The sequence below is a fragment of the Clostridium sp. genome (assembly GCF_050717535.1).
Classification (GTDB): Bacteria; Bacillota; Clostridia; order Clostridiales; family Clostridiaceae; genus Clostridium_AD.
Genome location: NZ_JBOITM010000072.1, coordinates 57672 through 105523, shown reverse-complemented (window position 1 = coordinate 105523; position 47852 = coordinate 57672). Strand labels below are relative to the sequence as shown.

Genomic DNA, 47852 nt, shown 5'->3' with positions numbered 1-47852 from the left:
GCCTAATATAGGTGCTTTTTTTGCTTTATATCAAGAAAAATAGTTACAATAAAATTTTAAATTTCTAATTCAGCTGCGGATTATATCTAAAATCTAATTCTCGCACAGCCTGCCGGGGGTTGTGAACAGAGTGTGAACAACGAAACCCGAAGGGCATCAAAGATGGAACAGCTGATGCGGGAAGAGAAGAATTGCAGTTGTGGTGAAAAGTTAAAAAAAGAAAAGGAACAAAAAAATCTTGGCGATAGCCAGGGATGCAAACTATCAAAATATATAGAAGGCTATATATTTTGATAGTTTTTTCGTCGTGAAGGTTAGGTTTAACGACATTTATAGAATATTCATTATAGTGATCGGAGCGTGAAAAGTTGGAGTTAAATAAAGTAAGAAACAAAAAAAGAAATAACCGATAGAATTAACTACCAAATGGACAATAGTAGTTCTGTAGTTTTTATTGAAAAGATGTTTAAAAATAAAAAAGATGATATAATACTATTATGTTAGGTAATATTATATAATAATAATATGAAAAGAATAAGAATGGAGATATAAGATAAATGCATATTTATTTAGATATGAATATTTACAACAGGGTTTTTGATGATCAATCACAACTTAGAATTAAATTTGAAACAATGGCAATTGATATTATTTTTGAATTGATAGAAAAGGAACAATATCAATTGTGTTGGTCATTTATGCTAGATGATGAAAATAATAAAAATCCATTTTCATATAGAAGAAGTTCTATAAAAACTATTTCAAGCATATGTAAAATCAATATTGAACCAAATGATGAAATATTAAAAATAGGTAAATTTATAATGGCTAATTCTAATACGAAACCTAAAGATGCGCTTCATTTAGCTTGTGCAGTATATTGCAAGTGTGATTATTTTATAACATGTGATGATAAATTCATAAAAACCGTGATAAAAAACAATGTAGGTTTAGAAGATATAATTGGTAAAATAAAATTAATGAATCCTATAGATTTTGTTAGAGGGGAGATGAGTATAGATGTTATTGAATGAAAAAAGTAAATATAATGATAAGGAAATAATTGAAAAAGGATCTAGTGTATTAATAAAAGAGCTGGGATATTCTGGATTTATAAGATTTATACGACAAGTAGAAAATAATGGAAGTGAAGATTATTTAAGCATACAACAAGAAATTTATAAAGGTATGAGCATCGATGAAATATACAAACAGGCAAAAGAGTAGTAAACAGAAACTAGCAACAGAGCTTGTCCACTTCCAAACTATGCAAGGGGTCAGACCCCTTAGCAAGCAGCAGTTTCGCTCCATTAATAAACAAATCCATAAAATTCAACAGTTTGAACTGTGTTTAAAAGCAGTAGTAAATTCCGCTAAAGACTTGAAATATAACTTGTTTCCTATTAAAATAATTATAGGGAAATGAGGTATAAAATGGGGATAAAGTATTTAGAAAAATTAGTGAAATATATGAAAGAAGTTTATAAAATAGAGAGGGGAATTAATAGGTTAAAAGATAAAAGAAGAAATCCAATCTATAGTACCGGGCAGGTAATATTGCCGGTACTTTTTGGGTTCATGATAAGAATTCAAAGTTTCAACGAATTAAATAATAGAGTTAAGAGTAATGATTTTAAAAGACTTGTACAAAGAAAGACAAAATTTCCACTTATAGATACAATAAGGGATACATTAAAAGTTATAAATATAAAAGGAATAGAAGAAATTAATATAGGAATAATAAAAAAAACAGTGGAAAATAAAGTATTTAGAAAGGGAACTATAGATGGGTACACTGTGGCAGCTATAGACGGAACTAAAATATTTGGAAGTAATAAAAAGAGTTGTGAGGAATGTTTAGTTACAGTGAAAGGTAAAAAAACGCATTACTCACATAGTGCAGTTTTCGTTTCTACTGTAGGAAAAAAACCAAGACTTGTATTAGATTTTGAATTATACAAGGCTGGAATTGATAGTCCTAAAAAGGATGAAGGTGAGCTAACTGTAGCAAAGAGGCTACTTGAAAAGGTTACTAGTGAACATAAAAATCTAATTGATATTGTTGTATATGATGCCTTGGCATGTAATTCAATATGGATAAATCATTGTTATAAATGCAAAGTAACTGCGGTAGTTCAAGTTAAGAAAAATAATATAAATAGTATAAAAGAAATAAAAAGTGAAATCAATAAAGAAGAGATAACTGAAAATTGGTATGATGAAAATAAAAATTTAGAAGTTAAAGCATATGAAAAAAGTTTTCACATGAATAATGTGGATGAGCCATTAAGGTTTATAAAATTTACAAAGAAGAAAGATAATAAAAAATATTCGCAAATTTTACTGATAACAACATCCTTTGAAATTCCTCTAAAGGTATTATATAAGATAATTAGTGCAAGATGGGATATAGAAAATAGTGTATTCAATAACTTAAAAACCCATTGTGCTTTAGACAGATGTTTTGTTCATAATATAAACGCAATAGAAGCCATATTATATTTAATGATAATAGCATCAAATTTAATGCAATTATTTATAAATAGAAGACTGAAAAGTGCTGTGAGATCCCAGAAGGAATTAATTAGGATTATAATTAAAGAGCTCTATTTATTAAAGATAGATAAAAAATATATTTTTAATACTACATAATAGATATAACAATAGAATAGGTTAGGGTGATATGTGTTAACGGGGAGGGGGAAGGTCTACTTATTTTTAAGGGATAATGGCGATTTTCTAAGACAATCAAGTGAATTAGTGGAATAATAGTTAAGATATAATGAGATTGAACGTAGGAGATAGAGTGCTTGAAAACTACTGAATAAATTTCGGTAGTTTTTTTGTCGTGAAGGTTCTGTTTCACGATATTGGAAAGATGTGAAATTTTATAGGTTGATAAAGAAGTTTGAAGATGTTATAATTATTTTACTTGAAAATTAAAATAGTGGTGGTGATTTAGAATGGATAATGAAACAAAGAAAATGTTCGAAATGTTAATGAAGAAATTAGATGCTATGGAAACAAGGCAAGACGAAATATTTTCTGTTGTAAAAGCTATTGAACACAGTAATACTACACATAAAGCAGAGATTGATAATATTACTTATAAAGTTGCACATACAGAAGGAACAATTAATAAGATAGGTAATGTAATTAATGAAAATAGAGCCATAAAATAACTAACATAAATTTCTAGTTTCTGTAAAGTGGTCGTACCAGCAGCCTAATAATTAGGAGAATGCAATTAATAGGAGAAACCCGTAGCAAGCTCAGCCAAGGCCTCGCAAAGACCCCTGGGGGTTGTGAACAGAGTGTGAACAACGAAACCCGAAGGGCATCAAAGATGGGACAGCTGATGTGGGAAGAGAAGATATGAAGAAGTGGTGAAAAGTGGGGAAGAAAAGAAACAAAAAAACTTGGCGATAGCCAGGGGAGGGAACTACTGAAATTTATAGCAATATATAATTTCGGTAGTTTTTTCGTCGTGAAGAACTAGTGAACTAGGAACTAAGGGAACAAAAACTTTTAAGAAATAAAGTGGTAATATGATTAAACTTAATTGGTTATGTTAAAAATGTATTATAGAATGGAGTTGAAGAATATGACAAATAAAAGAAGAGAAAATTATCCAGGGGCCACTTTTCACATTACAGCTCGTGGCAACCATAGAAATGATATATTTAGAGATGAAGAAGATTTTCAAGTTTATTGTAGTTTTTTAGAATGTGCAATAAATTATTTCAAAGGCAAATTTCAAATATACTGCTATTGTTTAATGAACAATCATGTTCATATACTTATGAAAACAGAAGATATACATATAGGTTATTTCATAGCTAGGGTTCACAGTATTTATGCGCGATATTTCAATACTAAGTACAAATATATAGGACATTTATATCAAGACAGATACCATACAGAAATTATTGAGGATGATGCGCAATTATTAACTACTAGTAGATACATTCATTTGAACCCTGTAAGAGCTAATATGGTAGATAAACCAGAAGAATATAAATGGAGCAGTTATAGTATATTCATAGGAGTATTTGAGGATAGATTTACAGTTTCGCAATATATACTTTCTCACTTTAAGAGAGATGACAATAAAGAATTATATAGAAAGTTTGTAGAAAGTGCATTGAAAACGAAGACTGATAGGGTGCTAGGAGGTAATAAAAATGGCAGCAGTAGTTAATAGTTTCGCTATAAGTGGGATAGAAGGGTATGTTGTAAAAATTGAAACAGATACTATATACGGGCAACCTTCTGTATCCATCGTTGGACTTGGAGATGCATCTGTAAAAGAGGCTAAAGAAAGATTGGAGGCCGCTATAATACATGTTAAATATGAATTCCCTAGAATGAAAATTGTTATAAATCTTTCACCAGGGGATATCAAAAAGAGTGGATCTCACTTTGATTTGGCTATGGCTATAGGGCTCTTGATACAGTCAAAACAAATTAATATCGAGGAGATTGAAAGTTTTGCATTTATTGGAGAGCTATCTTTAAATGCAGATATAAGAGCATGTGCAGGAATCCTGCCTATGACAATGGAAGCCAAGAAAATGGGGATTACTAATCTAATTGTTCCTAAGGAAAATATAAGAGAGGCATCTTTAGTAAAAGGTATAAATATTTTTGGATTTGAAAAGCTTACAGAAGTAATTTCTTTTTTAGAAGGCGTAACACCTTACACTTCATTAGAGAAATTAAAATGTGAGCATGTAATACAAAAGCCATACTTATTTGATTTTCAGGATGTTCAAGGTCAAGATGCTATTATAGAGTTTATTGTAGCAACTGCAGCAGGTGGTCATAATTTAATTATGTCTGGTGCACCGGGCTGTGGTAAGTCGATGATAGCTAAAAGGATACCGTCTATTCTTCCGTCAATGACAGAAAAGGAAGCTTTGGAAGTAACAAAAATATATAGCGTGTCAGGTGTTTTAAAAAATAAAGGTACATTAATAACAGAAAGACCTTTTAGAGCACCACATCATAATGCTTCCATGAATTCTCTTGTAGGTGGAGGAAACAATGCCATGCCCGGAGAAATTTCTCTTGCTCACAATGGTGTATTATTTTTAGATGAGATTGCAGAATTTAATAAGAAAACTCTAGATGCTTTAAGGCAGCCAATGGAAGATAATAATGTCACTATTGCTAGAGTTAAATATACTAACGTTTATCCATCAAGTTTTATGCTTATAGCTGCAATGAATCCTTGCCCCTGTGGTTATTATGGGCAACAAAGATGCCACTGTAGTGATTATGAAGTATTGAAATATAGGCAGAAAATATCAGGTCCAATGCTGGACAGAATAGATATTCAAAAATATGTTCTACCCGTAGATTTCATAAAGCTCTCTGATAATTCCAAAGGGACTAGTTCAAGTGAGTTAAGACAAAAAGTTGAGTTTGCTAGAAACATACAAAGAGAAAGATATAAAAATATTGAAGACATAAATTCAAATGCAGAAATGACGCCAGCTTTAATTAAGGAGTTTTGCATACTAGAGGATGAAAGCAAAATGCTTCTACAAATGGCTTTTGATAGATTTAATTATAGCGCAAGGACTTTTCATAAATTCTTAAAAGTAGCAAGAACCTTTGCAGATATTGATGGTTCAAAAAATATAAGTAAGCGGCACATTGCCAAAGCCTTAATGTGTAGAGATTTAGATAAAGAGCAAGTAAATATGGTGGTGATTTAAGTGACCGAGTATTGTAGTGGCGATGTGTATTGGATATGGCTAGCACAAATTAATGGTATCGGTCCTGTAATGGCAAAAGCATTATTGAGTGTTTTTAAAACACCACAAAATATTTATAAAGCCACAAAATATGAACTTATAAATGTAGATGGTATAGGTGATAAGACTGCAGATATAATTTTTAATTGCAAATCCTTAGCGTGTGCAGAGAAAATTCTAAGTAAATGTGAAAAATTAAATATAAGCATATTAACTTATGGAGATTCTTTATATCCAATTGAGGTTAAGGATATAAAAAAAGCTCCAGTTATTTTATATTACAGAGGTAATCTTATAGAGGATAGTGTTGGAGTAGCAATTGTGGGCAGTCGTAGATGTACCGAATATGGTAAAAGACTAACAGCAGAGGCAGGGTCGTTTTTAGCCCAGAATAATATACCAGTTATTAGTGGAATGGCAAAAGGTATAGATGGATATGCACATACAGCTTGTTTAAAATCAAATGGATATACAGTAGCTATCTTAGGTTGTGGGTTAGATATATGTTACCCTAAAGAACATATAGAACTTATGCAGAAAATTATAGAAAAAGGGGCAGTTGTTTCGGAATATCCACCAGGAACAAAACCAGATGCTAATCACTTTCCGATGAGAAATAGATTAATAAGTGCGTGGTGTAAAAAACTTTTAGTAGTGGAAGCTGGGGAAAAAAGTGGGTCCCTTTTGACTGCGGCATTCGCAAAGGAGCAAAATAGACAAGTATTTGCGACTCCAAATAGTATTTATAGTAGAGAAAGTATAGGAACAAATAGGTTAATAGAAGAAGGTGCAAAAATATATTTAAAACCTTCACAACTGTTATTAGAGCATATGTGGAGGCCAGGAGTAAATATTAAAAAAGATAATACAAAATTGATAGTTGATGATTTAACAGTACTAGAAAAACTTATACTTACAAAAATAGAGGATAACCCTATGACTTTAGATAAATTGTTACTTGTGATGCAAGATGATAAGGCAGATATTTTAGAAACTATATCAATAATGGAATTAAAAGGCATGCTAATAAATGTGGGTGGCATAATTAAGAAATCTTAAGAGACTTGTACTAAGAAAGACAAAATTTCCACTTATAGATACAATTAGGGATACATTGAAAGTTATAAATGCAAAATAACTGCAGTAGTTCAAGTTAAGAAAAACAATATAAATAGTATAAAGGAAATAAAAAGTGAAATTAATAAAGTGAATTAGTGGAATAATAGTTAAGATATAATGAGATTGAACGTAGGAGCTAGAGTGCTTGATAAATACAAGTATAAATAGTGTAGAATAAAATATAATTTTCTGATAAAATAAGAGTATAGAAGGAATGAATAAAATAGTATGTAATAGTCAAATGTAAAATAGAGGAAGTGATGAAATTCCTAAGAACAAAGTAAAACCAAAAGACGATAATTTCATAATGTCCCCAAAATATGATTTTGTGTTTAAGTATATATTTGGTAATGAAAAACATAAAGACCTCCTAATAGCATTTCTAAGTGATATATTAGGTCTTCCAGAAGAAGAATTTGAGGGAATATAAATAATAAATAGTGAGCTTCTAAAGGAATTCAAAGAAGATAAAAAAGGAATACTTGATGTACGAGTAAAAACAAAAGTAGGTAAGCAAATAGATGTTGAGATACAGATACTGCCAACAGATTATATGGCAGAACGTACTATCTTCTACTGGAGCAAGATGTATACAAGTCAGATAAATCCAGGAGATACTTATGATAAGTTAAAAAAATGTGTAACTATAAATATAATAGATTTCAAGTGTACACCACTAAAGAAGCTGTATTCTAGCTACCACCTTACTGAAGATAAAACGGGCTATAGATTGACGGATATACTTGAGGTGCATTTTTTAGAGATAGCAAAACTATTTGATTATGACATTGAGAGAGATGAAAATGACCCAATAGTCCAATGGATGGAATTCATAGATGCTAAATCGAAGGGAGCGATGGAAATGTTAGCAGAGAAAAACAAAGACATCAAGAAAGCATATGACTTACTGCAGGTAATAAGCAAAGATGAAAAAGCCAGAATGTTATATGAAGCTAGACAGGCAGAAATCAGCGACCGAAAGACAAGAATGAAATCAGCAGAAGAAAAGGGAGCCATTGATAATGCAATAGAAAATGCTATAAATTTTCTAAGACTTGGAGTAAGTGAAGAAATAGTCGCTAAGGGGACAGGATTATCAATAGAAAAGGTACTAGAGCTAAAAAAGGAAATGCTGCATTAGGAATAGTGTAAAAGCTAATAATAGATAATACGGAATCTCTTGCATCAATAAAAGATGTAGGGGATTTTTCATGCTATTTTTGAAAAACTACTGAATAAATTTTGGTAGTTTTTTCGTCGTGAAGTGGTATGTTTCACGACATTATTTTAATGGCTTAAAAGTAGTGTAAAGGAAAAATTAATATGATATAATGAAATCAATTAGTAAATTATAGAATTATAAGGAAGTGAATAATTTTGACAAAAAACATGATTTTGATGCAGCGTGGAAATCAATCTTGGAAGCATTTGAAGTAGAAATAGTAGAATTGCTTTTCCCAGAGATATTTAATAAAATAGATTGGGAACTCGGAACAGAATCATTAGATAAAGATTTGCAAGAAATACAGAAAGATATATTTGAAAAAGATAGCGCTGAAAACATAATATCCGATAAAATAATAAAGGTAAGATTAAAAGATAAAGGAAGCAAGATCTTATTTATTCATGTAGAAGTACAAAGCTATAGAAGTGGGCATGAAATTTTTGGAGAAAGAATGTTTAGATATTTTTATAGAATATGGGATAAATTTAGATATAATAATAAAGATAGGTCAGAAATAGTAGCGGCAGCAATATATACTTATAAAGGTGATAGTGGAAAAGATAAAAGTTATGTATACAAATTACCAGAGTTAGAAAATGAAATACTAATATATAACTTTAAAACTATTGATGTAGAAAAAATAGAACTTGAAAATATTAGTGATGATAACCCAATCAAATTAGTTTTTAAAATGGCGAAAAGTTTATTAGAAACAGGTGCAAGAGATGAGGATATATATGAGGCAAAAATAAAACTATCAGATGAATTATCAACTTATAATAAAGTTAAAAACAATGATCAAATAAAAGCATTAGTAGATTTTTTAGGATACTTATTTTTAAATGAAGACATTGCGTTTGAAAAGAAATATGAAGAATATAAAAGGGAAAGAGGAGGTGCATTTAAATTGAGTATAGACGAAATTAGAAAATTGCACTACAAGGAAGAAGGAAGAGAAGAAGGAAGAGAAGAAGGCGCAATAGACAAAGCGTTGAGAGTAGCAGAAAAAATGCTGAAAAGGGGAAATAGTATAGAAGACATAGTTGAAATAACAGAACTTCCAATAGAAAAAATAATAGAAATAAAAAATAAAATGGTGAAGTAGCAAGCTCAAGTCCCTCACGGTCCTTTCGCAAGGACTCCCGAGGGCAATGTCATCAAGCTAAGAATACACAAAATGGAAAATGAATTCTTCCTATGATTCAAAAAAAACACTTGACATTCTCAAAACACCCTAATAATCGATTTGAGTACCTTATTTCAGGGTATATCTTATGGATATTGGGGTGTTTTTAATGAAAACAAAAAGAAAAAAGGAGCCTTCAGCTAGAGTTAGATGATTTTTTTAATGGCATAAACGTTACAAATGTTAACGTTACAAAGCAAGCCTTTTCAGCCGCCAGACAAAATTATCTCCAACGGCCTTTATAAAAATGTCTGATGAAATAATTAAATGGTTTTATAAAGATACTGACTATAAGAGGTATAAAGATTATAGATTGTTAAGCATTTATGGAACAATTCTAGAAATAAATAATACTGAGAAATTAAGAGATAAATTTGGATATATTGAAAATCAAACCATTAAAGTTGCACGTGCTAAAGCCACAGGGTTATATGATGTTGAAAATGATATGATTTTAACTTCAGTAATAATGCTTAGAAGAAAAATCCAGCTTAAGGATATAACTAAATTTGAATGGATTATAGAATTAAAATATATAAAAGAGAGTGATAGGAATACTTTAGAAAAAGTAAAGGATCAAGGGCTAAAGCAACTTCAAATGTATGGAGAAAGTAAGATGGTTCAAGACGAATTGGATAAAGAGGGATTAAAGAAAGTGTTGATCATTGTTGTAGGAAAAAAAGATATTTATAGTGTAAGCTTCAAATTGCAAATTAAACTTTTATAACTGGGTATATTATTTCACATGAAAATGGTAAAATTGAATAAACAAATAGAATGAATAAAGGGGTGGCTTATATGAAGAGAATACCTTATGGCATTTCTAATTTTGAAATTTTAAGAGAAAAAAATTACCTTTATGTAGATAAAACATCGTATATAGATATACTAGACAAATATGCACCTTACCAATTTTTTATAAGGCCGAGAAGGTTTGGTAAGAGCTTATTTATATCAATGCTTGAAAATTATTATGATATAAATAAAAAAGATAAATTTGAAGAGCTATTTGGTGATTTATATATAGGCAAAAATCCCACTGAAGAGAGAAACAACTTTCTTGTCTGGAAAATCAGTTTTGCAGGAGTAGATTCAGGACATGGTGAAGAAGAGTTAAGAAAGAGCTTTAATTTTAAGGTTAGATCCTCAGCTAAAGAATTCATAATTAGATACAAAAATTTATTAGGTGAAAATAAGTTGCCTTTGGAAGAATTAAATGCAGAAATGGTAGTAGAACATATAAATATGCTTTGTAAAGTGAATAATAAACACGTATTTGCTCTCATAGATGAATATGATAATTTTGCCAATGAATTAATTACAGGAGGTAAACAAAATACTTACAAAGGTATACTTCATGGTGAGGGCTTTGTTAAGGTATTTTATAAGGCTTTAAAGGACGCAACCGCAGATAGTTTTGCAAGGATATTTATGACTGGAGTAAGCCCTATAATGCTAGATGATTTAACTAGTGGCTTTAATATAACTAGGAACTATACTTTAGATGAAAAGCTTAATTCTATGCTTGGATTCTCGCGTAATGAACTTTCTTCTATTATGGATGAAGTAGGATTTACTGATATGGAACTTAGAAAAAAGATATGTAAAGATATGACTGAGTATTACAATGGTTATAAATTTAATGTAAATAGTGAATCTGTTTTTAATCCTGATATGGCAATGTATTTTATTGATGGTTATTTAGCATATAATAGGTACCCAGAAGAAATGATAGATAATAATGTTAAAACAGACTATGGTAAAGTTAATCAATTAGCTTATAATTTTAATGATACAGAAGCATTAGATGAAATTATGTCTACTGGTGAAACATCAACAAGACTTGTAGATAGATTTAATATTCATACTATATACAGTGAAAAGGAAAATTTTAAATCACTTCTATTTTATCTTGGAATGCTTACTATAAAAGAACAGGGGCCCGGTGGCATAGTCCTTAAAATACCTAACTATGTGATAAAAACAATTTACTGGGAACAGTATTTTCAAAAGGTAAATGAAGATTACAATATACAAATTAAGGATGTTAGAGATGTAGTAACTCAAATGAGAATGCATGGTGATATTGAACCTTTAATAGAAATTGTAAAAGGTATATTAGAAGATTTATCAAATAGAGATCTTATACAAATGGACGAGAAAAATATAAAGATGATGTTTCTTACTTTGCTTGGTGTAGATAGTACTTATTTTATAAAGAGTGAAGATGAAAACAATAACGGCTATGTAGATTTGATGCTTAGAAGAAAAATTCAGCTTAAGGATATAACTAAGTTTCAATGGATCATAGAATTAAAGTATATAAAAGAAAGTGATAGGAATACTTTGGAGAAAGTAAAGAAGCAAGGACTAAAGCAGCTTGAAATGTATGGAAAAAGTAAGATGGTTCAAGAAGAACTGGGAACAGAGGGATTAAAAAAAGTATTAATTATTGTTGTAGGGAAAAAAGACATTTATACTGTTAATTTAATTTAAACAAAATGAAAATGATTTAATAGTTCAGTGAATAAAATTTTTAGATGTAAAATCAAATGCGAAATGTGAATATTATTAAATGAATGTGAAAAGGCTAGAATGCTACATGAACTATATAGGCAGAAATCAGCTTACTAGAATAAAATAGGTTGAGGGAAAAGAAATAGGAAAGGTAAAGTAGAAGCTGTGATTAATTTTCTTAAACTTGGTATAAGTGAAGAGATAGTAGCGAAAGGGACCGTATTATCGATCCAAAAGGTAATTACCTGAATACGTTGCCCCAGTTATGCAATTTGCAACAGAAACATATTTTATTGAAGAAATTGACGATGCTTTAACAAATGCTTGGATAACGGCTCAAGAACATGCAGATACGTTGGCATTAAAAGGAGAAAATGACCCACAACATTTACCACCAATTTACTTTCTATTCTGTCTACTTAGTACCGTTTAAGCTATTGTGACAAAATATATAAATACCCTAATATGTATTTTTATGTTATAATATGGCATCATTAACTTAAAAAGACAAGGGGGATTTAATAAATGATTAAGAGAGAAAAAGGAAGAAAGGTTGGTTTATCAAAGTTTATAGTAGCTACAATAATTGCATCATCGTTCAGTATGGCTGCTTTTGCAGCGAATGGCGATATCTATAAACTAAATGATTTATCACAAACGGCTTATACAAAGGCTAGTACAGCAAACTTTAAGACCCAAAGAACAATTGGGTTGCACTCAGAAGATTATGGATACGAAGTAAGTAATAAAATTTATAAGTTTGATGATCTAACTGAGGTATTTATTGCTAATAATCAGGATTTTACTAAAACATTAGTAGCATTACCAAATGTTAAGACATCTGTTGGAGATGCAATACAATCAAATATACTCATAGGAGTATTTGATCGTGATATATTTGAGAATAATTATGTTGTTGTAAATGTACCAACTGGGAAAACTGTTAAAGACGTATTGGTAAACGGAATATCAAAAGTAGAATCAACAGATTATATCGTTACAGGAACGAAATTAAGAATATTTGTTACTACTTCAAAGGATACAATTAAAATAACTACTACTGACGGAATTGTATATGTGGTAAAAGTCGATATAACAGAAAATACTGCTCCAATTATTAAATCAGTGAGTGCCATTAATGGAAAAGTAAATATTACATTTGATAGCGCTTTAACGTCGACACCTAGTATATCAGATTTTGCCGTAACACAAACAATTGGAAGCACAAATGCAACAATAATACCTATGAGAATAACAATGGACTCAACAATGAAGATGGCTACATTAACAGTACCAACTGTTGAGGCAATCTCATCAGAACAAAGTGTAGTTTACGGAATATCATATAAAAATTCCACTATAATTAATTCAACAGTATTTGCAGTAGAAAGTAAAACGGATGAAAACACAACCTTAAGTGTTAAGGATATAAATAATAAATATGGGGATTCAGTAGTTTATATTCAAGTTCAAGATATTAATCATAAAGTTATTGCTAGTGGTAGTGGATTTATAGTAAATCTCAATGGAACATTAGTAACTAATTTTCATGTAATTAAAGGTTGTGCTTATGCAAATGTAACCTTACAAAATGGAACGAAGTATGATGTGAAAAGTGTTTTAAATTATAATGAAAACCAAGATATAGCAATTTTACAATTGGAAAATGCAAGTAATTTATGTAGTGCTGTGTTAGGAGATTCCTCACTAACAGAGGTAACTGATCCTGTTGTTGCAATAGGTAGTCCACTTGGATTGCAAAATACGGTGTCAACTGGAATGGTTAGTGGACTTAATAGAACAAGTATTACAGGTAGATCAGGTAAAGATATTCAAATAGATGCTCCTATTACACATGGAAGTTCTGGGGGGGCGTTATTCAATATGATGGGACAAGTTATAGGGATAACGTATGCTGGTGAATCTACGGGTAATTATAACTTTGCTATCCCTATCAATGAAGTAAAACCTTTTTTTAATGGTGGTATTGAAAAGACACTAATTGAAGTTAACAACATTCAAATTAATACTACAAAATTTTTCCCGTTACTATCTGATGTGCCTCAACCCACAGGTATAAGTTATGATAAGGTTGTTATTTCAGGTAATGTTGTAACTTATGAATATAGTATTTTAAAATTACCTTCAACATTTGTTTCTGATTATAATAATTTATTAGAACAGAATGGATGGATATATCATAAGAGTGAAAAAATAAATAACTATACAGCAATATATTTTACAAAGGGAAACAACGTGATTTTAATAACTTTACTTTCAACGGGTTATTTTATAACAATGGGTACTATTCATTAAGTAAGAATAATGGGCATTATTATAGGAAAATAAATAAAGCATCTTTTATGAATATTGCTCAAATGCTGATGAATATCTTGAAACTGAAGAGATGATTAAATTAAATAGCCTATTCATGAAGAATTCATATCGTAAGAAAATGGGCTTATTAACATTGAATGAAATCATAATATAACCAAAAAATAAAATGGTAAATCAAATAATAAATATTATAAAGTAAGGATAGCCTAACAGATGGCAGTCCTTACTTTTTTCGTTTTAGAAATTAATGTAAGATATTCTTTTGTAGTATTGATTGGTAAAAAAAAAGTTCATATAAATTATTCACCGAGCTGTCTGCATATACGTTTTGCCTGCATCAAGGCTCTACTATACTTATTTTTATACTTCTGCCAATCATTCATTTTTGAGACGTAAAATTTTGAGCTATCGTAATTTAATAAAATTTAGGTGATTAGGCTTCAAATTGCAAATTAAACTTTTCTTACTGGGTATATTATTTCATATGAAAATGGTAAAATTGAATATATAGAATATATGTAGTCTGTGTGTAAAACGAGTAAAATCAATCAGTGTACAAGCAAGTGCACTAGATATCTTTAGAAAGTAATCTAAATTAGAAAATATAGCATTAGCTCAACATATAAATTTTATGAAGATATTTAAAGTTAAGTAGATGGAATTCTTAGATAGTAAATCAAAGAATGCATAAATAATAGTTATGCAGTGCACAGTGATTACAGTAAAAAAGGGGTGATTAGTTGTATAACTGGACTAAGGAAGAAAATGAAATAGTGGATATAATTTTCAACAGAGAGATGAATGGAGAAATATCATTTGATAAAGCAGCAGACACAGCTGAAAATTACGGAATATCAGACTGGTCTTACAAAAGTTATTCATTTGATAAAAAAGTGAGATTATATAATGAGGATTTTTATAAGTATATTGGTAAAGTTAAAAAAGAATATCTTGATGATAAGTTTGAGATTACAGAAGAAGAGAAGAAACTTTTGAGAGAAAATCCTGACAATAGTTCACTTATGAAGGCTATTTTAGATAATCTTCAGAGAAAACGTGATATCTATGAAATAAAAGAAGCAAAGTATTACTATAAAATTGCTAAAGTTATGATGAAATATGACCATGATGATGAAACTATAAAGAAAATTTTACGACTCACTGATGAAGCCATAAAAGAGATAAGAAATAGCATTTAGATGATATTTAACGGAAGATAAAAAAGGCTATTTTATCTGTAGAAAATTTTATAAGTTATTATTCAGATTTTGAAAAGGCTATAATGCTTGGAAGTAAAAGAAAACATAGATATAATGAAAGATCTACTAGGTAGAAATTAAACAGATATTGAAGTGTTAAAGTGTAGACCAGTTTAATCACATAAAATTAAGAGCAATTACAAGGCTTGTACAGGCCTTGTTTTTATTTTAGAAATTTATATTACAGAATTACAATAGTACATTTATTGTAGCAGTTCCACCTTCAATATTAAACAAACCCATAAAACTCAACGGTTTGAATAACATTTAAAAACAGTCGTAAATCCCCATATTTTCATGGTATAATGCAGATGATATATAAAAATATTACTATAATGTAACAATATATATAAATCTTTTGTATGGAGGTTAGAATATGAAATATTGTGAAAAATGCAAAAGTGTACTAAAAGAGCCATATAGGTTTTGTTCAGTTTGTGGATGCAAGCAGGATTTTAATATTAATGAAAAATTATCAAGTGGAATTAATATAAACAATAGAGTAGTTGACAATAATAGGAATATAGAACAAACAGTTATTAGAGAAGATAATATAAAATCAACTAGCACAAATAGTGATAAAGAAAGAACATTTAATGATTTTAATAAATCAGCTAATAAAGATAGGCTAATAATAGGAGAAACATGTGAAATTTTATAATATTTAATATGGGGTGTTAAGATGGATTTTTTAAAGCAATTACTATTAGCTTTGGTTAGAATATTCTCAGTTTCTATAGCGAGAACTTTAGGAAGAAAGGGAAAGGAAGCATCCGAAAGAGAAGATCAACGAAAAAGAGAGGAAACAAGAAGAATACAACAAAAGAAAACAGAGACTTTCACGACAGGAATAAGATTTGCAAGAACTAAGCAGTACAAGGAAGCATTAGAGAAATTTCAAGAAGCAATAAAGTTTGGGGCCAATAGTGATTCCTGTAAATATAATATGGGAGTTTGTTATACACATCTTGGAGAGTATGAGAATGCAATAAAACATTTGGAAAATACTTTAAGCATTAAAGGTGCAAGAGAAACACTAACAACAGCATATATTAATAGCGGTATTCATAATCAAGATAGAGAAAGATTTTTACTTAATATGAGAGATGTAAATTCTTATAATATTGGTACTAAGGAAGATATAATAAATATGATAAATGTTATTACCATAGAATTATCAAACTATTATACTATTAATTTTGATAAACTAGATGACATTAGAATTAGTGTAATAGTTGATGCATTAGACTTAGATTGTTTAAATCAAGAATATATGATTACAATATGTAAATATTATTTTCAACATAAACAATATGATGTTGCATTAGATTATTGTAAAAAAGCATATGAAGCATTTAAAAATAAAGAAATTATCGAAATCTATGTAAAGATATTAAAAGAGCTAGGAAATGAGAGTAGTTTGATATTATATGAAGAATATATACAAGCTTTCCCTGAGGATGCAGAGATGCGATTATATATAATCAAATTATTAATGAAACATAGAAATTTTGAGCAAGTAGTTAATGTGTGCAAGTTAGGAATTGATATAGATAAAAATAATAGTTACCTAAGAATATATTTAATTAATGCATATATGTATACGGATAATATAGATAATGCAATACTCGAAATCCAAGCATTAATAAATGAACAAAGATTTGATAGTAACATCACGGAATCACATGTACGTGGACTATTAGGTGCATGTTTTATGAAGAAGAAAATGTATAGAATAGCTTTAAAACAGTTTATAGCATGTAGTGAAAAGATAAAAGTAATAGAAAAGTTATATAACCTAGGAGAAATATTTCAAAATCAGAGTGATTTAGAAAGTGCTAATATTTGCTGGGAAGAAATATATTCAGTCGATGCTACATATAAAGATGTAATATCAAAATTAGCATAGGTGGATAATAAATAGGGGGGATTAATTATATATGTACCGTTGCAGTAAATGTGAACATAGAATGGATGATGGTGATATATTCTGCCCAGAATGTGGGTATAGGCATAAAGAAAAAACTCCAAAAATATTAAATAAAGTAAATAGTTTCAAATCTCCAGAAAAAATAAAAAAAAGAAGTAATAAGTTATTAAAAGTAACTATTATATTAGTGTTGCTTTTCTTTGGAGTATTTATGATCTGGAACACTGTTATTTCAGATGATTTTAAAAATTTTATATCAGAGGCATTGCCTATGGAGATGGCGGCCGAATCAGCAGAAAATAGTATAGTAGGTAGTTGGGTTGGTACAGCGGAAGATGGGTCTATTGCATATATTGATTTTGAAAAAGAAAAGTTTAAAATGGTTTATCCAGATTCACAAAGAAGCATGAGTGGAATATATATAATAGTTGATTCTGATACATTAAGCATTTACCCTTTAGTTGTAGATGGTGAAAAGACAGAAGGTAGAACAGAACTGAGACATAAGTTTCATTTTCAAGATGATAATACGTTAGTACTAAATCTTGATGGTAATAAATTGATACTTACAAAAGGGAATTATAATATTAATAATTCAAAAAAAGAACTTGAGAAACAGCAAACAACAACTGAAAATGTGGAACAAATTTATCCAGTAGAAGAATCTGTATGGACTCCATCAGCTAATGTTAATCCGGATGCAGAGTCTACTGGAAGTGAAAGTAATTCAAGTCAGAAAACTATGAATTATACACCTATAAGTAATGAAGATATATTAATTTTAATAGCAAATGCATATAAGGCAGATAGCGATATTTTGCATTGTAAACAAGAAGGACGGCAATTTGGAACAACTAACGGCAGGGGATATACTGAGTTAAAACAAGAATTTAACAGTTATGAAAAAATCAACGATTATTTAGAGAAGTTTTGGGAAGAATCTCATACGGATTTATTTATAAATACATATAATATTAAATCTATTGAGGGTGTCTATTGTGCTCCTATAGGAGATGGGTCAAATCCAGATTATTCACATGGAAATGTAATTAATGTTGTTGATAACGGAAACAAGAAAAATTTAATTATTGAAGCAAATGAAGATGGCAATATATACAAATTCAATCATACAATTATATTTGAAAATGGTAAGTGGGTATTAATGCATAATGAAGAAGGGGGACTTTAAGATTAGTGGTTAAGGTATCATAAGCTAAATATAAAATGGCCATAAAATACTTCTATACATTAGATGAACATATGAAGGAAGTTTATAGAACATAAAATAATATATTAAGGAGTTAGAACTAATGAAAAAAGTGATAAAAAAAGCAATAATTATACTTATATTCTTATTATGTTTAAATGCTTTGAATTCATATGAAAATAGAATAAATGCAACTAAAAGAAAAGAAATTTTGTCAACCAATCAAGTTGTATTGGCAGGGGTACAGGATTTATATCCCCTTAAATCTGGAGAAGTTTTATTAGATAAAAGGGTTTTATCTGCAGATAAAGTGGAACTGTTTACTAAAAATGAAGGAATATACTACAGAAAAGTATTGCAAAACATAGATGGTAGCTGGGTAGAATTAGAAAGTAAAGTCGCGCAGGTTAAATATACTGGGTTAAAAGGAGATGAGAACCTAAGTGCAAAGCATCTTGGGGAAAAAGTATTAGAGAATAAATTACAAGCAAATGGTCTTAATTTAAATCAGCTTCCTTCAAGATTAGACTATTCTAATTCAGGATATTTTCCACCTATAGGAAATCAACAGGAAAACAGTTGCGTTGCGTGGGCAACAGGATATTATCTAAGAACGTTTCAGCAGGCAAGGGATATTGGCTGGGTTGTAGGAAGTAATTTAAAACATATTTTTAGTCCTAGCTTTATATATAATCAAATTAATGACGGCGTTGATGAAGGGGCATCTCTGAATGAGGCAGGAGATTTATTAAAAAGTGAAGGAGCTGCTACACTATATGATTTTCCATACATGGCAAAAGATTACTTGACGCGACCAAGTAGTGAAATAATTCAAAAATCCGGACCAAATAAGATAAGGGATTGGTATGTGCTATATACCAATAATAATTCTTCCGCTTATATAATACAAAAGACAAAAGAATATTTGAATACAGGAGATTTACCAATAGTAGGTATAAATGTGGGATTTAAGTGGATGTACCCTCTTATTAATGCAGATGGGACGAGTATAGTAACCACTGAAAACTATATATTAGGTGGACATGCAGTTGTAGTAGTAGGTTATGATGATGAATTAGCGACTCCGGAAGGTTATGGTGCTTTTAAAATCATTAATTCATATGGAACGAATTGGGGACAAGCAGGATATACATACATGACATATGCAGCTTTTGCAAAAGCAACACTCCAAGGATTTGTCTTTACGGATCTTGTAAATGGTAAGGTTGTAGATGAAATTGGGACGGTAACTCCAAATTTACTATCACAAGATACGTTAAAGTTTACTTGGAGCAACGTAACCAATGCTAGCGGATATAAGGTTCTAGATGAGAACTTTAATGTTATTTCCAATGTGTACAGTGGAGAATACACAGAAAAGTTACAAACACAAACGTATGTAAAGAGATATTTTCAAGCATTTAATGATATATCTGTTTCTAATATTGTATCAGCAGAAATTGATTTAAGTAAAGTAGTGAAAGAAAATTTAGAGGTAGATGTACAAGATACAGTAGACTTTCAAATGAACTTTACTGGCAGTGGAAGATATGATTTAAAAATAAAAGACAAAAATAATACAATTATAAATGAAATAGCAAACAATCAAGGTTCACAAGGACTCAATATATACACATGGAATGGCGAAGATGTATCAGGAAATATAGCGCCAGAGGGTAATTATAACCTAGAAGTTATTCCATATAAGGGACAACAACCTAATGATTCTACAATTATAGACTTTGTAAAGAAATCAAAGCTTGTAACTGCAGATGCAGAAAAATATGAATTTAATGGCAATGTATATAAAGTAGATATCAATGTAAAAGCAGAAGAAATAGGTAAAGTAACTATATATTTTGTAAAAGGAAATACGGAAGAAGTTCTAATAAAAGACAGTGAGATAAATCAAGGAGAGGCAAAAACCTTTAGTGTAAGTAATACTAGTACTATTAATTTAAATGACGAAGATATAAGTATAAAATTGGTTATAAATTAGTATTTGTTATTACTACAGGATAACGGGAGCACATTTTGAGTAGCACTACACCTTGCTAAGATAATTGTTATTCATGAAGCTTGTTTTTATTTTTAATAGATAAGTAATAGTTAGAAACATAACAATGTGATATAATTAATGAACAATGAAGGGACGTGATAAGTATGAAGGCGAAAGGAACAGTAGCAAAACTAGGAGCATTATTACTAATTCTAATATTAATAGTAATTGTATCATTAGGAATTTTTGGTAAAAAGTATAAAGCAGTTAAACCAGATAAAGATCCTACAAAAATAGTTGTAGATGAAAACTATACAAAGGATGTAAAAAAAGAGAAGGAAGTTCAATCAGGACAGGTATATCTTCAAAATGGAATGATAATAGGAACAATGATAGTAAAAGAGGACGTAAGTGACAAAGATGCGAAGAGCTTAGTAGCAAAATATACAACTAAACTTAATAAACCCTATAACGGTGGGAAGATAATTGTGAAAGCAGTTAAGAAGAAAGATGTAACAGCAGCAGTAGTAACTGCTGAAAAAGAATTAACTGTAGTTAGCTATAATTCAGCAAGCATATTAGTAAATGCATTAGATGCTGGAGATACAGTAAAAGTTGGTTTGGTAGCAAGATTAGCAGCCGTAAACGCAAAAATAATAGCTATTAGTAAGGGTATTAAAGGCACAATGACTATAGACATCTTTAATAACAAAGTTGTTAAGATAACTGTTACTGATGGGAAAAAAGTAACGAAGGTCACTGCTAATGGAAAAGCACTTGTAAAAGGAGATCGTTATGCAGTTTCAGAAAATAATGTAACAATAATAGTTGCAGCAGAAACAGATGTAGTAACTATTACAGTTGGTGGAGTAGTTAAGAAAGTAATTTATAATTGATAATCTTAGAGCATAGAAATATGCTCTTTTTATATGCCCAAAATTATGAATTATTGAACGTATTGAAATAAATAACGAACTAGCTAATACACTCGAGAGGGCGTGTTTTAAATAATATTTATTATAAATGGTTCCTAGTTACTTAAATAATAACAGTTTTTAATTCATAGGTATAAAGAAATATCATATATTAACGATAATATTAACATATGAGGGTAATCTTGTATCAAGAAAGATAAAGGCTTCATTCATAGACACTTAACAACATATATTCGGGGGGGTAAACTAAGATGAAAAAGGCTAACAAAATTTTATCACTGATTTCTATAACTGCAATGTCAGTTGTTATATTTACATCATTATGTATTCCGGTTAAAGCTGCTGATGCAGATATATATTTATTGAATGACTTATCAAAACCAGCATATACAAGGAGTGAAACAGCAAACTTTGCTCATCAAAAAAAAATTGGGTTACATTCAGAGAATTACGGATATGAATTAACTGGGAAAATATATAAATTTGATGATTTAACTTCAGTATTCATGAGTCATAATAATGATATTGCTCTAGCAAGAGCTGCACTTGTAATTGAAAAGACAGCATTTGCTGTAATTCCAGGACAAACAACCGACTTAAAGATTGAATCTATAGCTGCTATTAATGCTACAACTGTTAAAGTTAAATTCAACAAGCTAATGGACGATTATTACAAAAAAGGATTAAATTATACGTTTGGCGGAGTAGCAGTACCGGCAAGCAAGGTAGTATATTCAGGCATTACAGCAACATTAAATGGATTAACTTTAGTGAGCACAGTTGATGGGAAAACCCCTTCTTATGAAGTATTAGTTAAGGTAGGTACTACTCAACTGTCTAAACAAAGCATTGTATGGGATAAAATTGCAACGCAAAATTTACTTATTAATAAGGTGGTAGCCATTCCTGATATATTTGTAGTTCAAAATGCTCTACCTGTGCTTCCAAACATTATTGATGTTTTATATAAGAATGGTTCTACAGGGAAAGAATATGTCACTTGGGGTTCTTGTAGTACAAGTACTGTTGGATTGAAAAAAGCTACAGGCACAATAGATGGGTCAACTGTAAAAGCATCAATAAATGTTAATGTAACAGCTATAGAATATGTTAATATTATTTCCATGGACTATTATTCATATATAGGTGCATATTCCGCGAATATTCGGACAGATAGTATTGTAGCTAAAGTGTCTCTTAATGGTGTATACATGTATTATATAGGTAATAATAATTTTCAATTATATACAGTATTAACAAAAGGTTCAACTGCAACCTTTAATGTATACGATGTAGCAGGAAAGCTACTTGGAACAAAAAAATATTTAGTTCAGCAATAATATATTAGCTAATGAGGGGGAATTATTAAAATGCATTTTAATATTTTAAAAAAAGGAATGAAAAGTTTAACACTATTTGGTATGTTTTTATTGCTTAGTATGATATTCTTAAAGACTTCAGTATATGCTGCAGTGCCTTATACCTACACAGCAATCACGGGAAATACAATAGAAGTAACATTTGATTATGCTATATCAGGTAACAATAGCAGTATACCTGTAGACAAAATTGCAGTGTATCAAACTAGTGGAAGTACGGCTATGAGACCTCTTAAAATAAGTTCATCTATAGATGATGGAGACCGTAAAATTTTAGATATAACAATTGGAGAATTAGACTCTGATGTTCTAAATTATGCTGTAAAAATTGATAAGGATGCCTTAACCTTTGATGGTTATATACCTTTAACGAATTTTACTTTACCTTTTTCTACAACAGATTTTGCAATGGGATTTAAAACAATATTTATGAATCAACCAACTCAAACAACAACAGATATCATAAACAAAATCCTTACCTATAATACTACGAGAGACATAAGTATTTATGTACCTAAACAATATATAACGTCAATTGAGACCATACATAAAAAGCAAGGATTGACTGCAACTACTACAACCACGACACCTACGACACCGGCAACCACAACAACTACCACTACGACTACAGCTACAGCAACTGGAACTACTACTATAACTATTACACCTACAACAACAACAACAACTTTTACTCCAAACTATACCAAATTAACAAATATTGATGTTAAGACTGACTCTGCAGTAAAAAGATTGAAGGTTTCAATAGGTACATTGAGTGGAAGGGACCTTTTTCTTAATTCGAATTTTACTGGATTTACAACTGGACAAGCGGGCCTTGATATTGATACAACAGGTACAGATTATACAATTACTATAATGGCTTTTGACATTAATGGAAAACTTTTAGAGAATTCTAGTTATTTTAAAAAAGTAGCAGATGTAAAGACTGAACTTGTTTCTGACTACGTAACAAAAGCAAGCACAAGTGCAGGTAAAACAATTACTCTATATGATTTAATGAAAACCCCAGCTACACTTACATCAATGATACAATCAGTTAAAGACGATACATTAGATTTAATTAAAGTGGTGTATCCTAATACCTCTGACACAAGAGTTATATCGAATATTCAGGGTGAAAGTAATGATGCAGCTAACATGCTTGCTGAGGCACTGAGTGATAATAGTGTTCAATATATCAAATTCGTCTCTGCATTACCTATAACTTTGAGTCAGGCTATGACATTGGCAAGAACAGGAAATGAAAGAAATATTGTTTTAGATGGGAATGGGTCAACAATTACTGGTAATGTTACAATTGGAAGTGGAAGTAGCGATACTAACAAATATGAATTAAGGAATGTAACTATTAATGGAGATCTTTCAGAAACTGGAGAAAATTGTATATTAACTAATGTAATTGTTAAAGGAAGCACCATAGTTTCAAATAAAAATAGTGCTACAGTTACAGATGTTGCAATAATAGATGAAGCTTTAAAGGCTGACAAGTCTTTGTTTGGAATAGCTGATGTGATAAAAATAGGAGTTAAATTTAGCGAACCTGTTTTTGTGGTTGGTAACCCTAAGCTAAATTTAGGTGGCGTTAATGCTATTTATGATGAAGTCAGTACACAGGATGCAACAATAAATCCTAAACATGATATAGTTGTGTTTAAGTATATAGTGCAAGAATCAGACAATATTGTAAGTATAGCTACAGGAAGCACTGCCATAGATCTTACGACTGGAGATATACAAGCTAGAGTAGGAGCATCTGCTACTAGTGTAGATGGTACAAAAGCAAATTCAAAAACAATATATTCATCAATTTCAAAGAATAAAATAGTAGCAGACGGTGTAAGACCAAGTCTATCTACTACTAATCCTATTAGTGCAACTACCTCAGCGATAGTATATGTAGCAAGTAAACAATTAGACAAAGCTTCTGCTGAAGTAGCAGGAAATTGGATAATAAGAATTGTAGATGCTAGTACTCCTAACGGATTTACAGATGTGGTACCTTTAAGAGCTTTTTTACAGGGAGATAATAAAACGGTTATAATTGATATGCCTATTAGCTTGACTGCTGCTAATATCGTGGCAATTAATACAACTCATAACGTGGCAAGTGTCTTTATGACCAATGCTGTGAAAGATAAGGCAGGAAATGGTGCAAGTGATATGGTTGTTCAAGCTGCAGGTTCACTTGGAACAGCATGGCACAATAGCATTGTTGGATTAGATAGTACTAAAGGCTATATAGTAATTGCTGGAACTGGAGATAGCGCTCAATCTAATGTAAAAATGGTAAGCGGATTAAAAAATGGAGAAACATATAAAGTTGTGGACGTAACTGCAGCAAACAACACTGTTGCAACATATGAAGCTCTACCATTAACTACAGTTGGAGAAGTTCAAATTGCAGTAGCTTATGATTTAACAGCAACTAACGCTACTATAGCTAATGCAACAGCGGCTGGAGTAACTGATACTTATACAGGAAGACTTACTACTAAAACAACTGCAATAGGTACAGAAAATGAAAAAATAACTGCATTGACTACAGAAATCGTTACAGCTAAAGCAGCTTTAACTGCTTTAACTGTTGATAACACTGAAACTCCAACAGCTGGTACAATTACAACAGCAAATAAAGCTGCATTCCAAACAGTTATTGATAATGCTACTATAGCATCTGTAACAGATGCGACAACAATAGCTATTGTTGTTTCGACAACAACGACTTTAACTGCAGGACCTACAAAAAACTAGTAATAAGCTTACTTCGTCTTGCAAAGAAACTTAAGGAGTGTAAACCAATTGTGAATGGACAATTAAATAATAATGGGAGAAGGGCGGTTAAAAGCTGTCCTTCTCTATATCAATTAAGTATTAGTTAGTCCGTATTATTTTGAATTATTTGGTTACAAGGTAATAGGAAGAGCAGGAAGCTAAATCAGGAAATAAACCTTTTATTAGAACACAATTAGTAATATAATACTAAGTGTGATAAATTCTAAATTTTATTTTATTCATTAATAATAGTGATATAAATAGACAGTTTTCATCAAATTTGAAAAAAAAACCAGTTTTTTATTACAGGAGGACAATTATGAAGAATGATGTAACCAAAGCTAAATTACAACTATATTTAAATGACGAGCATGAAGCTGCACATGCAGACGCTAAAAAGGAGTTTTATAGAGACGAACTAGAAAGTTTACCAGACATGAATGAAGGTGATATAAACATAAATACAACTTATGTATTTGATTTAGGTGACAAAGTTGAAGTAGGTGTTTATTTTAGAAATGGCCTTTCCAAAGAAATTAATTTTGACAAGCTTCCTCTTATGATACTAAATTCAAAAGACGAAGTTGTGGCAAATCAAATTTTTGAACTTAGAGAAGTAGGAAATATACCAGCATACTCTGCAGTACCTTGGAAACTATATTTTGACAAAAAAAATATTGTTGTTGATATAGTAGCTTTAAAGGATGAACTACGAATAGTTTTTAATTCAAATATAAAAGCATACAATAGTGCTAACATAGAATTTGAAGATGTACCTAATGATTCACAATTTAAAAAATTACATAAATATCTAAATAAAATGCCGCCAATTACATCAGGGGATGTTAGCATATCGTTGTATAAAATTCTAAAGGGCGATAATGGTGAATTAAAAATATCGATAATAGTGAGAAATGCATCAACTAAAAAAATCAAAATAGAAAAGATACCTGTTACTATTAAGAATATGGATAATGATAAAATAGTAGCCATAGGTACATGTAACACTAGTGATTTGGAAGTTAATTCACTAAAAGCGAAGTTTATAAATTTAGAATTTAGTGCTAAGCAGATTTTAGAGACGGATTTTAATGTGGATAACTTATCTGTACATTTTAATGAATAGTTCATTAAAGACTTCAGAAGCAGTTGTGAATATAATCCTCTAGTATCATTGCCAAGGACAATATAAAAAAGAGCGTTAAAAAGCTAAAAGATGATTCCCGCATTGTAAGGGAATCATCTTTTTTATGTCCCAAAAATCATTATTAAAGAGTATTCTAAATAATTAGTATAGAATAAATTCTATTTTTCTGATAAAATAAAGATAGTGAAAAATGAACATAATTATCAATAATAGTATTATATATCCATGAAAATCATATTGAAGGATTTTTAATTGAATAGTTTTGTAGAAAAATTTAATTTCTAAAAGGGGGATGGGTCAAATGTTAAAAACTAAAAATAGGGTTTTCTCTATCTTATTAATGTTTACTTTATTATTTATTATATCTGTAAAGGTTGAGGCTGCAACTAAACTTACCAGATTATCTGGATTAAATAGGTATGCAACCTCAGCGGCGGTTGCAACGGATGGTTGGCAACAATCGGATTATGTAATACTTACTAGCGGTGCAAATTTTCCTGATGCGTTAAGTGCAGCTCCACTAGCTAAAAAGTATAATGCGCCCATTATGTTAACTCAAAAGGATGTGATTCCTACAGAAACAATTAATGCCCTGCAGGTATTAAAAGTAAAAAACATTTTAATAGTTGGGGGCACTGGTGTTATTTCTACCACAGTTGAAGATAAAATAAAATCAATGGGGATAAAGACTACAAGATTCTCTGGTGCAGATAGATATGGGACCGCTATTAAGGTAGCGGAGCAACTGGATAATGTTAGCGAAATTTTTATTGTGACTGGAGAGGATTTCCCTGATGCACTATCTGTTTCACCAATAGCTGTAAAAAGAAACATGCCCATAATTTTAATTGGACATAATACAATTCCTGAAGTGGTTAAGTCTTATATAAGCAGTCATAATATAGCTAAAACTTATGTGATTGGTGCAGGTTCTTCATTAGACCAGGGCACATTATCTACACTATCTAATGTTGAAAAAATAAGTGGAGTGGACAAGTATGAAAAGAATTTAGCTATTATTGATAGATTTAAGAGTGATTTAGATTTTAATACAATATACATGACCTCAGGTGAGAATTTTCCAGATGGCTTGACCGGTTCTATTTTGGCAGGTAAAAACTCTAATGCAATGTTTTTAGTGGGTAATGATTCTAGCTCCGAAAAAAACTATTTTAGTAAAAATTCTATTGAGTTGAATAATATTAAAGTATTAGGTGGTACAGGAGTTGTAACTGAAGCAACTATTAATAATTTGATAGATTCAACTACAAATACTAACCCTGACTTAAGTGTAACTGATATTGCTAAAAATGTTAATGGTATTGTTAAGTTAGAAGCAAGAGACAAGAATAATAATATTTTTGCCACTGGAAGTGGGTGTATAATATCTTCAGAGGGAAAACTTATAACTAATTATCATGTTATAAATGGGGCTTATTCTGCTGACGTTGTGCTTGAAGATGAAGCAAAGTATGAAGTTGGTGAAATTTTAGGTTATAGCAAAGAAAAAGACCTAGCAATCTTAACATTAAAAAATGCGAGTAATCTGCCTAAAGTTGGATTAGGAGATTCAGAAACCCTTAAGTTAGGAGATCAAATAGTTACTATAGGAAGTCCTGCGGGAATACAAAACACCATTTCTACTGGAATTGTTAGTGGTTTAAATAGAACAAATAGTAGGGAAGGCAAAGATATTCAAATAAGTGCCGCTATAGATAAAGGCAGTGCTGGTGGTGGTTTGTTTAATATGAGTGGACAAGTAATTGGAATAACCTACTTGGCAGCAGACGCGTCAAGTGAGTACAACTATGCTATACCTATAAATGAAGTTAAACCATTAATTAATATAACAACGACGACTACCTTATCGCAATTAGCAGCATCAACCACACCGGTTACAGCAGGTTATTTTCCTTTTCTGACGGACGTGCCTGTACCTGCAAATGCAAATTATTACAAAGCTTTAGTATCAGATGATGCTAAGGATATAACTTATTACTTTTCAAAATCATCTATACTAAATAATTTTTTTGTATCTTATTCTAAATTGTTAGTAGATAGTGGCTTTAAACTTTCTGAAACAAGTATAGTTAATGAAAATCAAGTGACAAAATACACTAAAGGAGACAATTCAATTTCAATTGGATTTGTCGGATATGATATTTATGTAACTGGAAAAATTCATTAGGGTAAAGGGGCTTTAATACAATATAAAAAAATGTAAAACAAATAAGTGACAAGTCATCATGCGAAATGTGTGGTGGCTTATTTTTATAAAAAAATAGTGTCTGTTATTTAATTTTGGTAGCTTTGGTAAAAATTACAAATACTATTACAAAACCTGCAGAGAACACATTGCTTTGGGTGTGGATTAATAGCATTAAAGTACCATGTAAAGATTACATTTCTAATATTGACAACATTTTACTCATATGATAATATATTATTAGTATATATATAGTATATATGTGTATTAAATAATTCAAAGGGGTGAAAGTGTACTGTGAAAAAGAAAAATATGATTAAAAATATAAGTCGTGCATTAGTTTTGCTATGTATTTTTGCTATAGGTACCTCTGCTAAAGTTAAAGCAGATAATGTAAGTGTAACTCAGGATATGGGTAAACAGCAGGCTGTTGACACAGCACTTAAAAATAGCACTAAGATGTTAAAAGTAGACAGAGGGCTCATAACAATAAAGAGAAATTACGATAAGTATAAAGAAATTAGTACTGATGTAGTGAGCTTGAAAAAGAGTCTTGAACAGTATAAATCTGCTTATAGTATGGCATATAGTGCAGAAAGCATGGCTAAGTATAAAGGTCTAGGTAGCCTTATAGCATTATTTACCCAAGCTGAACAAATACCTGATGAGATAACTCGTAATGCTACCATAGCAGCAATAGTAAATAGTCCTACAAATACTAATCATTTAACTAAAGTTCAAGCACAAGGACTGTTAGCAAAAGCAGATGCACAGATAGCTGAGTTAAAGGAGGCCGGGAATAAACTTGCGAAGGTAGGACTTACAGAGCTTGATCCTACTACTGGCGGTGACAAACCTAAAATTTTATCTCCTGCAAAGACGTATGCTACATTTGTATATTTAAGAAATATACCCTGGTATATTGCTCAAGATATGATGGATAAAACAAAGCTGCAACGTGAAGTAATACAAAGTGCTACGGATGTATTGGTTAAGCAGGGTTATGATACTATACTATATGCAGAAGATGGTTATAATCTTACAAAGCAGCTTTATGATAAGCAAGTCAAGGATTATGGACAGTTAGTTAAAAAATATGAGGTGGGATCTGCTTCTGAACTGGAGAAGAATTTAGCCCAAATAGAACTTCAAAAGTCTAAACTGAATTTAGACAATCTACAAAGACAGGTTGAAAATGGTAAAACCAAGCTAAATCAATCTTTAGCTGTGAATTTAAAAGATAATTATAATTTTAAAGATAAAAAAATAGAAACAAAGGATCCACTTACTTACGATGAATATTTAACTAATGCCATGAAAAATAGGGCGGAAATTTTGGATGCTGATATAACCATAGCTGAAAAACAAAAAATATTTGATGATTTACAAGGATATTTTAATAAGGTAGATGTGGAATATTTACAGGCAGAGCAGGAAATAGAACAGGCTAAATTAAAGAAAGACCAAACAAGTAAACAAATAGAAACAGAGATGCAAAGTGATTATTTGGATGTAAAACAAAAACAATCAGCTTTGAAATTAAGTTCTCAAAAGGTGGAACAAGCTAATAATCAATATAATGTAGTTAATATTAGTTATAAAACAGGAATGCAGCCACTGTCAATGCTTTGGCTAGTAGAACTTGGAGTAAATAAAGCACAAATGGATAATAACAAAGCATTAAGAGATTATAATAATGCACTGTATGCTCTTGATGCAAACTGTAAAATAGGGACTAAATATGTAATGGAAAGGATAGGTGAATAGTATGAATAAGAAGGCTAAATTAGTAGTTTCATCTTTAGCAATATTAGGGGTGCTTAGCACAATTGGTATGCCTGTATTCGGAGCTAACAAAAATAGTACAGAAGTTATGGATATGGAGAGTGTTATTGCGGCTGTTGCTAGTGGTAATTCCTCTTTGAGTCTATATGATAAAAAAATCAAAATACTCACTGAAAAGATCAATGCTGTTGTCCCATATGACGAGGAAACAAATTATGACAGAGGGACTAGAGCAGACGAAACAGATTATCAAAGAGAGATGAGGTTAAATGTTAATCCACCTAGAAGAGAGTTAGAATTACATAATCTTCTGTGGGATAAACAGCAAGATCAGGATGAGATAGTTATCTCCTCTAAGCAATACTATTATCAATATGTGTTGCAAGATCAAATAATTGAACTTCAGAAGAGTAAAATTGAAAGATTAAAAAAAGTTTTAGAAAATAAAAAAGCGGGTATAGATATAGGGACAGAAGCAGGGTACACTTTAATCGACGATCAGGTTAATGTAAATGATGCAGAGACTGCACTTTTGCAGTTAATTAATGAAAAAGAGAATATAAGAATGAAGTTAAATATTAACATGGGTAAAAATGTAGATGCACCTTTAATGGTAAAGACTAAGGATATTCCTTATGAAGAGTATAAAGCAGATAAATTAGATGACGTAGTAGCAAAAACATCAAAAGGCTATCATACAATAACGGCTATGAGTGAAGAAATAAGATTGGATACAAAAGAAAAAGGCATTGCAGATGAATATGATACAGATCCAAATCAACTTGTAAGGGCGGCATCCCCTAATACGGACTATAAATCTTGGTCTGAAACTTTAGGAGATACAATTGTAAACTTAGGATATGATTTAACGGATGAAAGCATAGATGTAGAATCCAAAATAAGAACTGACTACAATAATGTATTGAATCTTAATAATACCGTTTTAGTTAAAAAACTAGATTGTGATAAAGCGGAAACACTTCTTAATACAGAGAAGGCGAGACTAACTGCTGGGCAAAGTGTACAACTTAGTGTGGACACAGCACAAGAGATGTTAAATGCAGCTACTGTTGAACTTAGTAAGGCAAAAATAGATTACTTTGAAGATGCACAGCAATTTAAAAACTATATAAAGTGAGAGTGATTACTATTGAATAAAATGGATGATTTAGAAAATGCCTATGATTGGATTGATGATGTATCCACAAAAATACTAGGTAATTTTATTAAGACTACTTTTTTGATCGATAATGTATTTGAAATATACTATAAGAAAATAGGTTTATCTAAAACACAGTTCTATTCTCTATATGTGGTATATTTGGCTGGGGAGGAAGGACTAACATTATCTGATCTTGGAAATAAAATGAGAGTGACAAAAGCTAATATAACATCTTTAGTGGATAGAATGGAGAGTTATGGTTATTTTATTAGAATTAACAATCCTACTGACAGAAGAAGTATAAAAACTATAATAACAAAGGAAGGCAGGCGAGTACTTGCAGAAGTATTGCCAGAATATAAAAAGTTTTCTTCTGAAATTATGACTTTTTTATCTAGTGAGGAGAAAAGTGTTGCTAATTTACTTTTAGAAAAAATTCAAAAATATTTGCTTCAAATATATTTTTCCTAAAAGTAGTTTGTTTTAATTATTATGTTATATTAGGGGGTAATTTAAAAATGAATAAAGAGGATAATAAGGATAATAAGGATATGCAGGATATGCAGGATAAGCAGGATAAGCAGGATAAGCAGGATTATCAAGATGAAAAAGTAAAAAAAGTAAAAAAGGTAGAAAAGGTAGAAAAGGTAGAAAAGGTAGAAATGAATAAAAAGAGTAAAACGAAAAAAATAATAGTTTCTATATTTGTTATTGCATTAGTTATAGGGGGTACAGCACTTATTCGCTACGGTGTTAAAGCTATATCAGTTTCTGACTTAAGCTTAGCAGCAGAAAAATTAATTAAAGAGAAAGAACAGAATTTTATAGTTCAAGGCGCCATAGAGTCTGATGAAACTAATATTAATACAAAAGTACCAGGAAATATAACAAAGATAAAAGTAGCTGAAGGGGATAGAGTTAAAAAAGGTGATGTGCTAATGACAATAGCTAGTGACAGTTTAATGGCTAAAAAAGCTCAAGCAGAGGGTGCAATTGCAGCTGCTACAGGACAAATGAAAGCAGCAGAAGCTGCAAAAGCCGCAGCTTCTGCTCAATCATTAAAGGCAAAAAATGGTGCTCAGCCAGAAGATATAGCAAAAGCAAAAGCCGCTTATGAATTTGCAAAGGGGCAAGATAAAGTAGCAAAGGATTCTTATGACAGGGTACATTCTTTATTTTTACAAGGAATTGTTTCAAAACAGACCGATGATGAAACTTCTGTAAAGATGCAAGGTGCAGATACCCAAATGGAAGTAGCAAAGCAAACTTATGATCAAGCAATGGCTGGGGCAAGAGCCGAAGATAAGGTAGCAGCAAATGCCTTAGTTAGTCAAGCAGATGCTATGGTTCAAGCTGCACAAGGGTTAATATCTCAAGCGCAAGGAGCGGCGCAAGAGGCGCAATCTTATATTAAGGACACTACAATTATAGCACCAACAGATGGAGTTATAGTTACTATTAATCCACAGATTGGGGAGCTGGTTTCTACAGGAATGCCATTGATTGTAATTTCAAATATAGACAAACCTTGGATAGAAGTAAAAGTTGAGGAGAAAGCTCTCGCTAGTGTTGTCCTTGGGCAAAAGGTTAATGTTAAATTAATAGCCTATGGAAGTGAAAACTTCCAGGGAAAGATTGTTAGAATAAATCAAAAACCAGATTTTGCAACAAAGAGAGCAACCAACGATAATGGGCAGTATGATATTTTATCCTACGGTGTTAAGGTAGAGTTTACTAAAATGGATAAAGAATTACACCCAGGAATGACAGCTTTAGTGGACTTTGGTAAGAAAAAAGATGCCACTAAAGCTGCGAAATAATTATGAAGAATATACATTTTTGGAGAGGTGCAATGCATTGGGTTGTGCTCTTTAAAAAGAGATTAATGCTTTTTATAATGCTATTTGGTATTCCAATTTCTTTAAGCTTTTTATTTGGTTATAGTATGCAAGCCAAACAAATTAGCCATATACCAACAATTATTGTAGATAGAGATAATTCAGCTCTTAGCCGAACAATTATTCAAGAAATAAAAGATAATGAAATTTTTGATATTGGTATTTATTCGCAAAAAGATAGTGATGTAGAGAAGTATATAGAAGAAGGGAAAGCCATGGTGGGAGTTATAATACCTGCCTCCTTCTCACAAAATTTATTAGAAGGAAAAGGACAAAACGTTCTTGTGTTTTATGATGGTTCGCAAATGTCTGGCATAAGTGCAGCTAAGGCTAGAATGACAGAAATATTGTTGACTATTAAAACTGGATATTTGAAACAGGTCATGGAGGGGAAACTAAATATACTTCCAGGTCAATCTATGAAAACAGTTCAACCTATGTTTTTTACCTATAGAATATTAAATAATCCAACTAGAAATTATGTGAATTTCTATATATCAGGAATGCTTATATCGGTTATTCAAGTAGGATTGGTTATGATAGGTGCAGATCGTGTTCGTGATGATGAAAAATTTTTTATTTTTCATATTATTAAAGCATTGATTTGGGGAGCTCTGGGAACTATTTCAATTATTATTACTTTATGGATACAAGTCCATTATTTTGGGGTGCCTTTTCTAGGGACATTGAAAGGGGCATTAGTATTAACATTGCTGTATTCCACGGCTATGATTAGTGCGGGAATGATTTCGAGTTTAATTATTCCGAGTAAGATTTTAGCTACTCAGGTAGCAGCAATACTAGTGTTACCTACTAGTATACTCGGAGGGTTTACATTTCCTTTAATGGCTGTACCAACGTTCTTTCAGAAGTTAGGTTCAATGATACCCTATGTCCATTATGCAGAACCAATGAGAGATTTAAATATGAAAGCTATTGGTGTAAGCTATATTGCAAATGATATTATTTGGCTGGGCAAATTTATTATATACATCTGGGTAGCTTCTGCGGTAGTATTTTTTGCTAAGAAGGGTGTAAAATTCTTATGGAATAGGAGAAAACAAAAGAAGCTAACAATAGGTAATCATAGTACAGAGGTGGGGATATAGACATGACTAAAAAGGAAAAAGTCACATTAGTTTTAAATTGGACAAAAAATATTCTTATACAAATTCCCTTGATTGTATTTTTTACATTTGCTTTTGGAACTGTATATAGTAATACCTTCGTGGATAAGATACCTATGGTCATTGTAGATTATGATAATTCAAGTACATCTAGGACAATTATAAAACAGTTTGATGAAAGCCAAGGATTTAAAATTACTGAGTATGCAAATTCAGATAGTGAGATGCGGGAATTGATTCTTAGAAAAAAAGTTAGTGCTGGACTTGTAATACCAAAATATTTTAAGAAAAATATAAGTGATCAAGATGCTCCAAAGACATTATTTGTTGTAGATGGAACTAATTTAGTAGTTGGAAATAATGCTTTTGCTTATGGAAGCGAAATACTAAATACACTTAATGCGGGGGTTCAACTTAAAGTTCTAGAGGGAAAGGGAATGGTGCCGTATGAAGCTATGAAATCCCTTACGTCTATGAATTTCGTTCAACGTACTGTGTATGACCCTCAAATGAGTTATATGAAGTATTTGATGTTTGGTATAATTGGAATAATGATACAACAGACAGTTTTATCTGTGCTAGCACCAATGTTAATAGAGGATAAGAGAAAAATGGTGAATATAAAATTACGTTCAAAAGCAGGAATCATATGGCTTGGGAGAGTAGTTGCACAAATCACTATGGTGATAATACTAGCTATTATTGGATTTACTTCTTGTTTTTATGTAATTTGTAAATATTATAATTTACCACTTAGAGGCAGCGTGCAAAACAATCTTATACTACTCTTAGTATTTATTCTTGATATAATCGCAGTGTGTTTTGTTTTGGCATCAATATTTAGGAAGGTACTCCCTTGTGTGCAACTTTGCATGTTCTTATCTGTACCATCCATTCTTACTTGCGGCTATGTTTGGCCTGCATTTATGATGCCAACGGGGTTAATTGAGAAAGTTAATTTGGTTTGGCCAATAGGGGCATTTATTAATCCACTAAGAGATATAAATATTAAAGGCACAGACTATTTAGGAATACTTCCATATATTAAAAGCGGACTTCGTTATGCGGCAATATGGATTCCTATCGGGATTGGGTTTTATATATTTAGAATTTATATGGATAAACTTATAGAAAAGAAAAAAGCTAAACACCTTATAACCACACCTTAGACCTTCCACCATAGAGGGTTACGGTGGTCAAAAACAGTCAGAAAGATCTGGCTGTTTTTTAGCGCAAAAAAACCCCCGAGGGTGAAATGCCCCCCGGAGGTGATACTATTTTGACATAATCTGTAGTATAACATCCTTGCCGTTTTTTTGAATTACAATATTTGCTAGATGTTTATCTTTTTTTGCGAAAATGCTATTGTATTTTTTTGAGTCTGTAATAGTCCATCCATCTTTTTTTAAAATGTTTTCATAATCTTGAAACACCTTTGTATCTGTAGTGCTTTTTATAGTATATTTCGAAGTAGCAAGCGCTACTTTCTTACTTGCAGCAGTGTACAGGGTTGGTTGCACTCCATTATATGATGGAAGATATTTCGTTTTTTCGGTATAAGTTATCTTAATAGGTGCTGTAGTAGTATTATTAGCAGTAGCTTTTGATCCACAAGCAACAAATAATATCGATATACCTAGTACCATTGGAATGTATAAGAATTTTTTCAAAAAATCACCTCATTAAAATTTTAGTCATAATTCGATAAAATGTCAAGTTTTTCTCTTTAGACACAACATATCGCAAAAGAACAAGACTGGTATAAAATATTATGCCCTACTGTTTCAAAGGTACATTTTATTAAATAAATTGTTAATAAACCAGGACTAAATTAGCTTTACAATGGGATACTTTGTGTTAATATAGATATTAATGGAATTAATTATTATTGGGGGGGAAATTATTATGAAAAAAAGACGTTCAATTATTATTATCTGTTTTATGATGGTTTTTTTATTACAAGCTATGAATGTACAGGTATTTGCAGATACCGTTGTTAATGTAACATCAATAAGTTTAAATAAAACGACAGATGTTTTAGCAATTAATGGAGTAGATACACTAATTGCAACTGTAAATCCAGCAGCTGCAACGAATCAATCTGTTACCTGGATGTCATCTAATCCTGATATAGTAAAGGTATTTAATGGGGTAGTTATGGCTATAAGTCCTGGAACTGCATTAATTACAGCAACTACAGTTGATGGATATAAGAGCGCATCTTGTATGGTTGTTGTTAATCAATCAGTTACCTCTTTAAGTTTAAACAAAAACCAAGTGACATTAACTATTTTTGGCAATGACACTTTAATAGCCACTGCAAATCCGAGTACTGGGACAAGTCAAACTATAACTTGGTCCTCTTCAAATACTGCCATAGTACAAGTCAATAATGGATTAATAATTGGGGTTGGAGCTGGAACTGCAGTAGTTACTGCAACTTCGGCTAATGCTAGCAATGCTGTAAGCTGCGCTGTTAAGGTTACTAGCCCAGTAATATCAATAAATTTAAATAAAATCTCAGATTATTTAATAGTTGGAGCCTCAGATGTTTTAACTGCATCTGTATATCCGCAAACTTCATCCAATCAAGCAGTAATCTGGGCTTCCTCAAATACAAGTATTGTACAAGTAATTGATGGTATAGTAATTGCAGTGAGTGAGGGTTCTGCTAAAATTACGGCAACTACTGCTGATGGGAGTAAGACAGCCGTCTGTAGTATTGTTGTCAATAGTGCAGGATCAGTAGGCTCAACAGTAACCTCAGTAAGCTTGAATAAAACCTCTGACAATTTAAATCTTGGATCAACAGATACATTAATTGCAACTATAAACCCAATTACTGCTACAAACCAAGCTATAAATTGGACTACTTCTAATGCTGCTATTGTAAAAGTAGTTAGCGGGGTGGTAATCCCTGTAAGTGCAGGAAGTGCAATTATTACAGCTACTAGCGTAGATGGAAATAAGACCGCAAGTTGTATGGTTGTTGTTAATGGTACAGGAACTGTAACTGTAACTTCAATGAGTTTAAATAAAACCTCGGATAATTTAAAACTTGGAGCAACAGATACCTTAATTGCGACTATAAACCCAACTACTGCTACAAACCAGGCAATAACTTGGTCTACTTCTAATGATGCTATTGCAAAAGTAGTTAACGGGGTGGTAATCCCTTTAAGTGTAGGAACTGCAATTATTACAGCTACAAGTGTAGATTCATATAAAACTGCAAGCTGTACAGTTGTTGTTACTGCTACAAGTAGTATAAACCTAGTAAGGCTTGGTGGAGTGGATAGATACCAAACTGCAACTGCTATATCTCAGTCAGGCTGGAAAACAATTTCAGGTTATGCGGTACTTGCTACAGGTAATGATTATCCGGATGCTTTAAGTGCAGCGCCACTTGCAAAAAAATATAATGCACCAATTCTTTTAACAGATAAAAATTCAATACCACAAACTGTAATAACTGAGCTTAAAAGATTAAGTGTGGCTCATATTTTTATAACAGGTGGTACTGGAGTGGTATCTAAAAGTATTGAAAATCAACTTAATGCAATGGGTATAGCTACAGAAAGACTTGGTGGGGCTGATAGGTTTGAAACCTCCATTAAAATAGCTGAAAAGCTAGGCGGGATATCAGGAGAAATCATGGTAACTAATGGTATGCAATATGCAGATGCTCTATCAGCATCCTCTATTGCAGCTAAAAAAGGAATTCCAATAATACTAGTAAGTAAAGATGTATTACCCGCTTCTACAAATACATTTATAAGCAATAAGTCTTTTACAAAGACATATATATTAGGTGATACTGACTTAATAAGTAATTATGTAGCAAATAAGTTTCCTACTATAGAAAGAATAGTTGGTAGCAACCAGTACGAAAGAAACATTAATATAATAAAGAGATTTGAGAGCGATATAAATTTTAAAAGTATTTGCGTAGCTACAGGAAAAGATTTCCCTGATGCTCTTTCAGGCTCAGCAATAGCAGCAATGAATTCTACCGCTATAGTTCTTGTAGATGACAATAATTTAAAAGATATAACCACCAATTATATAAGTGGAAAACTTGCACAAGTTAATGATGTTTATATATTTGGACTACAAGGAGCAGTAAGTGATGCTACTATAAATACATTATTTAAAAAATAGTGTTTAGATATAGACACTAAAGTTTACTAAATCACTCTTAGGGATGTCCCCTTAGGGTGATTTTTTTAGTTGCTTAGGGTATAAAAATAAATAAATATATATTTTACTGCAAAATATGTCGAAATAAAACCGGGCATATATTAGTAAATAATCAAAATGTATTTAGGATTAAATAACTTCTGTACAACATTTTATTAATTAAGTTCAGTAAAATATTGATAGTGGAGTTAAGAAAAATATTGATTTTTCATATAAACTAAAAATTATTAGCAGTTTGGTGTTTAACACAATTACGACAATAATCGGGGTCGTATTAAAAGAATTCTGATATATATTTAGTTTGATGAGGGTAATTTTGAATAATACATAATTTTCCTAGATAAATGGTTCGATTTCCCTCTTGTAATTCGACATATATAAAGTATAATACAATTAGATTGTTAATTATATATAAATGTATTTTCGGGAATATTCTGTAGTATTAGCATAGTGTAGGATGAAAATCCAAAAAAGCTTTAAGACAACACAAGATACTAATGTGTTTTTTTCATTGAAATAAATGAGACAAGCTTTATCATTATATAGCACGCATTGAAAATATTATTTGGTTGTATTGGAAAAATAGTTGTAATTTTAAAAAAATATTGGTATATAATAGAATTATACATGAAAAATGTAGAAATTTGATATAAAAATGCCAATTATTTAAAGACGGCTATATAAATATAGAAGATATAACTAAAGAATAGAATTAAAGGCGGTGATGCCAAGGTCCAAAATATACAATTAACATGCTTGATTTTTCATTAAGTTGCATTTATTTCTATGTGTAATCGGTGAAAATTAAATAAATTACGAATACAAGTGTATTATTGCACTGTAAAAATACGAGGGGGAAATAATAATTATGTTTAAGAAAACAAAAAATTCATTAGCAATATCACTATCAGTAGCAATGCTTGCTACATTGGTAACAATCCCAAGGGTGGCTTCAGCTGCTACAGCTACACAATTATCAGGAAAAGACAGATACCAAACTGCCATAAAGATCGTAGAGGCTGGTTGGACATCTTCAGAAAATGCAGTTATCACTACAGGAGAGGTTATGGCAGATGCTCTTGCAGCAGCACCTCTAGCATATGCAAAGGGACAAGCACCTATCTTATTAACAAAAACAAATGAAATTCCAGAAGGAGTTATGACAGAACTTAAGACTTTAGGAGTTAAAAATGTTTACATCGTTGGAGGAGTTGGAGCTGTTTCAAAAGCTGTAGCAGATAAACTCGCTGAGGCTGGCTTAACTATACAACGTATAGAAGGAAAAGATAGATTTGCAACTTCACTTGCAGTAGCAAAGGTAGCATTCGGAACAAATCCAGCAGAGGTAGTTATTGCAAATGGTATATCTTATGCAGATGCTCTTTCAGTTTCATCAATAGCAGCTAGAAAAGGAATGCCAATATTACTTGTTAATAATAGCGCGTTATCAGCAGAACAAACAAGTTACATAGCAGGTAAAAATGTTTATGCAGTTGGAGGAATAGGAGTTCTAAATGCAGCAGTTGTTACTAAAACAAATGCGCAAAGATTATCAGGAGCAGATAGATATGAAACAAATGCAGCAATACTAGCTAAATTCAAACAAGACTATAGCAATGTTTATATTGCAAAAGGTACACCTGCTAACTTGGTAGATGCACTTGCAGGTTCCGTTCTTGCAGCTAAAGGAAACAATCCTGTAGTTTTGGTTGAAGGAGATAAAATCAATACAAAATTAGCAGCTGTTGTATCAGATAACATAGCAAGTGACAGTAAAGTAGTTAGACTTGGTGGAACAGTTACATTGGCAGCAGCAGATGCTATTGAAGCATTGAAGCTACAAGCATCAGCAGTTACTTCAGTAGCTGATATTACTGAGACAAAAACTGTAGGTGATGCTTATGTATTACCAACAACAGTAAAAGCAACACTATCTGATAAAACAACTAAAGATTTAGCTATAACTTGGGACAAGGTAGCAAGTACAAAAGTAGGTGGAACATATACATTCACTGGTACATTAACAATGGTTGATGGAATAGTAAATACTGGTAATGTAAGTGTAACAGCTACATTAACTGTAAATGAAGCAAATTTAGCTGTTCAGTCTGTTAATGCTATTAATGCTAAAACTATAGAAATTGCTTTTAATAATGCAGTTGATACTAAAACTCTAATGAATGCTAGCAAAGATGTAATTAAGGTTAGTGCTGGAACTGGCGCAGTTAATGCTGGAACAATTACTCAAAAATTGAGTACAGACGGAAAAACACTTACACTTACAGCATCTAATTACTTCAAAGGAAACTATACAGTTGCTGTTCCTTTTGAAACAGTAAAAGGAATAGATGGACAATATCTTGAGCCTATCAACAAAGCTATAACTGTTAACGACATAGCAGCTCCTGTTCTTTCTTCAGTTACTGCTACTGTAAAAGCTACAACAGAGAATATAAAGTTGATTACAATGACTTTTAATGAGGATATTAATACAATAGATAACGTTAAAATCAATGGTGTTAATTATGTTCCAACTAAAGCTGGAAATGTAGCAACAATTGCTGTAGATCTTGATGCAACTAAAGCATATGATGTAACAGTTGTTAATGCTACGGACGTAACTTCAAACTTAAAAGATATTCAAACAGCTACACTTAAGTTAACTGTTGATAACAATGCACCATCAATTACTAGTGTAGTAGCTACTGGCGAAAATACACTTAAGGTAACTGTAGACGAGGCTCTTGCTTCTCCTCTTGTTGTTACAGGTAAAGTTGGATCATATACTACAAATGTTGTTTCATCAGCAGTTGTAAACCCTGATAATAATAAAGAATATGTAGTTACTTTAAATAAAAATTATTTATTTAAAAATGGTAACACTGATATAGTTACATTGACTGTAGCTGAAAAGGCTCTTAAAGATAGTCTTGGTAACACAAATGTTGCTGCCATTACTAAGACTGCTGTTGTTACAAAAGATGCTGTTGCACCAAATGTAGCAAAAGTTGAAAATACTGTAGTATCTGATAAAGTTACTGGATTTGTAGTAACTTATAATAAAGCAGTACAATTAAAAGATATTTCAAAAGTTTCAGTAGTAAACTCTAAGGGAGAAATTTTAGCATTTAATAGTTTAGCTAAAACTCCTACTCTTTCTGAAGACGGACTGAAAGTTACATTTACATTTGTTAATGCTATTGCTGTTGATAAATATGGTTTTGATTTTGCAGAGGGGTTTGTTTCCGATAAATCTCTTACAGAAAATAAATCAGCGCAGTATGCATTTACTGTTGATGTAACTGATGCGGCTAAACCAGTTGTAACTGCATTTACTATTGCTGATGCAAAGATAGATAGCAATGTTATTACAGTTGATTTTGGAGCAAAAGTTAAGGCAACAGGTACTGGTTCTGCTCTTAATCCAGCTTCTTATCAAATTAACGGTACAGTACTTCCAGCTAATACTGTAATTGCTTTTAACAAAAGTATTGGTGATGCTAAATATCAAACTGGAGTAGATATTACTCTTCCAGCTGATTTTGTTAAGGCTAATGAGGCAAAAGCTATTTTCCGTGTAACAGGAGTTCAAACTTTGGATAACAAAGTAAGCAACGCATATATTGCATTATTGGATATTAAAGATAACACTGCTCCTGTAGCACAATCTTTTGTTGCAACAACACTTGATACTATTACTGTAACTTATTCAGAAGCACTTCAAGCACTTGTTGGCAAGAATGTTGCTATGGATGAAATAAACTTATTTGATGCGAGTGGTGCTCCAATTGCATTTACTGCTTCAACAGTAAATGCTGCTGGTAAACTTGTGTTAACTGTAGCTGATTCTTCAGTAGTAACTAAATTAACTACTGTAACAGCTACAACTGCAAATCTTAAAGATGCTGCTGACAATATCCAAAAAGTTGGTTTGACAGTTATCAAATAATTATTTGAGAGAGTTAACCTCAAATTCTAACAAAAGAGTCTTTCGCCTTTATGGCGAAGGGCTCTTTTGCAATTGAGGAATCAGATGAACATGAAATATATATGGTTTAAAATATAACAATAAATTGGGGGTTTATGATATAATAAATTTGAATAGAAGGTTATTTTAAACTTAAAACTGTTATTCGAGAGAGGAAAGTACAATATGAGTAATATTAATAAACAAAAGATTGGAACTGACACTATTGTTGTAAAGGATAAATTAAATGGCTTAGTCACTATTACTACTGAGGATCTATCTAAGAGAGATTTAACTAATAGTTTTATTTATAAGATTTGTCCAGATGGTAAAATACTAAATATCGCTGAAGACAATAGTATAGATGAAAAATTAAAAGAAGCTTCAGTAAAGAATCCTAGAGAAATTCTTATTGAGAAATTGATAAAGGGTAGGTTCCAGCAAATTCCAGAGGATTTAACTGAATTGGAGCTTGGTAGAATATTAGAATTTTCTGAAAAGGAAATTGTTGAAATTAAAGGATTCTCAAGGATGTTTCCGTTTAGTGTTGAAACAACTAATAGCGGTGATTTAAAAGTAATGCTATTAATGTATAATGGAAATAAGAGTGAAATGGCTGTAGATAAGTTCCCTTTTAAATTAAAAGATGCTAAGAATAAAGTTCTAACAGCCGGTCTTATTGACATAAACAAAACGATAAGTCCTTATAAAATAGTAATATGTGAAGTTCAAATAGAAAAAGAACTTCTTAGTGAACAGCCATGGGATTTAACAACTTGGACTGTTACTTTTGAAATGGAATAATGGTTAGCTGACCCCCGGGAGAGAACGGAAGACCGTTGCCATCCGGGGGTCTTGTGGAGGTATTTATGCTGAAATGGATTTTAAATAAAGGGCTTAGATTCCAAATAATTTTAGTATTATGTTTGGCATTAAGTGTACCGGTAGCAGCTTTGATATGGAATATAGCAGTTCCATCAAATATGAGTCAAGCCGTTAGGGCAATGCAGAAAGATAAATCGAGAAATCTCTTAGAATATGTAGATGAGACTATTGATAAAAAACAGATCTCAAATTTTAATAATATAGGTAATGCAGAGAGTCTTATTTCTTCAAGTCTTGAACCTCTTTCAAGGACAGTACGTGATACAAGAATAGGTATATATGTATCCTCTAATAAAAAACGTTATACCTATGGAAAGATGGTGGATAATAGACCTCATAGAAAAACTCAAGAAATAAATTATGCTGATATTGAAAGTGGCATTGATGAAAGTTTAAAAGCAGTTATAGCAACAAAAACTGATAGGGTAGATTACATAGAAATGAATAATTGAATCACATTGAGGAAATATTGAAGTCAGTAGCAAAATAGGTGAGGGGTCTAAGTTTATTGTAAGGTTGCCCTGCTGCGAACAGCTATAAAGTTAGCCTGGAGCTATTTAAATCTTTTAAAATGGTGTAAATATTCATTAAATTTGATATAATACTATTATTAGGGTTGGTTTAGATTAAAGAGAGAGGAATGATTTTGATGTTGCCAGAAATGAAATATATAACCTATGATGAATTTGTAAATATAGATAAGAATACTGATGAATTATTAGAATATATTGATGGAATAGTATATAATCAAGAATCACCATCCAAAACACATCAAATAGTAGCACTTAACATAGCTACTGAATTTAATATTTTCTTTAAGAATAAATCATGTAAGCCTTTTGTCGCTCCATTCGATATTATATTAAAAAATGAAAAAGAAGAATATCCTAAAAAGGTTATTCCAGATATAAGTATCATTTGTGATAAAACAGGTCTCAACGATGGAAACTATACCGGTGTTCCTACCTTAATTGTAGAAATATTAAGTCCGTCAAATGAGTCTCATGATTTAGTCACAAAGATGAATTTATACCAACACTTTGGAGTAAATGAATATTGGATAGTAAATCCTAAAATTAAGACAGTATCATTATATAAGATTAATGATAAGGGTTTCTATGAACAATTTGGAGTTTATAAAAATGGTGAAGAATTTGAATCAGCTATATTCAAAGAACTTAAAATAAATTTGAAAGAAATTTTTGAACTTTAGAAAATTTCTTACACCAATACATGTCGAAAAAGAGCAAAAACGAAAGATGCCATAGTGGGAAAGTAGCAAGAGCATAAATAATCATATAAAATGTATGAAAACAGACAAATATTGTTTGCTTTCATACATTTTTTTATCGTATAATTAGCATTATTAAGCAAATGTGTTAATTAATGAGTATATTTTTAAAAACATAAATTGTTATTAGCCCAATAGCACAAACTACGGCCACAGTGATCATCACAGGAGAAAATGGAACTGGAAAGGAACTAATGGCAAGAAAAATACATCAATTAAGTGAAAGGTCAATGGAACCTTTTATAATATTTAATTGTGGGACGTTAACAGAAAAGTTAGCCGAAGATGAGGTTTTTGGCCATGAAAAGGGTGCTTTTGGCAGTAACGATGAAAGAGTGCTTGGTAAATTGGAACTGGCAAGTAGAGGCACAATATTTCTTGATGATGTAGGAGAAATGAGCCCCAATATGCAGGTTAAGTTTTTAAGAGTACTTGAAGATAAGGAAATTCAACGGGCTTCTAGTAGAAGTAGGGGGGATTTAAAAATTGATGTGAGAGTTATAGCATCCACAAATAAAAATTTAACAGAGGCTATTTTAAGTGGAACGTTTAGAGAGGATTTTTATTACAAATTAAATGTTGTGCCCATTGAAATTCCATCTCTCAGGGATAGAAAAGAAGATATAGTGGATCTTTTAAATTTACGGAGCTCCTTGGTATTACAAGATCAGCATTGATTTATAGGATGCAAAAGCACCACATAAATTAATAAATATATAACTATAATGAACACGAATGGAAGGTGAAAAGTATTGAAATCAAATTTAAAGGAAAAGTTTAAAGAGGTTAAGTTTAAGCAGCTGCTTACAAAATCAAATGTTAAAAAGGCGATTATTGCTGTAGTTGTTGTGGTTGCTTTGGTTGCAGGGTTCAAAAGTAGTTTTATACAGAATAAATTCTTTGCAAAAAAGGACGCAATAAAGCAAAATACCGCTATTGCAGAAAAAGGAAACCTAAAGGTTGTAGTATCAGGTTCAGGTCCTATATATTTTACAAATTCTAGTGTGATTTATTCTAAAATTGGTGCTACAGTTACAAAGGTTAATTATAAGGAAGGAGATAGTGTAAAAGCTGGGGATATAATATATGAACTCGACGATACTGATGCACAGACTTCGCTGAACTCAGACTCAAATAGTTTTAAGCAAAATCAAATTTCAGCGGGTACAAGTAATGATGCAGTAAAGGATCTATCAATTACAGCACCTTTTACAGGCCTTGTTAGCGATATTCTAGTAAAACAGGGAGATACAGTTGCAAAGGGAGGTACAGTTTTTACCATAGCAGATACTACAAAGCTTAAGGTATTGTTAACCTATAATGCATCATCTGCTGGTAAAATTGCAAAAGGACAAACTGCTGTGGTACAATTAACCTCACTTATGCAGTCTGTAAGCGGAACTGTAACCTATATAAGTAATCAGACAACTGCAACTAGTGCAGGTGGAAAGTTATATACTGTGGAAATTCAAATTAATAATCCAGGAGCTATAATTGAGGGAATGAGTGCAAGTGCAGATATTGCAGCTACTGGTGGGGTAATATCAAGTACTGGCACCGCAGAACTTAATTATATAAAAAAACAGCTAGTTACTACTTCAACAGGTGGAACAGTTCAAAGTATTTCAATTAAAGAAAATCAAAAGGTTAGTTCAGGTCAAGCACTTATAAAAATGAGTAGTGATGAGATTATAAGAGCTAAAGAAAGTTCAGACTTACAACTGGAAAGTGCTCAGTCAGAGATGGCCTTAAAAACGAAACAACTTGATTATTATAAAATAATAGCTCCTATCGATGGAGTAATAACAAAAATGACTAATAAAGTGGGCGATACTATAAAGGCTGGAGACGAACTTTCAGATGTTTCAGAGCCAACTCAAATGGAGTTTGATATACCTGTAGATGAACTGGATATAGCAAAACTTAAAGTTGGACAGGAAACAAGTATCACCGTAGATGCATTACCAGCAACTACAGAAACTCCAGTTAAAGGAGTGGTAGCAAAAATTGCAGTAACTGGAACGTCAGAAAGTGGAGTAACAACTTTTGTAGTAACGGTTAAAATTAATGATAATTTAGATAAGCTTAAGGGCGGAATGAACGCAAATGGTGAAATAGTAGTATCTAATAAAGAAGATGTTTTGAATATACCTATAGAAGCTATAACTAAAACTGATGGAAAAAGCTTTGTCTACGTTAGTAAAGCTGGTTCTGGATCTTTAGCAGGCGAAAATGGTTCAATGGGTGGACAAACGGGGCAGACAGGAACTGCTACAACTGGTACGGGTAAAGGGAATAGTAAAAGAAATTCTACAGTGAACACTGGACAAGTCTCCGTAAATAAAATTGCTAGGACTTCGGCGAAAACAGGCAGTACTGCAAGTGGAAATCAAGGTTATTATGATGGCTGCATGCAAACTCAGGTCAAAGTTGGATCAAATAATGATACCTCAATTGAAATTACTAGCGGTTTAAAAGAAGGGGATGTCATTGTTTTACCACAAACTAAGGCAGCATCTACAACTACTAAATCAAG

37 protein-coding genes and 1 pseudogene (1 of these 38 only partly in view) are annotated in these 47852 nt (G+C 31.4%); 37 read left to right on the top strand and 1 reads right to left on the bottom strand.

What is annotated here, in order from left to right; genetic code table 11:
- The first annotated feature begins 132 nt into the window (after positions 1-132).
- The 30 genes and pseudogenes from ACREVU_RS13180 (at position 133) to ACREVU_RS13035 (ending at position 36142) form a co-directional block, all read left to right on the top strand.
- A complete protein-coding gene (locus ACREVU_RS13180) occupies positions 133-294 on the top strand; it encodes a hypothetical protein (protein ID WP_431552060.1) in 162 nt (53 codons plus the stop codon).
- 281 nt (positions 295-575) lie between these two features.
- Positions 576-1034 carry a type II toxin-antitoxin system VapC family toxin gene (locus tag ACREVU_RS13175; protein ID WP_431552059.1) on the top strand — a complete coding sequence of 153 codons (459 nt, stop codon included), beginning with the start codon at positions 576-578 and terminating at the stop codon, positions 1032-1034.
- Positions 1021-1227, top strand: a complete 207-nt coding sequence (locus ACREVU_RS13170; protein WP_431552058.1) for a hypothetical protein — start codon at positions 1021-1023, stop codon at positions 1225-1227. Before ACREVU_RS13175 ends, ACREVU_RS13170 begins: the two co-directional genes overlap by 14 nt.
- Before the next feature lie 207 nt (positions 1228-1434).
- A complete protein-coding gene (locus tag ACREVU_RS13165) occupies positions 1435-2652 on the top strand; it encodes a transposase (RefSeq protein WP_431552057.1) in 1218 nt (405 codons plus the stop codon).
- A 311-nt stretch (positions 2653-2963) separates the two neighbouring features.
- Positions 2964-3182, top strand: a complete 219-nt coding sequence (locus ACREVU_RS13160) for a M domain protein (RefSeq protein WP_431552056.1) — start codon at positions 2964-2966, stop codon at positions 3180-3182.
- Positions 3183-3604: 422 nt separating this feature from the next.
- Positions 3605-4201, top strand: a complete 597-nt coding sequence (locus ACREVU_RS13155) for an REP-associated tyrosine transposase (RefSeq protein WP_431552055.1) — start codon at positions 3605-3607, stop codon at positions 4199-4201.
- Complete coding sequence (locus tag ACREVU_RS13150; RefSeq protein ID WP_431552054.1) at positions 4185-5723, top strand: YifB family Mg chelatase-like AAA ATPase; 1539 nt, start codon at positions 4185-4187, stop codon at positions 5721-5723. The genes ACREVU_RS13155 and ACREVU_RS13150 overlap by 17 nt, the downstream gene beginning before the upstream one ends.
- Complete coding sequence (gene dprA, locus ACREVU_RS13145; protein ID WP_431552053.1) at positions 5724-6821, top strand: DNA-processing protein DprA; 1098 nt, start codon at positions 5724-5726, stop codon at positions 6819-6821.
- 367 nt (positions 6822-7188) lie between these two features.
- Positions 7189-8022, top strand: a pseudogene (locus tag ACREVU_RS13140) (Rpn family recombination-promoting nuclease/putative transposase).
- 226 nt (positions 8023-8248) lie between these two features.
- Positions 8249-9211 carry an Rpn family recombination-promoting nuclease/putative transposase gene (locus ACREVU_RS13135; RefSeq protein ID WP_431552052.1) on the top strand — a complete coding sequence of 321 codons (963 nt, stop codon included), beginning with the start codon at positions 8249-8251 and terminating at the stop codon, positions 9209-9211.
- Between the two features lie 328 nt (positions 9212-9539).
- A complete protein-coding gene (locus tag ACREVU_RS13130) occupies positions 9540-10019 on the top strand; it encodes a PD-(D/E)XK nuclease domain-containing protein (RefSeq protein ID WP_431552051.1) in 480 nt (159 codons plus the stop codon).
- Positions 10020-10090: 71 nt separating this feature from the next.
- Positions 10091-11788, top strand: coding sequence for a PD-(D/E)XK nuclease domain-containing ATP-binding protein (locus ACREVU_RS13125; RefSeq protein ID WP_431552050.1), 1698 nt, complete (start codon positions 10091-10093; stop codon positions 11786-11788).
- A 286-nt stretch (positions 11789-12074) separates the two neighbouring features.
- Positions 12075-12242, top strand: a complete 168-nt coding sequence (locus ACREVU_RS13120; protein ID WP_431552049.1) for a hypothetical protein — start codon at positions 12075-12077, stop codon at positions 12240-12242.
- Positions 12243-12334: 92 nt separating this feature from the next.
- Positions 12335-14125 (top strand): S1C family serine protease, encoded by a 1791-nt coding sequence (locus ACREVU_RS13115; protein ID WP_431552048.1) that lies wholly within the window; start codon positions 12335-12337, stop codon positions 14123-14125.
- Positions 14126-14886: 761 nt separating this feature from the next.
- Positions 14887-15345: a hypothetical protein gene (locus ACREVU_RS13110; protein WP_431552047.1), complete on the top strand. Its 459-nt coding sequence runs from the start codon at positions 14887-14889 to the stop codon at positions 15343-15345.
- A gap of 436 nt (positions 15346-15781) precedes the next feature.
- Entirely contained in the window at positions 15782-16066 is a 285-nt protein-coding gene (locus ACREVU_RS13105) for a hypothetical protein (protein ID WP_431552046.1), read from the top strand.
- A gap of 21 nt (positions 16067-16087) precedes the next feature.
- The gene (locus ACREVU_RS13100) at positions 16088-17314 is read left to right on the top strand and encodes a tetratricopeptide repeat protein (protein ID WP_431552045.1); all 1227 of its coding nucleotides are present in this window, start codon (positions 16088-16090) and stop codon (positions 17312-17314) included.
- A gap of 31 nt (positions 17315-17345) precedes the next feature.
- Entirely contained in the window at positions 17346-18524 is a 1179-nt protein-coding gene (locus ACREVU_RS13095; protein WP_431552044.1) for a DL-endopeptidase inhibitor IseA family protein, read from the top strand.
- A gap of 121 nt (positions 18525-18645) precedes the next feature.
- Positions 18646-20541 (top strand): C1 family peptidase, encoded by a 1896-nt coding sequence (locus tag ACREVU_RS13090; protein WP_431552043.1) that lies wholly within the window; start codon positions 18646-18648, stop codon positions 20539-20541.
- Between the two features lie 164 nt (positions 20542-20705).
- Complete coding sequence (locus ACREVU_RS13085) at positions 20706-21437, top strand: hypothetical protein (protein ID WP_431552042.1); 732 nt, start codon at positions 20706-20708, stop codon at positions 21435-21437.
- A gap of 290 nt (positions 21438-21727) precedes the next feature.
- Positions 21728-22816: an Ig-like domain-containing protein gene (locus ACREVU_RS13080; RefSeq protein ID WP_431552041.1), complete on the top strand. Its 1089-nt coding sequence runs from the start codon at positions 21728-21730 to the stop codon at positions 22814-22816.
- Positions 22817-22846: 30 nt separating this feature from the next.
- On the top strand, positions 22847-25627 hold the full coding sequence (locus ACREVU_RS13075; RefSeq protein ID WP_431552040.1) for a hypothetical protein: 2781 nt from the start codon (positions 22847-22849) through the stop codon (positions 25625-25627).
- Between the two features lie 340 nt (positions 25628-25967).
- On the top strand, positions 25968-26774 hold the full coding sequence (locus ACREVU_RS13070; RefSeq protein WP_431552039.1) for an SLAP domain-containing protein: 807 nt from the start codon (positions 25968-25970) through the stop codon (positions 26772-26774).
- A gap of 322 nt (positions 26775-27096) precedes the next feature.
- On the top strand, positions 27097-28983 hold the full coding sequence (locus ACREVU_RS13065) for a cell wall-binding repeat-containing protein (protein WP_431552038.1): 1887 nt from the start codon (positions 27097-27099) through the stop codon (positions 28981-28983).
- Between the two features lie 315 nt (positions 28984-29298).
- A complete protein-coding gene (locus ACREVU_RS13060; protein WP_431552037.1) occupies positions 29299-30768 on the top strand; it encodes a TolC family protein in 1470 nt (489 codons plus the stop codon).
- A 1-nt stretch (position 30769) separates the two neighbouring features.
- Positions 30770-31924: a TolC family protein gene (locus ACREVU_RS13055; RefSeq protein ID WP_431552036.1), complete on the top strand. Its 1155-nt coding sequence runs from the start codon at positions 30770-30772 to the stop codon at positions 31922-31924.
- Between the two features lie 21 nt (positions 31925-31945).
- A complete protein-coding gene (locus tag ACREVU_RS13050; RefSeq protein ID WP_431552035.1) occupies positions 31946-32419 on the top strand; it encodes a MarR family winged helix-turn-helix transcriptional regulator in 474 nt (157 codons plus the stop codon).
- 47 nt (positions 32420-32466) lie between these two features.
- On the top strand, positions 32467-33768 hold the full coding sequence (locus ACREVU_RS13045) for an HlyD family secretion protein (RefSeq protein WP_431552034.1): 1302 nt from the start codon (positions 32467-32469) through the stop codon (positions 33766-33768).
- Between the two features lie 2 nt (positions 33769-33770).
- Complete coding sequence (locus ACREVU_RS13040; protein WP_431552033.1) at positions 33771-34955, top strand: ABC transporter permease; 1185 nt, start codon at positions 33771-33773, stop codon at positions 34953-34955.
- Between the two features lie 2 nt (positions 34956-34957).
- Positions 34958-36142, top strand: a complete 1185-nt coding sequence (locus tag ACREVU_RS13035) for an ABC transporter permease (RefSeq protein WP_431552032.1) — start codon at positions 34958-34960, stop codon at positions 36140-36142.
- A 105-nt stretch (positions 36143-36247) separates the two neighbouring features.
- On the opposite strand, the gene ACREVU_RS13030 is transcribed toward ACREVU_RS13035, so the two are convergent.
- Positions 36248-36643: a hypothetical protein gene (locus ACREVU_RS13030; protein ID WP_431552031.1), complete on the bottom strand. Its 396-nt coding sequence runs from the start codon at positions 36641-36643 to the stop codon at positions 36248-36250.
- Between the two features lie 235 nt (positions 36644-36878).
- Between ACREVU_RS13030 and ACREVU_RS13025 the strand changes: the two genes are divergently transcribed.
- The 7 genes from ACREVU_RS13025 to ACREVU_RS12995 form a co-directional block, all read left to right on the top strand.
- Complete coding sequence (locus tag ACREVU_RS13025) at positions 36879-39134, top strand: cell wall-binding repeat-containing protein (RefSeq protein ID WP_431552030.1); 2256 nt, start codon at positions 36879-36881, stop codon at positions 39132-39134.
- A gap of 907 nt (positions 39135-40041) precedes the next feature.
- A complete protein-coding gene (locus tag ACREVU_RS13020) occupies positions 40042-43122 on the top strand; it encodes a cell wall-binding repeat-containing protein (protein ID WP_431552029.1) in 3081 nt (1026 codons plus the stop codon).
- Positions 43123-43326: 204 nt separating this feature from the next.
- The gene (locus ACREVU_RS13015) at positions 43327-43944 is read left to right on the top strand and encodes an SLAP domain-containing protein (RefSeq protein WP_431552028.1); all 618 of its coding nucleotides are present in this window, start codon (positions 43327-43329) and stop codon (positions 43942-43944) included.
- 65 nt (positions 43945-44009) lie between these two features.
- Positions 44010-44477 (top strand): hypothetical protein, encoded by a 468-nt coding sequence (locus ACREVU_RS13010; RefSeq protein WP_431552027.1) that lies wholly within the window; start codon positions 44010-44012, stop codon positions 44475-44477.
- A gap of 197 nt (positions 44478-44674) precedes the next feature.
- Positions 44675-45238: a Uma2 family endonuclease gene (locus ACREVU_RS13005; protein WP_431552062.1), complete on the top strand. Its 564-nt coding sequence runs from the start codon at positions 44675-44677 to the stop codon at positions 45236-45238.
- 197 nt (positions 45239-45435) lie between these two features.
- On the top strand, positions 45436-45993 hold the full coding sequence (locus ACREVU_RS13000; protein ID WP_431552061.1) for a sigma 54-interacting transcriptional regulator: 558 nt from the start codon (positions 45436-45438) through the stop codon (positions 45991-45993).
- A 75-nt stretch (positions 45994-46068) separates the two neighbouring features.
- A protein-coding gene (locus tag ACREVU_RS12995; protein ID WP_431552026.1) for an efflux RND transporter periplasmic adaptor subunit crosses the window boundary here: on the top strand, positions 46069-47852 show its 5' portion. The gene runs 43 nt beyond the window's last position; only the first 1784 of its 1827 coding nucleotides appear in the window; it begins with the start codon at positions 46069-46071; its stop codon lies off the right edge, out of view.

Coding starts and splice junctions, on each gene's coding strand:
- ACREVU_RS13130 (WP_431552051.1), top strand. CDS start 9,540: ATGTCTGATGAAATAATTAAATGGTTTTATAAAGATACTGACTATAAG.
- ACREVU_RS13155 (WP_431552055.1), top strand. CDS start 3,605: ATGACAAATAAAAGAAGAGAAAATTATCCAGGGGCCACTTTTCACATT.
- ACREVU_RS13010 (WP_431552027.1), top strand. CDS start 44,010: ATGCTGAAATGGATTTTAAATAAAGGGCTTAGATTCCAAATAATTTTA.
- ACREVU_RS13040 (WP_431552033.1), top strand. CDS start 33,771: ATGAAGAATATACATTTTTGGAGAGGTGCAATGCATTGGGTTGTGCTC.
- ACREVU_RS13055 (WP_431552036.1), top strand. CDS start 30,770: ATGAATAAGAAGGCTAAATTAGTAGTTTCATCTTTAGCAATATTAGGG.
- ACREVU_RS13045 (WP_431552034.1), top strand. CDS start 32,467: ATGAATAAAGAGGATAATAAGGATAATAAGGATATGCAGGATATGCAG.
- ACREVU_RS13080 (WP_431552041.1), top strand. CDS start 21,728: ATGAAAAAGGCTAACAAAATTTTATCACTGATTTCTATAACTGCAATG.
- ACREVU_RS13160 (WP_431552056.1), top strand. CDS start 2,964: ATGGATAATGAAACAAAGAAAATGTTCGAAATGTTAATGAAGAAATTA.
- ACREVU_RS13125 (WP_431552050.1), top strand. CDS start 10,091: ATGAAGAGAATACCTTATGGCATTTCTAATTTTGAAATTTTAAGAGAA.
- ACREVU_RS13005 (WP_431552062.1), top strand. CDS start 44,675: ATGTTGCCAGAAATGAAATATATAACCTATGATGAATTTGTAAATATA.
- ACREVU_RS13105 (WP_431552046.1), top strand. CDS start 15,782: ATGAAATATTGTGAAAAATGCAAAAGTGTACTAAAAGAGCCATATAGG.
- ACREVU_RS13085 (WP_431552042.1), top strand. CDS start 20,706: ATGAAGGCGAAAGGAACAGTAGCAAAACTAGGAGCATTATTACTAATT.
- ACREVU_RS13175 (WP_431552059.1), top strand. CDS start 576: ATGAATATTTACAACAGGGTTTTTGATGATCAATCACAACTTAGAATT.
- ACREVU_RS13020 (WP_431552029.1), top strand. CDS start 40,042: ATGTTTAAGAAAACAAAAAATTCATTAGCAATATCACTATCAGTAGCA.
- ACREVU_RS13015 (WP_431552028.1), top strand. CDS start 43,327: ATGAGTAATATTAATAAACAAAAGATTGGAACTGACACTATTGTTGTA.
- ACREVU_RS13090 (WP_431552043.1), top strand. CDS start 18,646: ATGAAAAAAGTGATAAAAAAAGCAATAATTATACTTATATTCTTATTA.
- ACREVU_RS13170 (WP_431552058.1), top strand. CDS start 1,021: ATGTTATTGAATGAAAAAAGTAAATATAATGATAAGGAAATAATTGAA.
- ACREVU_RS13095 (WP_431552044.1), top strand. CDS start 17,346: ATGTACCGTTGCAGTAAATGTGAACATAGAATGGATGATGGTGATATA.
- ACREVU_RS13070 (WP_431552039.1), top strand. CDS start 25,968: ATGAAGAATGATGTAACCAAAGCTAAATTACAACTATATTTAAATGAC.
- ACREVU_RS13115 (WP_431552048.1), top strand. CDS start 12,335: ATGATTAAGAGAGAAAAAGGAAGAAAGGTTGGTTTATCAAAGTTTATA.
- ACREVU_RS13120 (WP_431552049.1), top strand. CDS start 12,075: ATGCAATTTGCAACAGAAACATATTTTATTGAAGAAATTGACGATGCT.
- ACREVU_RS13050 (WP_431552035.1), top strand. CDS start 31,946: ATGGATGATTTAGAAAATGCCTATGATTGGATTGATGATGTATCCACA.
- ACREVU_RS13035 (WP_431552032.1), top strand. CDS start 34,958: ATGACTAAAAAGGAAAAAGTCACATTAGTTTTAAATTGGACAAAAAAT.
- ACREVU_RS13165 (WP_431552057.1), top strand. CDS start 1,435: ATGGGGATAAAGTATTTAGAAAAATTAGTGAAATATATGAAAGAAGTT.
- ACREVU_RS13075 (WP_431552040.1), top strand. CDS start 22,847: ATGCATTTTAATATTTTAAAAAAAGGAATGAAAAGTTTAACACTATTT.
- ACREVU_RS13150 (WP_431552054.1), top strand. CDS start 4,185: ATGGCAGCAGTAGTTAATAGTTTCGCTATAAGTGGGATAGAAGGGTAT.
- ACREVU_RS13100 (WP_431552045.1), top strand. CDS start 16,088: ATGGATTTTTTAAAGCAATTACTATTAGCTTTGGTTAGAATATTCTCA.
- ACREVU_RS13065 (WP_431552038.1), top strand. CDS start 27,097: ATGTTAAAAACTAAAAATAGGGTTTTCTCTATCTTATTAATGTTTACT.
- ACREVU_RS13025 (WP_431552030.1), top strand. CDS start 36,879: ATGAAAAAAAGACGTTCAATTATTATTATCTGTTTTATGATGGTTTTT.